The following is a 42,500-nucleotide window of genomic DNA, read 5'->3' as shown; positions in this document are numbered from 1 at the left end:
CATTATAGGGAGCTGAACTTTTTACGCAAGTGCTTTTTGAAAGAAAAGTGGTAATTTCTCGCTGTTTGGCTAGAAATCACCCTGACTTGCTATTTTTTAGGCTTTATAATGCAAAATATCGCCATTTATAGGACTTTTTCATGTCGCAATCATTAAGAACGTATAAAGGAATCAGCCCAACCTTACACAACAATGTCTATATAGACCCAGCTTGTGTACTTGTTGGCGACATCACTCTAGGTGATGATTCAAGTGTTTGGCCGTTAGTCGCGGCTCGCGGTGATGTTAATCATATTAGCATTGGCCAACGCACCAATATCCAAGATGGCACTGTGTTGCACGTTACGCGTACGTCAGCAAGTAACCCCAGTGGTCACCCTCTGATAATTGGTGACGATGTCACTATTGGCCACAAAGCCATGTTGCATGGCTGCCAAGTAGGTAATCGTATTCTTATCGGCATGGGCGCCATTATCTTAGATGGCGCCATTATTGAAGATGATGTGATTTTAGGTGCAGGCTCTTTAGTTCCACCAGGCAAAACCCTTGAGAAGGGTTTTCTTTATGTCGGTAGCCCGGCAAAAAAGGCGCGCCCTTTAACGGCGGCAGAGCTGGCCTTTTTGCCCGCATCTGCTGATAACTATGTACGCCTGAAAAATGAGTATATAGAAGAAGAGCTCGCTGAGCTGCCAACCTAAGGCCCTTATAAGGCTTAGGTATGCTTTGCTTATCTAATGATGATCTGCCCCTGTGGGTTGAACGCCTCCTGAGTAATGAGGCGTTCAGCAATATCTTCAATATCAAATCGGCATTGTTCAAATGCAGCAAGTTTATCGCCGATATCTGTGATAGGTAAATTTAGCCAAGCGGCAATTTTATTCAGGCTAACTTGACACTCTATTGCCATTCCCATCTGCTGCGCCGTAAACATGATGGTTTGTTCTGCTTCAAGCCACTGGGCATCATCATTAAACAAGATACTCTGGTTCATTACAGCTCCTGTTCAACTTAACTGTTGGCGTAAGGATGCCAAAACAGGCTCGACTTGCGGCATAACTTTACGCCAATGTTGGAAACTTTTAGCAGCCTGCCCTACGAGCATACCCAGGCCATCGCTCGTCTGGGCGGCATTATGCTGCTGTGCCCACAAATTAAAGGCCGTGGTTTCTTTAGCATATGCCATGTCATAACAAACAGTATGCTGCGCAATAATCCATGGCGGTAATGTTAAGGACTGCCCATTCAAACTGGCAGAAGTTGAATTAATGATGATATCAAAAGCAGTTTGCGGCTCTATTAAGCTATTTGCTGATACCTCACCATAGCGCGTAAATATCTGTGCCAAATCTTCTGCTTTACTCATGGTACGGTTATGAATACACAGTGAAGCGATACCAGAGTTAAGTAACGCCAAAATAGATCCCCGTGCGGCACCACCAGCGCCGAGTAATAGCACCCGCTTACCTTTTAAGTGACCAAATTGACGTTGTAGGTCTGTCACTAAACCAAAACCATCTGTTGTGTCACCATGGATTTCGCCATTGGGTAGTTTAGTTAAGGTGTTAACGGCACCGGCTAATTGCGCCTCTTCGGTTAGCTGATCGCACAGCGCAAAGGCTTGCTCTTTAAATGGCATAGTGACATTGGCACCACACCCACCAGATTGCCAGAATTGCGATAATGAACCTGCAAAATCATCAGTCGGTGCCGCAATCATGGTATAACTAATCGCTTGCTGAGTTTGCTCGGCAAAGCTGTGATGGATATGCGGTGATTTACTATGGGAAATGGGATTGCCAAATACGGCATATTTATCAGTCATTATCGATACAAGATTCGCTTAGGTGTGACAGCGAGTCTACTGCGCTTTGTTGCAGAAACAAAGCCACTCAACCAAATAAAACACAGGAAAACTGCTCATCATGCTGTTTCTAGATTTGCCTAACTTTGGCAGTTCTTATAGTGTGCCGACTATCCAATACGTTTCTAACGCCAGTCACTACAAATGAACATGTTTACCAAACTTCTTAACGCCATGGGGTTAACCAAAGCCGTACCAACGGCCAATGCGACTCAGGCAACTCAAAGAGATCCGCAACAATCTAATGCCTATGATCGTATTGGCGGCGAGCAAGTCATCGCCGCACTTGCCAAGCAGTTTTACGTTCAAATGCAAACACGGCCAGATACACAAGAGTTACTGGCAATGCACCGTAGTCCCATAGCGCAATCAGAGCAAAAGCTATTTGAGTTTCTTAGCGGATGGCTTGGTGGGCCACCCTTATTTGAGCGTAAACATGGCCACCCAGCCCTTAAAGCTCGGCACATGCCTTTTGCCATTGATGAGCAAATGCGTGACCAATGGCTGCTTTGCATGAAAGCGGCAATCGAAATAGAGATTAGTGATGCCCAGCACCAGCAAGCTATATATCAAGCCATCGCCCAACTAGCCGACCATATGCGTAACCAATAAGCCAATATCTAAGCTTATTGGTTAGCATTTACAAACAACTATGGGTTGGCCAACCAATCTTGAGGCTTAAGGTAGTCTCGATATAGTAGCGCTTCTGGGCTATCAGGCTCCGGCGTATAGGCATATTGCCAGCGTACTAATGGTGGCATAGACATCAAAATTGATTCTGTGCGCCCACCCGTTTGTAAGCCAAATAGCGTGCCGCGGTCATAAACCAAGTTAAATTCAACGTAGCGACCACGACGATAAAGCTGAAAATCCCGTTCTCTGTCACCAAAAGGCGTATCTTTACGACGTTCGACAATGCCACGATAACTAGGCAGAAAACCGCGCCCTACGGCCTGCATGAAAGCAAAGCTGTCATCGAAACCTTTTTCATTTAAATCATCAAAGAACAGGCCACCGACACCACGAGTTTCTTTACGGTGAGGCAAATAAAAATAGTCGTCACACCACTTTTTGTATTTAGGATAAACCTCTGCACCAAATGGCTCACAGATAGCCCGCGCTTGCTGATGCCATTCAACAACATCTTCTTTGAAAGGGTAATAAGGGGTTAAGTCAAAACCGCCACCAAACCACCATACCGGGTCGGCCCCCTCTTTTTGGGCGATAAAGAATCGCACATTCGCATGAGTTGTCGGGATATATGGGTTGTTAGGATGAATGACAAGTGACACCCCCATTGCTTCAAAGCTGCGTCCAGCAAGTTCTGGCCGATGCGCCGTAGCTGAGGCCGGCATCGCCGCACCTTGAACATGGGAAAAATTGACCCCTGCTTGTTCAAACACTTTACCTTGAGTCAGTACACGACTGGTGCCACCGCCGCCCTCTTCTCGCTGCCACGAGTCAGCAATGAACGTTGCTTCACCATCAAGCTGCTCGAGACCTGCACAAATATCTTGCTGCAGTTGCAATAAAAAAGCCTTTACCTGTTGAATATCCGGCACGCTCATAGTTTTTCCTTGTGACTAGTTTACTTAACGTAATACCTTACCTGTTAACACATCAATTATGGTTGATGGCTTGGTTTCTTGACCCAGCTCGCCTACCACAACGGCATCAATGTGCTCGCCTAATTGTTCGATCACTTGCTGCTGTGACATTGCCGGTGGCTGGCCTGTTAAATTGGCACTAGTAGAAACCAGCGGCTTACCAAAAGCACGACACAGCTGAGCAACACCATCATGGGCAGAGACTCTCACGGCAATCGAATTAAACTCTCCGCATAACAGCGAAGGCACTTGTTGCGTCACTGGCATAATAAAAGTGAATGGTCCCGGCCAACGTTGTTGAGCCATAGCTAAGCCAGCCGCAGGCACCTTGTCTAAATCGATATAGGGGTGTAACTGCTCAAACTCACTGGCAACGAGTATTAAACCTTTTTGCCAGGGTCGCTGCTTGATCTCGAGTAACTTTTGTAGCGCAGCTTGGTTATCAGGATCACACCCTAATCCGTATACCGCTTCTGTGGGATAAGCAATGACGCCGCCACGATTGAGTGTGTCGACGACTTCACTAGGTTGTTGCAATAGCATTGATAGGAACCCTTAAATTACCAATAACGCGGTAACCGCGTAGTCTCGCTTTTGGGGGAAATTATACAGACATAGCTAATACTCACAACGCTAACAGTCGATATCGTCAATAACCTTCTGATATTGGCTATGCTATAGAGCGCGCTTATATTTGCACTGTTTCTTAGGGCATTCAACACGGCTGCCGGCTGCGCCTTTACGCTCCACGAGCAAGCCAAAACCACATTCTGGGCAAGTTTCTGCAACAGGCGGATAATTAATTAAAAACTTACATTTAGGGTAGCCGCTGCACGCGTAAAAGCCTTTACCATATCGATTGGTTCTATGCTCAATATGACCTTTTTGACATACCGGACAGCTGATTTCATCAGCATCATTATTGTCATGTTTCTCGATATGCTTACATTGAGGATAATTGGTGCAACCAATAAAGATGCCAAATCGCCCCGACTTAACTGCGAGTTCGTTACCACAATCAGGACATTGTGAACCTTCAATCACTTGAGTTTCAATCGACTCATGTTGCACTAAGGGGCGAGTGTAATCACAGGTAGGGTAATTGTTGCAGCCAATAAACCCCCCATGCTTGCTGTTTTTTACCGACAGTTCGCAACCGCACTTAGGACACAGCTCGTACTCTTTTTCGAGCGCATGTTCATGTGAGCTAAACAATTCATGATCAATTTTAGACATGGAGTATCCTGACGGCTAAGCCACTAGTATAGCGACATTGGTGGATATTTTATCAAGCAAAGCCCAGTGTGGGAATTAAATAGCACTAGGTTTCTCCTTTAGATGAAGATATATTGTATGCAAAAATAAAAAGGAGTCCCTATGTTTCGTCGCTCACTCATTGCATTAGCTATCTGTAGCCCATTGATTATGTCTACATCTGGGTGCAGTTCAACCACACCAGTTACTCACCCCGCAGTAAAAGCAGATAACAGCACGATAAGCGCTGTTGCTCAGCTGACACCACAGGCGCTGTTTAGCAGCGAACAGGCACTGATTAACCGCGCTACTTTCGACCAAATGCTATTAGCTATAGCCGATCCAGACAGCAGCAACGAAACCTTAGATACCGCGCTATATTATCTGCGTGCTTATAGCTACTTTGGCGACACCAAAGCATTGACGACCAAAGAGGCGCAACAACTCACTGCCGCACTTCTTGCATTAAGTGAAAACAAAACCCTAAACGCACGATTACAGGAACACTTTGCGGTTACAATTTATCGTTATTACGACAATAATGATTGGAGTGAGCAATTAGCGCCATTATTGCCTCAACTAGGACAACAGCTACAAACACTGGGTAACAGTAGCAGCACAACAGCCAACGATTACGCCTTGTGGGAAACAATTCGTGCCTATGGTTTGCTATTCAATAAGGCCCGCAAAGATACCGACGGTAGTTTAAATGCCTTAGTCACCCAAGATGAAGTGATACAACCGCTTCTGAGTTATACACGTAACGATTCCAGTATTAGACAGCAAGATGACTGGGCTAAGGCCAACAGTTATTGGGCACTCGGTTTATACCGCTTGGCCCTGCCCGCTAGCGACACCGACCAACCAACAGCAGCCGAACAAGCAATTGACGATGCAACCAAAGAGATAGCCTTGGCCGACATAGCTATTCGCGGAGAGCAGGCCAAAACTACCTACACCTTGGGTTATCATGTTAACGCTTTTGCAGGTCAAGAAGCGTGCGAGCAACAAACTGATGTCTGTGCCATACCTGAGCTAGAAACCGTTCTTCCCATTGAGCATCATTGCTCAGACAGCTTGTTCATCTTAGCTCAAGATCTTAATGAGCAAGAACTGGCCATTAGCTGCGAAAAACTCACGTCACAAGAATCAGACTTCCACGAACTACTAGAAACCAATATGCAGCCCACAGCGAATGATTACAACGAAGCGTTGCGCGTGGTGGCTTTTAAAAATTGGAGTCAGTACAACGCCTACGGTCAGCTATTGTTTGATATCCGCACCGATAATGGCGGCATGTACATTGAAGGCACCCCATCTAAGCCAGGCAATCAAGCCACCTTCTTTGCTTTCCGTCAATTTTGGATTGAGCCGGAGTTTGCTATCTGGAACTTAAACCATGAGTACGTGCACTATCTTGATGGCCACTTTGTTAAATATGGTGGTTTTGGCCACTTCCCATCTAAATTAGTCTGGTGGGCAGAAGGTCTAGCAGAGTACATAGCTAACGGCAATGACAACCCATCAGCTTTAAGGGTGATAAAAAAGAAACTTGCTGAGGCGCCTGATCTTGCCACTATTTTTGCAACCGAATATAAAGATGGAGTCGATCGCACTTATAGGTGGAGCTACATGGCGATTCGCTTTTTAGCAGAACACCATAGAAACGATCTAGTCCAGCTAAGCAAATATTTAAAAACGGACTATTTTGAGGGCTATGAATTGTTACTTGAAGACTTATCTGCTCATCAAGCACAATTTGCCGCCTGGTTACAGGTACAGGTGGATAATTTCGAAGACGCTGAACAAGATAAACCCAAGATCAATAAGATTAATCGCTACGCTTATCGGGATTACTTGATGCCTGCTCACCTAAGCATCAACTCGCAACATCAGCACTATTAAGCAGCCACTTAAGATCTAAAAAGGAGGCTTAGCCTCCTTTTTTTAGCATTGCTTATGAATGTAATCGACCGTCTGGTTGCTCAAAAATAAGGTCTTCCATTTGCTCGTAGGCAGACTCGTTGCCCGGTGCATTAAACAGCACCATAAGTATCACCCACTTTAGATCTTCTAACACTAAAGCCGGCTCATCGAGCTCCATCACTCTATCAATCACCATTTCACGGGTTTCGACACTCAGCACTTTGATTTGCTCTAAAAACAGCAAAAAACCGCGTGACTCGACATCGAGTTTATCCATTTCCGCTTGAGTGTAGATACGAAATGAATGTTGATCATGATTGCATAGATAAGGTTGATCGCCCTCTTGCAGCGAAGCTAGATGCTCCAACCACGCTAAAGCTTTAATTATTTCAGATTGATGGAACCCCGCCCGCGTTAACTCTTGGGTTAGCTCATCTTCATCAACCAGAAGTTCAACCTCACTATGAACATAGTTTTCAAATAGATACATGAGGATATCAAACATGGCTAGCTCCTCTTAAGTCTTATATAACCACCGGGTACCGCTGAAACCCAACCTTGTAGTTCAAGTTCAAGCATTTGCTCTAGTACTAGCTCTATCGTTTTTCCACTATGCTCAACTACAACATCTAATGGTGTAGTCTCATATCCTACACTAGCTAACAGCGGGGCAAATGGCAAATCACAAGCTATTTCCTCCCCTATATGGTGACGCCGATGCAACTCTTCAAGGTGAGATTGCGATAAAGTAGTGATCTCTTCAATTATATCGGCAACACCATCGACTAATTTAGCGCCCTGTTTGATTAAGTCGTGGCAACCTTGGTGATAACCATCAAGAATGTTGCCCGGAACAGCAAATACCTCTCGGCCTTGTTCCATCGCTAACCTCGCCGTGATCAGCGAACCGCTTTTACGATTAGCTTCAATAACAACTGTGCCTAAGCTCATGCCACTAATAATACGGTTTCGTTTAGGAAAGTTGCCCGCATAAGGCTTAGTACCGGGCCAAAACTCGCTCACCACACACCCATTCGCAAGTAAACTTTTATACAAACTGTTGTGACGTTTAGGGTAGACAATATCGACGCCAGTTCCCAATATTGCAGCTGTAGCGCCCTCAATATCCAATGCAGCCTGATGTGCAGCGCCATCAATCCCAGCCGCCATACCACTGGTGACCAGATACCCCTCAGTAGCCAAAGCCTTCGACAATTGGTAGCTCGTTTCACAGCCGCTACGACTCACAGCCCGACTGCCGACAATGGCGATTGAAGGCTGCAAAAGACGAGCGGGTTCGCCAATAACAAACAACACCGTTGGTGGGTCGCTAATTTGATTAAGTAGTGGAGGATAACAGGGGTGAGTTGGGTAGAGGATATGATGTTGCGGATGGCTTTCTTGCCAAGCTAATGCCAATTGCTGACGTTTTTCATCCAAGCGTAAGCCACGCTTTAACAGAGATTCTGGCACCGGTAAGGCATGGTGTTCATGCAGTAGTCGGTGCCTTAGCTCTTCAACGTCCATGTTATGTAACAGCTGTTTAATCCGAGCAGGTCCTAGCCCAGAAACTGATGAAACAACTAGCCAATCGACCAGTGGGTCTGTTATTTACTCTCCTTGTAAATGTGTTGGCTGAATTAGCTTATCTTGCACTCTCACAGGTTTTTCATTAACCACAATCAAGCCTAAACTGACATTATCGAATACCTTAAATACCATCAGCTCACCACGATAAATATCTGGCATTTTGATTGCGTTATCCGAAGAGACGTATGACAACATATCTTCGTAGGTGCTGCGATCGTGCGGTTGCACTGGCTCACCATCGCCATTAATTACAACACCAACACCGTCGCGGTAAATGGAAAACACGTGCCCAGGCTCGACGCCATCTTGGGTGCCACGATCTACATACACCACATCAAGCTTACCCATTTCACGAACATCTTTCTCAGATGCCAGTACGGTAGCGGGCTCGGCTAACTGCGCCGGTGTGGGCATAAAGTAAGCCGACATCAAGGCTTCATCCTCAATGGGCAATACCCGATAACCCGCCTTGGTTTCTCTGAGATTACTTAAAAGCTTCACTTTCGAAACTGGACCAGACTCAATCACGCGGCCACTGGCGGTTAAAATGGCCTCTTGCCCTAAAACTATGCCATCTGACTCACGGCTAAACTCACGGCCAGCATGATAAATACCTACCTTTTGTCCAAGTAACATTTCACTTTGAACATAAACGATATCACCCACTACATGATGTTTAGATGGACTCTCACCACCCAGCACCATAGGTTGCTCGGCTAACCATTGGCCATCTACAACACGGTTTTGTACTAAGTAAGGACTAATGAGTGATAAATCGACCGCAGGAATGGCGCCATCTTTTGGCATCACTCGGCCTTGCGGGCTTTTGCGAATATGCGGTTTCACCACCAGCCGAGGTTCACCATCAATAAATACTAAGGTGAGAACATCACCTGGGTAAATGAGATGAGGGTTAGCGATTTGAGGGTTTACGCCCCACAAACTTGGCCAACGCCATGGGTCATTAAGAAAATGCCCGGAAATATCCCACAATGTATCCCCTTTTTTCACTACGTAGTGATCGGGGTGGCCAGATTTGAGTGTAAGAGTGTCAGCGAACAATAAAGTACTATTAAGTATCAGTAAACCGAGTAAAAGTAGTCGTTTCATCGGGGTATCCATGCTGTTTTTTGCTTCTTCCTAAACCACTTTCCTAACAGAAAGCACATTGTTGATATAACTAGTTTAGGCTTATATGGAGCTTTTGCTGTTATTGATAGCCATGAAGGATTAAAATTAACCTTATAGCTTAAGTCAGTATAACCAACTGGCACAGATTTGACAGACTTGTTAAGAGTTTATATATGAGTTTACTAAAAGTACTAAGATTTCCAGATGAGCGATTACGAACAGTCGCTGAGCCGATCACCGAGTTTAACGCTGCATTACAGACTCAAATCGACAATATGTTCGAAACTATGTATGAAGAAAAGGGTATTGGGCTAGCAGCTTCGCAAGTCGATTACCACCATCAGCTGATTGTTATGGATCTGCAAGATGAGATTGAACGTCCTAAAGTATTCATCAATTTAGAGATCACCGAAAAAAGTGGTGAGTTTACTAATGAAGAAGGCTGCTTATCGGTACCTGGCATCTATGCTAAGGTCGATCGCGCCGAGTTCGTTACCATTAAAGCACTTGATCGTGACGGTAATGAATTTACGTTAGAAGCCGATGGCCTATTTGCAATTTGCCTACAACACGAGCTCGACCACCTTAATGGTAAGTTATTTGTCGATTACTTATCGCCACTTAAGCGCCAACGCATTAAGCAAAAGCTAGAAAAAGCCGCACGATTGGAAGCTAAACAAGGGTAATCGATTTGAAACCACTAAATATCATTTTTGCTGGCACACCGGATTTTGCTGCGCGTCATTTACAGGCACTGATCAATTCCGAACACAATGTCATTGGCGTCTACTCTCAACCGGACCGCCCTGCTGGGCGCGGTAAGAAGCTGCAAGCAAGTCCGGTAAAACAGTTAGCACTACAACACGACATTGCAGTGTATCAACCTAAAAGCCTGCGTGATGCTGATGCGCAGGCCGAGCTTGCTGGGTTAAATGCCGACATTATGGTGGTGGTTGCTTATGGTTTAATATTGCCACAAGTGGTGTTAGACACGCCGAAACTTGGGTGCATCAATGTCCATGGCTCAATACTGCCTCGTTGGCGCGGTGCAGCACCGATTCAAAGAGCGTTATGGGCAGGCGATACACATACTGGCGTAACCATTATGCAAATGGATATTGGACTCGATACCGGCGCCATGCTGCTGAAAACTTCACTCCCTATAGAAGATACAGATACCTCAGCATCCTTATATGAAAAACTGGCAGCGCAAGGCCCTGACGCACTCATTGAAGCCCTAACTTGTTTAGCCGCAGGAACCTTAACCGCTGAAGCTCAAGATGAAGCGCAAGCTAACTATGCAGAGAAACTCAGCAAAGAAGAAGCCTTGATTGATTGGCACAAACCCGCGGTTAACTTGTGGAGAGAAATCCGCGCATTTAACCCTTGGCCGGCGAGCCACTTCAGTCATCAAGGTGCCACTATAAAAGTGTGGCAAGCAAGCGTGAGCAATACCGTTAGCGACGCGAGCCCAGGCACCATTGTTAGCGCAGATAAGCACGGTCTTTGCGTGGCAACCACAGAAGGTACCTTGTGTATTGAGATCATGCAGCTTCCAGGCAAAAAGGCCATGCCGGTGGCGGATATCCTCAACTCACGTGCCGATTGGTTTATCCCCGGCACTCGTTTTGATGTTGAGGAAAATGCATGATGAACATTCGCGCACTGGCGGCCCTAGTCGTTTTTCAAGTATTAGAAAAAGGCAGTTCACTTTCAGTTGCCCTGCCTGAGCAGCAACAAAAACTCGATAGTGGCAAAGATAAGGCCCTATTAGCTGAGCTTTGTTACGGCGTGATGCGTCAATTACCGCAGCTGGACAAACTTGTTAGTGACTGCATGAGCAAACCACTAAAAGGCAAGCAGCGTATTATTCATCAGCTATTACTTGTGGGTTGTTATCAGCTTTACTTCACTCGTATTCCTAGCCACGCGGCTATTTCAGAAACTGCGGAAGCCTGCCGCAAGCTTAAGTTTGAAGGGCTAGTTAAAGTCGTTAATGGCGTCTTGCGTAACATTCAACGCCAAGAGAAACCACTGCCAACAGATAACGACACACTAGCCTACAACACACCAGCCTGGATTATTAAGAAGCTTAAAGCCGCTTATCCAGATAACTGGCAACAAGTGATAGAACAAAGCCATCAGCGTCCACCAATGTGGTTACGTAATAATGCGCGCTCGCAAAGTCGTGAAAACTATTTAGCCCGTTTAACTGATGCTGACATTGCAGCAACAGCTGGCGCAAGTCACAATGCGATTTTACTTGAACAAGCTAAAGATGTGGCCTTGTTACCCGATTTTGAACAAGGCGCTGTATCTGTACAAGATGGCGCTGCCCAATGGGCTGCTGAATTACTTGCACCGCAAGATAATGAACTAATTTTAGATGCTTGTGCGGCTCCCGGCGGCAAGAGTTGTCATATTCTAGAGTCTGCCAATGACGTTAATTTAGTTGCGGTTGATTTTGATGCCAAACGTTTACAACGGGTCGAACAGAACCTGCAGCGCTTATCTTTACAAGCTCAGGTTATCCATGGCGATGCCGCAGCGATTGACACTTGGTGGCAAGGTGAAAAATTTGACCGCATTTTGCTCGATGCTCCCTGCTCTGCTACGGGCGTGATCAGACGCCACCCAGATATCAAATGGTTAAGAAAACAAAATGACATTGATGCGTTGGCACAATTGCAATCACAAATTCTTGATCATTGCTGGCAGTGGCTTAAGCCAGGTGGCACACTGCTTTATGCAACTTGCTCTATTTTACCGCAAGAGAATGCCGAGCAAGTGAGCGCCTTTTTAGCTAGAACCGCCGACGCAGAGCTTATCGCGATTGAACAACAATCCGATAGCGACGCCATTGGCTGGCAAATTGTCCCTGGGCAGGACAATATGGATGGATTCTATTACGCACGCCTAAAAAAAGGATAACGCGCAAGCATGAAAATTATCATTTTGGGGGCAGGCCAAGTTGGCGGCACATTAGCTGAAAACTTGGTCGGTGAAAACAACGACATCACCATTGTCGATAATGATCGCGACCGCCTGCGGTCACTGCAAGATAAGTATGACTTGCGAGTTATTTGTGGCCATGGTGCCCACCCTAGCGTACTAAAAGATGCTGGGGCCGAAGATGCCGACATGTTAATTGCGGTCACCAATAGCGATGAATGTAATATGGCCTCATGCCAAATTGCCTATTCGTTATTTGGTACTCCCACCAAAATTGCCCGAATTCGTTCAGAGCAATACCTTGCCCTTAAAGATAAGCTTTTCATCAACAGTGAAATTAAACACAGTGAAAGTCGCCCCCGCGGCGGCTTTATCATTGATGAACTGATCGCCCCAGAGCAACTTGTCACCTCTTATATTCGCCGCTTAGTTGAGTATCCCGGTGCACTACAAGTACTTGAGTTTGCCGAGGGTCGCCTCAGTTTAGTGGCTGTACGCGCTTATTATGGTGGACCACTAGTCGGCAATGCTTTGGCAGCACTGCGTGAACATATGCCCAATATTGATACCCGGGTAGCCGCAATTTTCCGCCAAGGTCGTCCGATCATGCCGCGTGGCACCACGATCATTGAAGCCGACGATGAAGTGTTCTTCGTCGCCGACAGTCGCCACGTCCGGGCTGTCATGAGTGAGATGCAAAAGCTTGATAACTCCTACCGCAATATTATGATTGCCGGCGGTGGTAATATCGGTTTAGGCCTAGCCAAACAGTTACAGCGTAATCACTCTGTAAAACTGATTGAACATAGACAAGAACGCGCCGAAGCGCTGAGTGAAAAGCTGGAAAATACCACAGTGTTTTGTGGCGATGCCTCAGACCAAGAATTATTACTCGAAGAACACATAGATCAAACCGATGTGTTTATCGCGGTCACCAATGACGACGAAGCCAACATTATGGCGGCGCTGCTGGCTAAACGTATGGGCGCAAAAAAAGTGATGGTGCTTATTCAGCGTGAAGCCTATGTTGATATTGTCCAAGAGGCCAATATTGATATTGCTATCTCTCCGCAACAAGCCACCATTTCAGCGTTATTGACCCATATTCGCCAAGGCGATATTTGTAACGTATATTCATTAAGACGTGGCGCTGCAGAAGCCATTGAGGCAATTGCACACGGCGATGCTGGCACATCAAAAGTGGTTGGCAAACAAATTAGCGAAATCAAGTTACCACCGGGTACGACCATTGGTGCAATTGTACGTGATGAAGAAGTGCTGATGGCCCACGATAAAACGGTCATCGAACAAGGTGACCACGTGGTGCTATTTTTGGTGAACAAGAAGTTTGTTGGCGAAGTAGAGAAACTGTTCCAACCCAGCGCCTTCTTCTTTTAGTAGCGATGCGGTCAGTGACCGCAACAAGGGATTGAGAGTTGATGCTAAATATACGGCCACTGCTGTTTATCTTAGGGGTGTTCCTCTCAACCCTGACCATATTTATGTTTGTGCCACTGGCATTCGCGTTGTTTTACAACGAAGAAACCGCTGGCGCATTCATGATTTCATCACTGGTCTGCGGCACCTGTGCCAGTGCCTGTATGCATCAGGGCCACAACCGAAACCTCAAACTCAATATTCGTGACATGTTTCTGCTGACCAGCCTCACCTGGTTTATTGTCAGTTTATTTGCCGCCATGCCGTTTACCCTCTATCACGGCATTAACTACACCGATGCGTTTTTTGAAACCATGTCCGGTATCACTACGACAGGGTCTACTGTGCTGTCAGGGCTAGATACCATGGATCACAGCATTTTGGTCTGGCGCTCACTATTACAGTGGATGGGCGGCATTGGCTTTATTGTGATGGCGGTTGCGGTGCTACCATTTTTAAATGTGGGTGGCATGCGCCTATTTAGAACCGAATCGTCAGAATGGGGTGACAAGGCCATTCCTCGCACCCAAAATTTAGCTAAACAGTTATTCTATATTTACATTTTGCTGACCGTTTTATGCGGTGTCGCTTACCATTTAGCCGGCATGAACTGGTTTCAAGCCATTAACCATGCCATGACAACCTTATCGACCGGCGGCTATTCAACCTCAGATAGCTCCATGGCGGCTTTTACTCCACAAGCCCATTGGGTAGGCGTGTTGTTTATGGCGGCTGGCGGCCTACCTTTATTGCTCTTTGTACAGAGCATAAGCCAACGTTCAATGCGAGTGTGGCAAGACCAACAAGTGAAAGGTTTTGTGCTGTTTATTAGCTTAGTTTCATGCGGCTTAGCCCTATGGCTATGGCAAGGTCATCAAATGACGCTACTCGACGCCTTACGTCTAGCCAGCTTTAATGTGGTTTCAGTGGTCACCACCACGGGCTATGGCTTGACTGATTACACAGCCTGGGGAGCACTCGCTAATGTCGCGTTTTTATTTCTTATGTTTGTCGGCAGTTGTTCAGGCTCAACCTCTGGCGGCATCAAGATATTCCGTTTCCAAATCGCCTTGTCGATAATGAAAGAGCAACTTAAACAACAGTTTCATCCCAATGGCGTTTTTCGCGAACGCTACAACGGTAGAGTGATCAATGAAGATATCGTGCGCTCATTGGTCACTTTTATTCTGTTATTTTTACTGGTGATTGTGCTGCTATCCATCATTTTAGTGCTCACCGGCCTCGACCCAACTACCAGTTTTTCAGGTGCTATTACCGCTGTGACCAATGTTGGGCCAGGTTTAGGGCATATCATTGGCCCTGCCGGTAACTTCTCTTCGCTGCCCGATATAGCAAAATGGGCACTGGCCATAGGAATGTTATTAGGCCGGTTAGAAATCCTCACCGTTGCAGTGTTATTTCATCCCGGGTTTTGGAAGTATTAGCTCACGACTCGTTCATAAGTGCTGAAATGAAATCTAATCAAGATAAATAGAAACTAGTTAACACCATACCCCATACACTGGATAATCAGACAAGGTTTTACTATCCTCGCAAGCAAGCGCAATGGGTTCAATCACAATGGAGGCGTAGTTGAAGAGTAAAGGATTATTTCTTGGGTACGCATCAAGTGCGCTATTGGGTGTATGGTTAGCAGGCTTGAAAGGCATTGCAGGTTTGCACTTGCTGCAGTCAGCGGTGCTCGCTATTGCCATCATTGCGCTGTTGTTTTTACGTTATGATAAGTAAGCATTTAGGCGCTCTAATTTACCGACTTTGATTGCGAATATAAGTAGGCACCGCCAGCTTCTCATCCAAGCTTTCAAACTTAGGTTGCGTCATCGTACTGATGATATTATTCAGTTCATCATAGCTAACATTAAAAATGCGTGACGCCGTCATTAATCCATTGATGAAACTCTTTTGCTCTCGTCGCTGCTGCAAGTCGCTTGTTGGTATTAAGCTGTACCGTTCACACTCTTTAGAAAGCAACGCCAAAAGCTCAAACTTTTGAGAATCAAATTGATCGCTCATACCGCACTCCCATCAGCCATAGAACCAACATCGATTAATATAACAAATAAAACAATAACCTGCCTATCTCTATGAATAGCCAGTCAGGAAAATTACCTATTATCGTGACAAAGTATATTTATCTATTGATTGAGAGAGCTGCAATCGCAAAAGCGCTAGTCAGCTAAGCTCACCAAGTGGTCGGCATACACGTTGACATCATCCCAGTCGGTGTAGTCAATAATTGCTTTAGGATCGGTTGGGCCATCTGTGATTTTCATGATTAGCTGAATCATCATGCGGTCATACCAACGCCACGAGGGGTAGTCGACTTTACCAGCTATCACTTTGACATCTTGTGGTGTCCAAGCTGACAACTCGATAAATTTCTGCAGGTATTTATTGTTTTCAGGTACGCGCTTTTCAGGATTACGCGCCACCACGTTAACGCTGAAAAAGCTGTTCGGCTTAGCCTTGATTTGCTGCTGATATTGCTTAACAAACTCAAATACTGACTTGTGGTAACTGCCATAGAGCACACAAGCCCCCAAGGCAATAACATCATATTTTTGCCAATCAATATCGGCCGCTTGCTCTATATGAATAATGTCACAGGCTATACTTTGTGATTGCAGATGCTCTGCCATAGCGCGTGCAATTTTAGCGGTATGCCCACCACGCGAATAATAAAGTACTAGCACTGATTTCATTGAAAGCCCATTTGAATAGAGTTGACCAATCACCATTGTTGCAGTTGCGACGAAAATAAAACGCTGAATGGATCACAAATTGCTGATCCGCTCGTGGGATATAAAAGCAAATGCTAAATAAAAGCGGACTCGATCATACTATTGGTAACTGAAATTGAGTTCAGTTTGCACCAGCAGTATGATTGATTAAACCACACCACTCAATTAGAATTATCTAATCAAATATACAAGTGAGTCTGTCCGATGCAAAAAGAGATCGATGTCAACGAAATGGTGACCAATGCCCAAAGCGCGGCGAAATGGCTTAAAGCTATTGCGAACCCGTATCGGTTAATGATCTTGTGCCAGTTGCTGGATAATGAATTGAGCGTGACAGAGTTGAATGCATCAATCCCGCTTAGTCAATCTGCTTTATCGCAGCATTTGGCGGTATTGCGTGCCGAAGATTTGGTGTCGACCCGTAAAAGCTCACAAGTGGTGTTTTATACGCTGAAAAATGAGCAAGTCACTGAGGTGATTTCTATTTTGTACGAGAAATATTGCGCCAAGTAGCGGCAATACTCACCAAGCTCGCGCTTGGTGAGCCAGATTTACCTAGCGTTCGCTAAACGCGTTTCCAAAATGCTCAACTCCTTCCCAATCAGTAAACTCATAGGTCCCGCTGGTGTCTGTAGGCCCTTTAGTGATCCACATAATTAATCGAATCATACTGCGATCAAATAAGCGATATTTAGGGTAATCAATCTTGCCAGCGAACACGGCTAACTGCTGCGGTTCCCACAGAGACAACTGCAGGAACTTTTTCATATAAGGATTGGTTTCAGGCGTATTTTTTTCTGGTTTTCGCGCCACGACGTTAACAGTGAAAAAACCATTTTTCTTGCTGTTTAATACCGCACGATGACGATTAACATACTGATATAACGCAGGGCGATGCTTACCGTAACGAATACTCGCCCCAATCAATACTTTGTCATAATAAGATAAGTTGATGCTATGGGCATCGTCTAGGGCGACGACAGTAACTTTGTCACCCTTAGCCGTACAAATGGCTTGAAGACGGTCACAAATCACCTTAGTTTGCCCATCAACACTAGAGTATATAATTAACGTATTGCTCATCAATTCTTCCAAAAAGTTGGCGTAAATAGCACCAGAAGCGTAAAGACTTCAAGGCGGCCAAAAATCATCGCGACAACTAACACCCACTTGGCGCCATCGCCAATACTCGCGTAGTTACTCGCCACTTCTCCCAATCCGGGACCCAAGTTATTCAAGCAAGCCGCAGTCGCACTAAAAGCGGTAATATTGTCTAATCCCATCGCCATTAAAATCAGCATGCAAATCACAAACACTAACGCGTAAGCAGAAAAGAAGCCCCAAACCGCATCAATCACACGATCAGGCAAAGCCTTACCACCAATACGGATGGAGAACATGCCCCGCGGATGCACTAAGCGTTTTAACTCACGAGAGCCCTGCAACAGCAGCAAGATCATTCGCATCACTTTAATACCGCCAGCCGTTGAACCACCGCAACCACCAATAAAGCTAGAAAAGATCAATAGCATAGGTAAAAACAGAGGCCACATATGGAAGCTTTCGGTACCAAAGCCTGCGGTTGTTGAAATAGAAACTGCTTGAAACAGGGCAAAATCTAGGGTTTCTTCAGGGCTGTCGTATATCCCAGAGTGGTACAGCGTAATAAAACAGATTGCGGTTAAAATTAACTGAATTGCGATTAACACTTTAAACTCAGCATCCCTAAAATAGACTTTTAGGTTAAGTCCACGTCGTGTAAATGCCGCGAAGTGTAGGCTAAAGTTAAGCGCCGCAATCAACAAAAATACCACACACACCATGTTGATAGCCGTGCTATCAAAGTAGCCCATACTGGCATCATGGGTTGAAAAACCGCCAATAGCGATAGTAGAAAAAGAGTGACAAATGGCGTCAAACACATCCATACCCGCCACCCAATAAGCAAACGCGCAAGCGACAGTTAACGCAAAATAGATATACCACAGCGCTTTGGCTGTTTCCGCTATTCGGGGGGTCATCTTACTGTCTTTTACCGGCCCAGGCATTTCTGCTCGATATAACTGCATCCCCCCAATACCTAAAACAGGCAAAATCGCCACGGCTAATACAATGATCCCCATACCACCAAGCCACTGCAATAGATGACGATAGAATAAAATGGCTTTCGGCAGCGTATCGAGACCAACCAATACGGTAGCCCCTGTGGTTGTTAGCGCAGAAAAAGACTCAAAAAAGCTGTCGGTGAGACTAAGATTTGGCTGACTGGAGAAAATAAACGGCACCGCACCAATAGAGCCCAGTACGCACCAAAACAACACCACTAACAAGAAGCCTTCTCGGGTACGTAAGTCTTCTTTAGAGTGACGATTGGGGTACCACAGCATGAAGCCAAGTAGCAGGCTCAAGAAAAAGGCTTGGATAAATGCCGTGCCACCGCCATCTTTATAGATCACCGCCACTAACGCAGAGGGAAGCAGCGAGATAGAAAACAAGCCCATCAGTAGACCGGTTATTCTTATTATCGTTCTATATTGCATTAGGGCTTATTCTACTCATCCATTTAAGCAAAGGTGTGCAGGCCAGCATCTACTGGCGGCATTTGCGGCTATTTTCGCACAAATCATTGGGTCAGCACAGCGATTAGTCATGCCGAGCCAACCCGATAACAGGAGCACAGCTTAATTCGTTGTAGCAATTAAGTATATTAGCGGCTGCGGCACATAAATCATTAGTCCAAACGTAGCTGTAACTGCCCCTGACTAATCGTGGCCAAATCCGCATTGAGTTCAGTTAAACTTGCTTTAGGTATGGCAATGATCAAGGTGACTTGATCGGCAAAGACTCTGTCTTCGATTAACGCATTAGCCTTACTAACAAAATGCTCTATATCTTTAAGCTGTGCATAATCACACGCTAAGCTAACACGATAACGTATCTGCTTTAAGCTAGTCGGTAACAGCTTAACTGCTTGCTTGATACCAGAGCTATACGCCCGAACCAAGCCACCCACGCCTAACTTAGTGCCGCCAAAATAACGGATAACAACCGCCCCAATCTCACCGATATTAGCTCCCTGTAGTGATGCCAACATTGGCCGGCCGGCACTGCCCGCAGGTTCACCATCATCACTGGAGCCAATCTCGACCTGATTGTCGGGGGCAGCACTGACAAACGCATAACAATAGTGACTAGCCCCAGGATACTCAGCCTTGAGGTTAGTAAGCACACACTTAAACACCTCTTCACTATCACAATGAAACAGTACCGTGATAAACCTGCTATGTTTAATCTCCTCTTCAAACGTATAGGTTTGTGCCGGGATTAAATAACTTTCGCTCAATTGACGACCCTTTTATAGTGAGTGAACAACGATGCCCAGCCAGCTAATCATTCAAGCCTAAGTCTCGGGTCATGTTTTCTACGCGATCATTATGAACGATAACGTTATCTTCAATACGAATGCCGCCGAATGGGCGTAATTGCTCAACCGTATTCCACTGTACCATTTGGCTTCGTTTGTCAGCTTTAAGCGACGCCAGCAATGAATCAATAATGTATAAGCCTGGCTCAATGGTGAGCACTTGGTTTACATCTAACGTGCGAGTACAACGTAAAAATGGGTGCGCTTGTGGCGGAGCGATATGGGTACCGCGCTCATCATGTAAAAATCCACCCATATCATGCACCTGCAGACCCAACATATGCCCTAAACCATGGGGGAAAAATGCCGCCGTTACGCCAGATTCAATTAAATCCGCAACCCCTCCATTAGCCAAGTTAAAATCAATCAGGATTTGCGCTAGCTTTTGATGGGTAGCGACATGCAGATCAACATATTTGACCCCAGGGCGCATCATATCGATGATTTGACGCTGCAGCACATCAACGGCTGTAATTAACTCGCCAAATAGATTCTTTTCAAACGCGTAAGTACGGGTAATGTCAGCCGCATAACCAGAGAAGCTTGCACCGGCATCAATTAAGAAAGAGTGACGCTCTGCCGGCGCTTGATGCTCAAGTGCTGTGTAGTGCAATATCGCCGCGTTTTCATTTAATGCCACAATATTGCCATAGGGCATCTGGTTTTCACCTTGATCGGTTGCCGCTAAATAGCTTTGCTGAATTTCAAACTCACTTGCTCCGCCATAAAACGCACTTTTTGCGGCTAAGTGCCCTTTTACCGCGATGTGGTTGGCCTGACGCAGACACACAAGTTCATAGTCGGTTTTTGTGGCACGGTGATAGTGCAAGTAGCTAATCACAGCTTCAGGGTTGCGAGCCGTAAACCCTAGCACTTCGGCCACATCAATATGTTCACCAATATAGGCCCATTGGCCAACTTGGTCGGGTAATAGCTCAGCCACTTTGTCGGCTTTAGTGAGTAACTTGATATCTAATTCTTGAGTCCAAAACGCAGTAGGTACATCGGCAACTTTGTGCCAAAAATCTTCAGGGCGATAAAAAATTAACTGTGGTTTGTCTTTACCGTTAACTAACAACCAGCAATGGGGGTTATCAACCACTGGCAGCCAAGCTTTAAAATGCGGGTTAACCTTAAAGGGATAGTCCATGTCATCGAGAAATTGGCGGTGTGGCTGCCCTGAGTGAATAACCAGTCCAGCAAGATTCTCTCGAGCACAAATTTCAGCAACACGACGATTAAGCTCGGTGATATGCGCCGGATACAGTGCGGCTAATTTTTCCATGGCTAGTTCCCTTTTGTATTTTTAGGACATTTGCACCAATTGTTTGCTGTCATATCGGTGCATGACTCTGTTTGCTAAAGTCTATCATAAAGGCGAATTTATCGGCTAACTGAAGAAAATTAAACAACCGTTTAAATTGGGTGTTGAAATTTTTTCAAATACAACGCACACTGTCTGGCAACTGGTCAAATGATGGCCTGCTGTGAGAAAGCCTTACCCGAGAATAATGATAAGTTGACTGGGTATCACGCAAAAAGGAAGCAAGCAATGATCTACCAAAGCCCTACGATTCAAGTTGAGATGCTTGAAAATAATATAGCCAAATTATGTTTTAATTCGCCAGGCTCGGTGAACAAGTTTGATAAAGAGACACTGGATTCGCTCAACGCTGCACTCGATAGCATTATGCAGCAACAAGCAGATATCAATGCTGTCTTGGTCACTTCTGCAAAAGACACCTTTATTGTAGGCGCTGACATTACCGAATTCTTAGGTCTATTTGCTCAACCAGAATCTGTGTTACATGAGTGGATTGTGCAAGCCAACGACGTATTCAATAAGCTTGAAGATCTACCCTTCCCAACTATCTCAGCGGTGAAAGGTTTTGCACTCGGTGGCGGCTGTGAAGCAATTTTAGCAACCGACTTCCGTATCGCTGACAGCAGTGCCCGTATTGGTCTCCCTGAAACTAAATTAGGCCTTATTCCAGGCTTTGGTGGCACAGTAAGATTACCTCGGGTAATTGGCGCTGATAATGCACTAGAGTGGATTACATCAGGTAAAGAGCAACGTCCAGACAAAGCCCTACAAGTCGGCGCCATTGACGCAGTTGTTGAAGCTGACGTGCTTGAACAAGCTGCGATTCAAATGCTCAAAGATGCCCTATCTGGTGACTTAGATTGGCAAGCTCGCCGCGCGCAAAAGCAAGCGCCGCTAACACTGCCGAAGTTGGAAGCCATGATGTCATTTGCCACCGCCAAAGGCATGGTATTCAAAGTGGCTGGTAAACATTACCCCGCGCCTATGGCTGCGGTTGACGTGATTGAAAAAGCATCACAAGGTGACCGCAGTGCAGCACTAGCTGTTGAACATCAAGCCTTTATTAAACTAGCTAAAACCGAGGTCGCACAAGCATTAATTGGTATTTTCCTTAATGACCAATTGGTTAAAGGCAAAGCTAAGAAAGCAAGTAAACAAGCGCAAGCAGTTAACAGTGCAGCGGTGCTTGGTGCAGGTATTATGGGTGGTGGCATTGCATATCAAAGTGCCAGTAAAGGCACACCGATTGTCATGAAAGACATTGCTCAGCCTGCATTGGATCTTGGTTTAGGTGAAGCATCGAAGCTACTTGCGGCGCAGATTAAACGCGGCCGCTCTACCCCAGCCAAAATGGCGAAGGTGCTAAATAACATCACCGCGACTCTGGATTACAGCGCAGTTAAGCAAGCCGATGTGGTGGTTGAAGCGGTTGTTGAACATCCAAAAGTTAAAGCAACGGTATTGGCAGAGGTTGAGCAGCATGTGAGTGACGATGCCATTATTACCTCTAACACTTCTACCATCTCAATCAACTTGCTAGCTAAAAGCCTGAAAAAGCCTGAACGTTTCTGTGGTATGCACTTCTTTAACCCTGTGCACAAAATGCCACTAGTTGAAGTTATTCGTGGTGAAAACAGCAGTGAAGAAACCATCGCTTCAGTCGTCGCTTATGCAAGTAAAATGGGCAAAACCCCTATCGTAGTGAATGATTGCCCAGGCTTCTTCGTCAACCGTGTTTTGTTCCCTTACTTTGCGGGCTTCAGCGGCCTACTTGCCGATGGTGCTGATTTCAAAGCCATTGATAAAGTGATGGAAAAGCAGTTTGGCTGGCCAATGGGCCCCGCTTATCTGTTAGATGTTGTAGGCCTAGATACAGGTCATCATGCGCAAGCGGTAATGGCTGAAGGCTTCCCAGACCGTATGGGTAAAACTGGTAAAGACGCTATTGATGTGATGTTTGAAGCTGAACGCTTTGGCCAGAAAAATGACAAAGGCTTTTACCAATACTCAATCGACCGTCGCGGCAAGCCAAAGAAAGACCTTGACCCAGTCGCATACGAGTTATTAGGTAATGCCTTTGGTGAATTAAAAGAGTTTAGTAGCGACGAGATTATTGCCCGCACTATGATACCTATGGTTATTGAAACCGTACGTTGTCTAGAAGAAGGTATTATCGCTTCGCCGGCTGAGGCTGACATGGGGCTGGTTTACGGCTTAGGTTTCCCACCATTTAGAGGCGGCGTATTCCGCTATATTGACACCATGGGCGTGGCCAACTTTGTTGCTCTAGCTGACCAATACGCACACTTAGGTGGCTTATATCAAGTTACTGATAATATGCGTGAACTTGCTAAAAACAACGGTAGCTACTACCCAGCCTAACAGCCCAGAAGGATCAAGAAAATGAAACAAGCAGTAATTGTAGATTGCATCCGTACTCCAATGGGCCGCTCTAAGGCCGGAGTATTTAGAAATGTACGTGCCGAAACACTATCAGCTGAGCTAATGAAAGCCTTGTTGGTTAGAAACCCTCAACTGGATCCAAACACGATTGAAGATGTGATTTGGGGCTGTGTTCAACAAACACTTGAGCAAGGTTTTAACATTGCTCGAAACGCAGCACTATTAGCTGGGCTACCTAAACAAGCTGGCGCGGTGACGGTGAACCGTTTATGTGGTTCCTCAATGGAAGCCATTCACCAAGCTGCTCGCGCAATCATGACCGGCATGGGTGATACCTTTATTGTTGGTGGTGTTGAACATATGGGTCACGTGCCGATGAACCACGGTGTCGACTTTCACCCAGGGCTTGCCAACAATGTTGCAAAAGCTTCCGGTATGATGGGCTTAACCGCGGAAATGCTGGGCAAAATGCACGGTATTACCCGCCAGCAACAAGATGAGTTTGCAGTTCGTTCACATCAACGCGCCCACGCAGCCACCATTGAAGGCCGTTTTGCCAATGAGATTCATGCCATTGAAGGCCATGATGCCAGCGGTGCACTGATTAAAGTGGCACATGATGAAGTCATTCGCCCAGAAACAACCATGGAATCACTTGCAGGCTTACGTCCGGTGTTTGACCCCGCCAATGGTACAGTTACCGCAGGCACCTCATCGGCACTGTCTGATGGTGCATCTGCCATGTTAGTCATGGAAGAAGAGAAGGCCAAAGCTTTAGGTTTACCTATTCGTGCACGTATCCGCTCAATGGCCGTTGCCGGTTGTGATGCCGCTATTATGGGTTACGGCCCAGTACCAGCTACGCAAAAGGCCTTGCAACGTGCTGGCTTAACTGTTGCAGATCTTGATGTTATTGAGCTTAACGAAGCTTTTGCAGCACAATCACTCCCTTGTGTGAAAGACCTTGGGTTAATGGATGTTGTCGACGAAAAGATTAACCTAAACGGTGGCGCTATCGCCCTTGGCCATCCACTTGGTTGTTCAGGTTCACGCATCTCTACCACGCTGATTAATCTTATGGAAAGTAAAGATGCGACCTTAGGTCTTGCCACAATGTGTATCGGTCTAGGTCAAGGTATCGCAACGGTATTTGAAAGAACTTAGAGACTCATAAATTTTGCAAAAGGGTGCTTAGCGGCACCCTTTTTTAATGCCTTAAGTTAATGTTTCACGTGAAACATCGGCAGTGATATGATCAACCTACACCTGCTTTCACTAAGGGTTCAACCAATGACACCAGCGATAAACTGCCTAACACGAGCCAAAATAAAGTTCGACATTCATACTTATCAGCATGATGAAGCGGTTAAATCCTACGGACTGGAAGCCGCGGAGAAGCTTAATCTTGATGTAAACAGTGTTTTTAAAACCTTAGTTGTGCAAGTAGATAACCAAGGTTTGGCGGTAGCAATTATTCCTGTTCACCTTAAGCTACACCTAAAAGCGTTAGCAAAAATTTTTGCAGCCAAAAAAGTTGCTATGGCACAGGCGCAGGATGTATTACGTTCTACAGGTTATGTGCTTGGTGGGGTTAGTCCGTTAGGACAGAAAAAGAAACTCCCTACTGTGTTAGATACCCGTGCAGTTAATCAACCTGAGATTTATGTTAGTGGCGGCAAGCGTGGCTTAGACATTAGCTTGTCTGTAAAGGACTTGATCGAGTTAACTAAGGCAAAAACGGCTGATATAGCGAACTAGACACCCTAATGTTTCACGTGAAACATGTTTATCGACTCATCTCACAAAAGTGATCGATAGGCTTGGATTAGCCCCTGCTCTCGCGTAATATTAGCCTCTTCTGTTACACCCATAAGGTTTGTAAGTATGACCGATCAATTCTCTCAAGCTCAGCATCAACTTAACGCATTAGGACTTCGATGCCCTGAGCCCGTTATGATGGTACGTAAATCTGTGAGAAAAATGGCCGATGGCGAAACTTTACTTATTGTTGCCGATGACCCAGCGACAACTCGCGATATTCCAAGCTTTTGTGAGTTTATGGATCACACCCTTATCGCAAGCCAAACAGAATCAACACCCTACCAATACCTGATAAAGAAAGGTTTATAACCCAAGCGGTCCCCATCCTCGACCCAATTTTCCCTACCTAGGCCCGCCGTATACAGCAGCTCCACTTCCTGACTTGTTATAGTCATGAAGACTATTGCCACCGTCAGTAGTGATGTCTACACTGATTGCATTCGGCAAAAGGGAGAATCACCATGGCAAGTCTGCTTGGCATTAGCTATAAGACCGTAAAAAAAGGCCCAATGATAGAAACTGGGAGTGCACTGGTCACCACAACATCTGGCGTAGCACAGGATGTGTTTGGTCGCCCAGGTAAGAGACAGGTTACCGTCATGTCAGCAGAACAGTGGCGAGTCGCCTGCGACAGCATTAATGTTGACCTGCCGTGGACGACTCGCCGAGCTAATTTGCTTGTAGAAGGGCTTAGCTTTAGTCAGCAAGACTTAGGCAAGACGCTGGAAATTGGAACACTCAAGCTGCTGATCACTGGCGAAACGGATCCCTGTAAGAAAATGGAAATAGCGCAACCTGGCCTTGAAAATGCCCTACTTCCAGACTGGCGAGGCGGCGTGACTTGTCGGGTAGTTAATGATGCGACCATCGCCATTGGTGATATAGTTATCCTAAGTTAATCCAGAGAACATTCGCTCGAATATCCCACACACCAGCAGCCGTTAGGCTGCTTTTTTTTGCCATTAAAATTATGTCACAGAAAAGTTGTTTTACTGCTGCTAAATATGTGCGATAAATACCAGTCAGCCTCATCCCTAGATTGATGCTAACTGCAACAAAGCCATACTAGGGAGCCTGCGTACCCGCTACTGGTACCTACACAACTATAAAAACAACTAGCAGGGAATAACATGCTAAAACTAAAACTTACACCGCTATGCACTGCTATCGCATTAAGCTTAAGCAGCGCGGCATTTGCAGAAACCAACACCGAAGAAGCCAAAAAGTGGCAAGTCAACGCACCACAAGATGCCCCTTTGCAACAAGTTGCTGTTGATGTCACCGAAGGCACATGGATGAACGTGAGTGTCAGCCCTGATAGTAAGCACATCGTGTTCGATTTACTTGGTGATATTTATCAAATGCCGATTTCTGGCGGCGAAGCTAAACCCCTAGCTTCAGGCATTGCTTGGCAAATGCAGCCTGTTTATAGCCCCGATGGCAAATATATCGCGTTTACGTCTGATGAAGATGGCGGCGATAACATCTGGATTATGGACGCTGATGGCAGCAACCCACGCCCTGTGACCAAAGAGACATTTCGTTTATTGAACAGCCCTGCATGGAGCCCAGACTCGCAATACTTGGTGGCCCGTAAACACTTTACTGGTAGTCGTAGTCTAGGAGCCGGTGAAGTATGGCTGTACCATGTCGCTGGTGGTGATGGTGTTAAACTCACTGAACGTCCCAATGAGCAAAAAGATCTTGGCGAACCCGCCTATTCACCTGATGGACGTTATATCTATTTTAGCCAGGACGCCACCCCCGGCAAGACCTTCCACTACTCAAAAGATTCTGTAAAAGGCATCTACAAGATCAAGCGCTACGATACTCAGACAGGCGACATTGAGGTGCTAATTGAAGGCACGGGTGGTGCGATACGTCCAACCCCGAGTCCTGATGGTAAAAAACTCGCATATATTAAGCGTGATGGTTTTCAGTCTACCCTGTATTTACTCGATCTAAAATCAGGTGCAACCGAAAAGCTATACGATAAGCTTGATCGTGATATGCAAGAAACATGGGCTATCCATGGTGTTTACCCCACCATGAGCTGGACTGCAGATAACGAGCAGATCGTATTCTGGGCAGGCGGCAAGATCAACAAACTTGATATTGCATCTAAGCAAGTAGACAACATTCCATTTGCCGTTAAAACTGAGCGTGCAGTTCAGCCGTCAGTGCGTTTTACCCAAAATCTAGACCAAGACCAGTTTGATGTAAAAATGCTGCGCATGGCGCAAGTATCACCAGATGGTAAGAAAGTGGTTTACGAGGCCCTAGGTAAGCTATGGATAAAAAGCCTACCCGATGGTTCAGTTAAACGTTTAACCCGCTTAGATAGCGATCTACGAGAGCTATACCCACAATGGTCTAGAGATGGTAAGCAATTAGTTTTCACTACTTGGGATGATGACGACCAAGGCAGCGTCCGCGTAATGACCTTACGCAACAAACGCGTAAAAACACTCACCCAAGAACCAGGCAAATATGTAGAACCTACCTTCTCTCCCGACGGTGATATGGTGGTTTACCGTAAAGCGAAAGGCGGTAATGTGACGCCAACAACGTGGTCACAAGAGCCGGGCTTATATCGAGTCACAACAAAAGGAACCGACACATTCAAATTGTCAGCCAAAGGGTATCAACCACAATTTGGCGCTGACAACGAACGTGTTTACTTCATGGACTATGGTGACACTCCACAACTGTCATCCATCAACATGCACGGCTTCCAACCTCAAGTGCACTATACCAGTAAGCATGCTACAGAATTTAGAGTGTCGCCTGATGGTAAACAGTTAGCATTTGCAGAGCGCTTTAGAGTTTATGTTACCCCGTTTGCTAAACATGGTGAAACTATCCAAATTGGCCCTAAAGCCAGTAATTTACCGGTTAGCCAGCTTAGTGTAAGAGCGGGTGAAAGTATCAGTTGGAACAACCGTAGCAACCAGCTGTACTGGACCTTAGGTCCTGAGTTATATCAGGTAGGTGTCGACACTAATTATCAAGCCGATGCAGACAAAGCTGAGCCAACAATTACAGAGATCGGCTTTAGCCAAGAAGCTGATGTTCCACGTGGAACAGTAGCATTTGTTGGCGGACAAATTATCACTATGGAGCAAGACCAAGTCATTGAAAATGGCGTAGTGATAGTCAAAGACAATAAGATCATTACAGTTGGTGATGCCAATACTGACATTCCAAGTGGCGCTAAAGTCATTGATATTAAGGGCAAGACTTTAATGCCCGGTTTGTTCGATGCTCACGCCCATGGTGCTCAAGCAGACAATGAGATTATTCCTCAGCAAAACTGGGAGTTATACTCCAACCTTTCACTAGGTGTAACGGCTATCCACGACCCTTCTAATGACACCACCGAAATTTTTGCCGCAGCAGAACAGCAAAAAGCCGGTAACATTGTCGGCCCGAGAATCTTCTCAACCGGTACCATTTTGTATGGCGCAAATGCGCCAGGATATACTTCCCACATCGATTCACTGGATGATGCCAAGTTCCATTTAGAACGACTGAAGAAAGTGGGTGCATTCAGCGTCAAGAGTTATAACCAACCGCGCCGGAACCAGCGTCAACAAGTGATCACCGCAGCACGTGAACTTGAAATGATGGTAGTACCGGAAGGCGGAAGTTTGCTGCAACACAACCTCACTATGATTGCTGATGGTCATACAACCATCGAGCACTCTCTACCTGCTGGTGCAATCTATGATGATGTCAAGCAGTTCTGGAGCCAGACAGAAGTTGCCTATACACCAACATTAGTCGTGGCATACGGTGGTATTTCAGGAGAAAACTATTGGTATGATAAGACCGATGTTTGGGCTCACCCGCGTCTATCTATGTATGTACCAAGTGATAGATTAGAAGCCCGCTCGATGCGTAGACCCAAAGCACCCGATGCCCACTACAATCACTTCAACGTGGCAAGAGTCGCAAACGAAATGAATGAGCTGGGAATTAAGCCTAACATTGGTGCCCATGGTCAGCGTGAAGGTTTAGCAGCTCATTGGGAAATGTGGATGTTTGCTCAAGGTGGTATGAGTAACCTTGAAGTACTAAAAACGGCCACCATCAACCCAGCAAAAACATTTGGAATGGATCATCAGATTGGTTCAATTAAAGCGGGTAAGTTAGCTGACCTGATTGTTATTGATGGTGACCCACTAACGGACATCCGCCAAACTGATCGAGTGAGCTATACCATGGTTAACGGTAAACTGTTTGACGCCGAAACCATGAATGAGCTAAATGGTGACAAAAAACAACGTAAAAAGTTTTTCTTTGAAACCGATAAGTAGTCGTCAAACTTAGGTTTCAGGAAAATTAATTTTTTTGTCAAAATTGATTAGCAAAAAAGGCATGTTCCACGTGGAACATGCCTTTTTTAAAATCTACTCTTTTGTACTATTGTTCCCAGCCGGCTAATCATTTAGCTTGAGGCTTGTTGAAGTAAGGATGTTTTCAACACAACAACTATAAATAGCAAAAAGGAATTAAAATGAAAATTCTAAAAAGTAAGAAATCTTTGGGTGCATTAGCTGTAATTTTATCTTTATCTTCTTCAATGACATACGCTGGAAATTGGTGTGATAAAATTGAAGAGCGCTGTGGTAATAGTAGTCTTTGCTTCTGCAAGTTATTCTAGAACTTAAATTTATAGAGGTGAGGCCTCACCTCTATATCAATTAAATACTATAACAAAAACAATCTGTTGTATGATCGTTAACCATGCCTACCGCTTGCATAAACGCATAACAAATAGTCGGTCCGACAAAGTTAAATCCGGCTTTTTTAAGCGCTTTAGACATTGCTTCTGACTCCGTCGTTTGCGCTGGCACCTCAGCCATAGACTTAAACTGATTATTAATCGGTTTACCACCAACAAAATCCCACAAAAATTGGCTAAAATCGATTCCCTGCTGTTCCATAGCGACAAAAGCGCGCGCATTGCGAATAATGGAATTAATCTTCAATCGGTTCCGGACAATGCCAGAATCCTGCATTAAGGTCTCGACATTTTGCTCATCATATTTCGAGACTATATAAGGATCAAAATTAGCAAAAGCCGCTTCGTAATTTTGTTGTTTCTTAAGAATGGTTATCCAAGACAAACCTGCTTGTTGACCATCTAAACATAACTTGGCAAACAACTCCTGCTTATCATAAACCGGCCTTCCCCAAACATTATCATGATATGCCTGATATATCGGGTCATTACCAACCCAACTACAGCGTGTCGTATCCATCAGAAAATCCCATTTTTTCGCTATTGAGTTAGAAAATAACCTACATAAGCGTAATTCTACAAGGTATAATCGAAACCATTTTCTATCACCAGCCGACAGTAGTAGACATGACGACGAAACACGACATCAAAACATTCCAGGGATTTATCTTAACCCTGCAGGAATATTGGGCGCAGCAAGGTTGCGCAATTGTTCAACCATTGGATATGGAAGTCGGCGCGGGTACATTCCACCCGATGACTTTTTTACGCTCTCTAGGCCCTGAGCCAATGAGCAGTGCTTACGTCCAGCCATGTCGCCGCCCGACCGATGGTCGTTATGGCGACAACCCAAACCGTCTACAACACTACTATCAATTTCAGGTGATCTTGAAACCTTCTCCATCAAACATCCAAGAGTTGTACCTTGGCTCGCTTGAAGCATTGGGTGTCGATATGGGCGTACATGATGTTCGCTTTGTTGAAGACAACTGGGAATCGCCAACACTCGGCGCTTGGGGACTTGGCTGGGAAGTGTGGCTCAATGGTATGGAAGTTTCACAGTTTACCTACTTCCAGCAAGTGGGCGGTCTAGAATGTAGCCCTGTGACAGGTGAGATCACCTATGGCCTAGAACGCTTGGCGATGTATATTCAAGAAGTTGATAGTGTTTACGACCTTGTCTGGACAGATGGTCCTATGGGCAAGATCATGTATGGCGATATCTTCCATCAAAACGAAGTTGAACAGTCTACTTACAACTTTGAACACGCTAATGTCGATGTCCTATTTAAGCAGTTTGAAGATTGCGAACAAGCCTGCAATGAACTGTTAGCGCTGGAAACACCCTTGCCATTACCTGCCTACGAGCAAGTAATGAAGGCCTCACATGCCTTTAACCTGCTTGATGCACGCCATGCTATCTCGGTGACAGAACGCCAACGTTACATTCTCCGCGTTAGAACTATGGCTAAAGCCGTTGCAGAATCTTATTATCAAGCGCGTGAAGCTCTTGGCTTCCCAATGTGTAAGTAGAGGTACCTTATAATGAAATTTGAAAACTTACTCATTGAAGTAGGCACAGAAGAACTGCCACCAAAGGCATTAAGAACACTTGCTGAGTCATTTGTTAGTAACTTCACTGACGAACTAAACAAAGCTGAATTGAGCTTTGAATCAGCAACTTGGTATGCGGCGCCACGCCGTTTAGCAATAGCAGTAAACCAACTAGTGGTTGCCCAAGCGGACAAAGTCATAGAAAAGCGTGGCCCTGCTATCGCTCAAGCGTTCGATGCTGACGGAAACCCAACCAAAGCAGCCATGGGTTGGGCACGCGGTAATGGCATCTCAGTTGATCAAGCCGAACGCCTAGTCACCGACAAAGGTGAATGGCTACTGCACAAAGCAAAAGTGGTCGGCGTTGAAACCCAAAGCCTCGTTGCTGACATGGCCCAGCGCGCCTTAGATAAACTACCTATCCCTAAGCCTATGCGTTGGGGTAGCAGTAAAACTCAATTTATTCGTCCTGTGCACACGGTCACCATGTTATTTGGCAGCGAACTTATCGCCGGCGAGTTACTAGGCATTAAGTCAGCAAGAACCATTCGCGGCCACCGGTTCATGGGTGTTGATACATTTGAATTAGACCATGCTGATAACTATCTCAGCAGCTTGAAAGAACAAGGTAAAGTGGTCGCCGATTACGAAGCACGTAAGAGCCTGATTAAAGCAGATGCTCAAGCGGCAGCCGACAAAATTGGTGGCGTTGCTGAACTAGAAGATGACCTGCTAGAAGAAGTTGCATCATTGGTTGAATGGCCTGTTGTGCTATCAGCCAGCTTTGAAGAAAAGTTCCTCGATGTGCCAGCTGAAGCTTTGGTTTATACCATGAAGGGCGATCAAAAGTACTTCCCGGTATTTGATAAAAATGGCGCGCTACTGCCGCACTTTATCTTCGTGACCAACATCGAATCTAAAGATCCACAGCAAATCATTTCTGGTAATGAGAAAGTCGTTCGCCCTCGCCTTGCCGATGCTGAATTCTTCTTCGAAACTGATAAAAAACAAAGCCTAGAGTCACGTCTATCTAGCTTAGAAACCGTGGTATTCCAAAAACAACTGGGTACCATCAAACAACGCGTCGAACGTATCTCTGCGCTGGCAAGCTTTATCGCAAATAGCATAGGGGCCAATCAAGAAGAAGCGGCTCGTGCAGGCTTGCTGTCTAAGTCAGATTTGATGACCAATATGGTGATGGAGTTTACCGATCTGCAAGGTACCATGGGTATGCACTATGCGCGCCTAAATGGTGAAGCAGAGTCTGTAGCGGTTGCACTTGCACAGCAATACAAGCCAAAATTCTCTGGCGACACTGTACCAACAGCACCTATTTCTGTGTGTGTTGCTTTAGCGGAAAAACTCGATACGTTAGTGGGTATTTTTGGTATTGGCCAAGCCCCCAAAGGCGCTGCGGATCCATTTGCACTGCGTCGTGCCGCCATTGGTGTTTTACGCATCTGTTTAGAGAACAACTTGCCGCTCGATCTCGTCGACCTTATCGCCGAAGCACAAGCACTGCACGGTGACAACCTCACTAATGAGAATGTTGCAGAGCAAGTACTTGAGTTTTTCATGGGCCGCTTCAGAGCTTGGTATCAAGACCAAGGCGTCAGTGTTGATGTGATTCTGGCTGTACTTGCTCGTCGCCCTACGGCACCCGCTGACTTTGAAAGTCGCATCAAAGCCGTTGCACATTTTAGAACACTGGAGCAAGCCACGGCACTAGCAGCAGCGAATAAGCGTGTATCAAATATCTTAGCGAAAGTAGAAGGTGAATTACCTTCAACCATTAAACCTGAGCTATTGCAGGAAACTGCAGAGCAAGCGCTTGCAGCACAACTTGATAAGTTAGCCCCGCAACTGGCACCGCTTTTTGCTGCGGCGAACTACCAACAAGCGCTGCAATTACTTGCTGAACTGCGCGACACTGTAGATACCTTCTTCGAAGATGTGATGGTAATGGCAGACGATGAAGCCCTTAAGCAAAACCGCCTAGCTTTGCTTGCAAGTCTACGAGCGCAATTTTTGCATGCCGCGGATATCTCTTTGCTGCAATAGCAAAGACTAGCAAAATACAAAATGCACCCTCGGGTGCATTTTTTGTATCTGGCTTAGGTTGTTTTTCCACAATAATCACTCCACACTAATCACCACAACGCACAATAAGAGAACGACTTTTGGGCAACCCGATAATCTACCGACTGGGCGAAAGAGCATTGGTACTCGATCCCTCACCTTCGGCACCTATCAGTATGGCACTGCAACGCAAACTATGTTGGATAGCTGACTTATGCCGCGACAGACAAGAGATCATCAGTGCTGTACCGGGAATGAATAATCTCACCCTCACCCTTAGCGCTATGAGTCATATTCCGTCATGGCAACAGCAACTTCAACAGCTATGGGATGAAGCCGAAAGTGCACAATTATCAAGCCAGCACCATGTTATCGAAGTCAAATATGGTGGCCGTTATGGTGCAGACCTTGATGCGATCGCACGTCATCATCAAATAACCACCGGTGAAGTCATCGCGTACCACACCGCCCCCAGCTATCAAGTATGTTTTATCGGCTTTATGCCTGGCTTTGCCTATCTAACTGGCCTAGATAGCCGTATCGCAACACCAAGATTAGCAAGCCCACGTCAAAACGTGCCCGCTGGTAGTGTCGGTATTGGCGGTGAACAAACCGGGATTTATCCGGCAATGAGTCCTGGAGGTTGGCAGCTAATCGGTCATTGCGATATTGAATTATTTAGCCCAAATCACAACCCGCCTAGCTTACTTCAGCCCGGTGACAGCCTAAGCTTTACTGCGTTAAAGCCCGTTTCGCGAGGAACAGATGCTGCTAATTAATCAACTTGTCGGCATGGCAACCATTCAAGATTTAGGTCGGTACGGCTATGGCCATTTGGGCGTAGCCCAGTGTGGTGCTATAGACCGCCAAGCACTGCTACTGGCAAATAAGCTACTTAACAACTTAGATGATTGTGCCGCCATCGAGTTTACCGCTAGTCTCACTGTTACTTTTAGTCAAGATTGTTGGTTCACCATCACCGGCGCCCCGTTTATCGCCAATATTGCTCAGCGCAATATATGGCACGGGTGGCGCAATCGTGCCCGTAAAGGTGAGACGCTGACCATCATGGGACCGAAACAAGGCCGCTTTGGCTACCTTGCAGTAGAAGCTGGGTTTAGGGTCGACTCTGTTATGGCTAGCGCCAGTACGGATATAAACAGCGGTTTTGGTGGCTTAAATGGACGACTATTACAAGCAGGAGACCAAATCGGTATCAATCCCAGCAACACCAATATAAGTAAGCCTGTTGGCGCGGTGATTAGAGAAAACAATCGTAAATTACGGGCGCTGCCCGGCCCAGAGTTACAGCATTTTACTCCCCAAAGTCGCCAAGCATTTTGGCAGCAACACTGGCAAGTCAGTGACCAAAGTAACCGCATGGGTTATCGATTAAGCGGCGAGACACTAAAGACCCACAACTTAATTGAAATGCGCTCACACGGTGTCATATCTGGCGTAGTACAAATACCGCCAACCGGTGAGCCTATTGTATTGATGGCAGATGCTCAGGCCACTGGCGGTTACCCCCGCATAGCGACGGTAATAGAAGCTGATCTATGGAAACTGGCCCAATGCCAACCGGGTGACCACGTTCAGTTTGAGCATGTCAGCCCAGCACAAGCCGATGAAGCTAACCAAGAGTGGCAACGCTACTTCTACCGACTGCAGCGAGCGATGAATCACCATGGCTAAGTCAAAATATATTATCGATATCAATGCCGATCTGGGCGAAGGCTATCAATTTGACAGCCCTTTAATGGCGTTGGTGACTTCAGCGAGTATTGCCTGCGGTGGCCATGCCGGCGATACCAAGTCAATGCAGCAAAGTGTGTTGCTGGCAAAACACCACGGTGTGCGCATTGGTGCTCACCCCAGCTACCCTGATCCTGGTAATTTTGGTCGCCAGCCAATGCACTTGGCAGCCAATGAGCTCACCGCTAGCCTAATAAAGCAAATAAGCGCCCTAGATGCCATATGTGACGCTTTTGAGTGCAAAATGCACTATGTGAAGCCCCACGGTGCTTTATATAACCAGGTGGCCCACAGCAGCCGAGAAGCACATATTTTGTTTGATGCCATGCAGGCTGTTAACCCTAATTTGGCATTGATGACACTTGCCAATAGTCCGATAGTCGCGCTGGCACAACAGCAGGGTATAACGGTGATTGCAGAAGCTTTTGCTGACAGACGATACCTTAGCGATGGTCAGCTAAGCCCACGTAGCCAAGCTGGATCGACAATCGACAAAGTCAGCGAAGTAGTACAGCAAGCCAAAGCGATAGCCAGTGGCCAGCCTATTCCTACTATCGACAACCAACCCCTGACAATTACCGCGCAGTCATTATGTCTACATGGTGATAATGCCCATGCGCTGCAATCTGCTGAGCGGATTTGTCAGGCATTAGTATCGCGATAATCTATTTAGCTTAAGCACAAGTGGCTCGATACTGATGTCGCAAAGCGCTATTAACTTGGCAATAGATACAAAAAAGCCCCAGACAATGCTGAGGCTTTTTAAACGGCTATCGAACGAGACTACACGTCTAAGTTCGCCACATTGAGTGCATTTGACTCAATAAAGTCACGACGAGGTTCAACTTGATCACCCATTAGGCAGGTAAACAGTTGATCAGCGGCAATGGCATCTTCAATGGTTACTTTCAACATACGGCGCGACTCAGGATCCATGGTTGTTTCCCATAGTTGCTCTGGGTTCATCTCACCCAATCCTTTATAGCGTTGAATATACAAACCACGCTTAGAATCGTTCATTAACCAGTTTAAGGCTTCAACAAACGATGTCACTTCTTTAACGCGCTCACCACGTTTAACATAACCGCCCTCTTCAATCAGGCCGTCTAGTGCCTCAGCAAGCTTAGTCATGCGCTCGTAATCGCTAGAGTTTAAGAAGTCATAAGAGAACAAGTAGTGCGTGTCGATACCGTGTTTACGAATGGTAATTTTAGGTACATAGACTTGACGCTCAGCATCTAAGAAAGCTTCTGAACTAAAGATAAACCCACCAGACTCAGCTTCTGTTAATGCCGCAACGTAATTATCACACCACTGCTTAACCTTAGCTTCGTCAGTCATCAGCTCGTTGGTCAATGCGGGTTGATAAAGCATACGCTCAGTTAGCATCAGCGGGAAACGCTGCTCTAAACGGTCAAAAATAGCTTCCACTTCACGGTACTGGTAAACCAACTTCTCTAGTGGTGCACCTGACATTGCCGGTGCATCTTGAGATGCATGGATTTCACCACCGTCTAACGCAAGGTTGGTCAGGTATTCGGTTAACGCAGGATCATCTTTCAAGTACTGCTCTTGCTTACCTTTCTTCACTTTATAAAGTGGTGGCTGAGCAATGTAGACAAAACCACGCTCAATCAACTCAGGCATTTGACGGAAGAAGAAGGTCAATAGCAAGGTACGAATGTGCGAGCCATCGACGTCAGCATCGGTCATGATGACGATGTTATGGTAACGTGTTTTATCTGGATCGTATTCGTCACGACCAATACCACAGCCCAGTGCAGTAATCAGCGTTGCCACTTCTTGTGACGACAGCATCTTGTCGAAACGCGCTTTTTCTACGTTAAGAATTTTACCTTTCAATGGCAAAATAGCTTGGTTCTTACGATTACGACCCTGCTTAGCACTACCGCCCGCAGAGTCACCCTCCACTATGTAAATTTCAGATAGCGCGGGGTCTTTTTCTTGGCAATCAGCCAGTTTACCTGGCAGGCCACCTAAATCTAACGCACCTTTACGGCGTGTCATTTCACGAGCTTTACGCGCCGCTTCACGGGCACGAGCGGCATCGATAATCTTACCGACAATCAACTTCGCTTCCACTGGGTTTTCCAGTAGGTAATCACCAAGTTTTTCACCCATGGTCTGTTCGACCGCAGATTTTACCTCACTAGATACCAGCTTATCTTTGGTTTGCGAGCTGAACTTAGGATCCGGTACTTTAACTGAAATAACGGCAGTTAGGCCTTCACGAGCATCATCACCAGTGGCACTAGTCTTACCTTTCTTATTGAAGCCTTCACGCTCCATATAAGCATTAAGGTTACGGGTAAGTGCACTACGGAAACCCGCTAAGTGAGTACCGCCATCACGCTGAGGAATGTTGTTGGTAAAACAGAAAATGTTTTCCTGGAAGCCATCATTCCACTGCATTGCCACTTCAACGGTAATGCCATCTTCACGTTCTTGATTAAAGTGGAAGATCTCTTTGTTTACCGAAGTTTTGTTCACATTCAGATAGTCAACGAACGCGCTGATACCACCTTCATATTTGAAGAACTCATCTTTGTTATCTCGCTCATCAACCAAGCGAATACCAACACCTGAGTTAAGGAACGATAATTCACGAACACGCTTAGCAAGAATATCAAAATGAAATAGCGTGTCTGAGAACGTCTCATGGCTTGGCCAAAAACGAATAACCGTACCCGTTGTGGTTGAGTCACCCACAGGCTTAATTGGCTCGTTTGGCTCACCCATAGTGTAGAACTGCTCATAAACCTTGCCGTCACGACGAATAGTTAATTGCAGCTTTTCTGATAATGCGTTTACAACCGACACACCCACACCGTGCAAGCCGCCTGATACTTTATAAGAGTTATCATCAAACTTACCACCGGCGTGCAGTACGGTCATAATGACTTCTGCCGCTGATACCCCTTCTTCGGGGTGAATAGCAACCGGAATACCACGACCATCATCTGAAACTGATACCGAATTATCGGCATGAATGGTAATGGTGATATCACTACAATGACCAGCTAATGCTTCATCGATAGAGTTATCGACCACTTCGAATACCATGTGATGCAGACCCGTACCATCGTCGGTGTCACCAATATACATCCCCGGTCTCTTTCTTACAGCATCAAGGCCTTTTAGTACCTTAATGCTCGAAGAATCGTAACTATTCTCTGACATATTATTCTCTCGTCGGTTATTCAATTACCGTGACACGCCCGTGTTCCACATGAAACACTTTTGTTGGCGGCGTATTCAACGAATCTACTATTGCTGCTGGCTCAATGGCCGTTACCAAGATCTGTGCGCCAGTATCTGTTAACTGTTGTAGCAACAACTGCCTGTGCTTTGCATCCAATTCCGATGGCAAATCATCCACCAGATAAATACTATTTTTATCTATTTGTTGTTTTAGCAACTTTCCCTGTGCGATGCGCAGTGCACACACTAATAGTTTTAACTGCCCTCGGGACAAGGCATCCTGCACGGGTAGTGTGCCAACTCGTAACCGTAAATCGGCTTTGTGCGGCCCACTACTGGTATGTCCCGCTGCTAAATCTCGGGAATATTGTGTCTGCAATAACTGCTGATAATCAGTTTTGCTATCCCATCCTCGCGTAAAGGAAACTTTAACATTTATTTGAGGTAAAAACTCTTCGATTATACCCTTAAGTCGTTCATTTAACGAGTCTACATATTGCTTACGAATATCGGTGACCGTTTGCGCATATCGTACTAACTCTTTATCCCAAAATTGAATTTGCTCATAGCTAGCTTGATTCTTAAGCAACTGATTTCTTTGCTTTAAAATCCTCTTGGCATTGGCCCAAGCGTGATGAAAGCTAGGGTCTGAATGAAATGCACCCCAGTCGATAAACTGTCGCCTAGATTTAGGCCCTTCAAAAAGTAGCGAAAAACTCTCGGGCGTGATGACTTGAATAGGTAAAGTTTCCGCCAAAGTGGCCAATCTTTTTACCCGGTCACCATTAATTTTCACTTCTGACTCACCTGAGCGCAATCGTCTAAAACCTATTTTGTAATCACGACTGTCACTGGTGAGATTGGCGAATAATGTCAGCTTTTGCTGATTGTTCTGTATCACTCGTTGAGAAAGGTGACTACGAAAAGAACGCCCCATTCCCAAGAAATAGACCGCTTCTAAGATACTGGTCTTGCCGCTACCGTTGTGGCCATATATCAAATTGATACCACTGCCCAACTGTAAGCTGGCAGTGTCGATATTGCGAAAGGTTTCTATATGAAGACGAGTTAGACTCATTACTGCTCGATATTGTTCACTAAACTAACAGGGTAGATACGGTAAGCAGCTACCGTATCTACTCTTCAATTTAGAGACGCATAGGCATTACCACGTACATCGAATCTTCTTCGACGTGGTTTTCAATTAATGCACTGGAATTACCGTCAATCAAGGTAATACGCACATCATCTGATGGTAAGTTATTTAGCACATCAAGAAGGTAGCTCACATTGAAGCCAATCTCTAACGGTGTGTTTTCATACTCAACATCTAAAATTTCTTCCGCTTCTTCCTGTTCAGGGTTATTAGCGGTAATTTTAATTAAGTTGTTTTCCAACTGTACCCGCACACCGCGAAACTTCTCGTTAGACAGGATGGATGCTCTGAGTAACGCCTGCTTTAGATGATTACGACTGGCAATAACTATCTTATCGCCACCTTTGGGCAGTACCCGGCGATAATCAGGGAAACGACCATCGACCAACTTACTGGTAAATACCGCATTTTGTGTCGTCGCACGAATAGCACTGTCACCAATGGCAATCGTGACATCAAAGTCTTCACCTTCGAATAAACGTTGCAGTTCAATCACACCTTTACGCGGCACAATAACCTGCTTTTCAGGCAGTGCTTCTTCAATGGTGCGATGACTAAGAGCCAATCGATGTCCGTCAGTGGCAATCGCACGCAAAATATTATTCTCTGTTTCGAATAATAAGCCATTGAGGTAATAGCGCACATCTTGGTTAGCCATCGAAAACTGGGTCGCGTCGATGAGTGATTTTAGCGTGCCTTGCTTTATCGTAAATTCAATTTCAGCCTGAAACGCTTCAACATTGGGATACTCTTCCGCTGGCAATGTCGCTAACGTAAAACGACTCCGACCAGAGCGCAGCAACAAGCGATTTTCTTGCTGCTCAATTTTTAATTCAACTTGATCGGGCAACGACTTAACAATATCGAGGAATTTTTTGGCCGGCACCGTGGTCTTGCCTTCTACGACTTCACCTTCTAGGGGGGCTTGCCCTACAAGTTCGACTTCTAAATCGGTGCCAGTTAACTTTAGTGAGTGACCACTTACTTCAACTAAAAGGTTTGCCAGAATAGGCAAGTTATGTCTTCTCTCCACCGCTCCACTAACAAGTTGAAGCGGCTTTAATAGGGCATCCCTATCAATTGAAAATTTCATGAGTTTCAATTTCCCAGATTTATGAAGATAACGTTCGTATCAAGTTAGCATAATCTTCTTTAATGTCATGACTTTCTTCACGCAACTGGGCAATTTTACGACAAGCGTGCAATACCGTTGTGTGGTCACGACCCCCAAATGCATCGCCAATTTCAGGCAAGCTTTGGTTTGTGAGTTCTTTTGATAATGCCATGGCCATCTGTCTTGGTCTCGCAACACTACGAGAACGACGCTTAGACAACATATCTGCCATTTTGATTTTATAGTATTCAGCCACCGTTTTTTGAATATTATCTATGGTGACTAACTTTTCTTGTAATGCCAGCAAATCACGCAATGCTTCTCGTACAAAATCAATGGTAATGGGTCTACCTGTGAAGTTAGCATTAGCAATCACACGGTTCAATGCCCCTTCAAGCTCACGGACGTTAGAACGCAAACGTTTAGCAATGAAGAATGCCACTTCATCGGGTAAGTTGATGCCACTCTCTTGCGCCTTACGCATCAAAATCGCCACTCGGGTTTCTAGCTCCGGTGGTTCAATTGCCACTGTAAGTCCCCAACCAAAACGAGATTTTAGACGATCTTCAACACCATCAATCTCTTTCGGGTACCGATCAGAGGTCAAAATGATCTGATGGTTACCTTCGAGCAATGCATTAAACGTATGGAAAAATTCTTCTTGAGATCGGTCTTTGTTAGCGAAAAATTGAATATCATCAATAAATAAGGCATCAACACTACGGTAATAGCGCTTAAACTCTTCGATAGCGTTGTTTTGCAGTGCCTTAACCATATCTTGCACAAAACGCTCCGAGTGCATGTACACAACTTTGGCATTGGGATTGTTCTTAATAATGCCATTACCGACCGCATGCAATAAGTGAGTCTTACCTAAACCGGTACCACCATAAAGAAATAACGGATTATATGCGCCACCAGGATTCTCCGACACTTGCAAAGCCGCCGCTTTACCCAGTTGGTTCGATTTACCCTCAACGAAGTTATCAAACTGATAGGTCGGGTTGATATTGCTTCGATGGTTGGCGCTGGCAGGGGCTTCACTGCCACTATTAAAGCTAGGCTTATTGGTCGACTTAGCGGAGGCTGGCGCAGCAGGTTTGCTCGCAGCTGCTGGTGCAACTGTACTTGCCGTGGGGCGGCTACCTATATCAAAACGCAGTTTTGGTGCATCACTGCCCATCTGCTCAGTAAAGAACTGGTTGATAATGTTGATGTATTTATCTCTAACCCAATCTAGTACAAACCGATTAGGTGCATAAAGGACAAGAGTATCTCCATCCATTTCGGCTTGTAATGGTCTGATCCACATACTGAATTGTTGAGCAGAAAGCTCATCTTGTAGTCGCCCAATACATTGCTGCCAAAGTGAAACCGCCAC

40 protein-coding genes are annotated in these 42,500 nt (G+C 45.7%); 21 read left to right on the top strand and 19 right to left on the bottom strand.

The features are described 5' to 3' along the window. Nucleotides 1-140: 140 nt before the first annotated feature. Nucleotides 141-698, top strand: a complete 558-nt coding sequence (locus FLM48_RS00200) for a gamma carbonic anhydrase family protein (protein WP_179022728.1) — start codon at nucleotides 141-143, stop codon at nucleotides 696-698. Nucleotides 699-727: 29 nt separating this feature from the next. On the opposite strand, the gene FLM48_RS00195 is transcribed toward FLM48_RS00200, so the two are convergent. Together FLM48_RS00195 and aroE are read right to left on the bottom strand one after the other, a co-directional pair. Next, complete coding sequence (locus FLM48_RS00195; RefSeq protein ID WP_028773370.1) at nucleotides 728-991, bottom strand: DUF1488 domain-containing protein; 264 nt, start codon at nucleotides 989-991, stop codon at nucleotides 728-730. Nucleotides 992-1,003: 12 nt separating this feature from the next. Then, a complete protein-coding gene (aroE, locus tag FLM48_RS00190) occupies nucleotides 1,004-1,822 on the bottom strand; it encodes a shikimate dehydrogenase (RefSeq protein WP_179022727.1) in 819 nt (272 codons plus the stop codon). 213 nt (nucleotides 1,823-2,035) lie between these two features. Between aroE and FLM48_RS00185 the strand changes: the two genes are divergently transcribed. Further along, nucleotides 2,036-2,473 carry a group II truncated hemoglobin gene (locus FLM48_RS00185; RefSeq protein WP_179026229.1) on the top strand — a complete coding sequence of 146 codons (438 nt, stop codon included), beginning with the start codon at nucleotides 2,036-2,038 and terminating at the stop codon, nucleotides 2,471-2,473. A gap of 38 nt (nucleotides 2,474-2,511) precedes the next feature. Here FLM48_RS00185 and hemF read toward each other — a convergent pair whose 3' ends face one another. The 3 genes from hemF to FLM48_RS00170 form a co-directional block, all read right to left on the bottom strand. After that, on the bottom strand, nucleotides 2,512-3,429 hold the full coding sequence (hemF, locus tag FLM48_RS00180; protein WP_028773373.1) for an oxygen-dependent coproporphyrinogen oxidase: 918 nt from the start codon (nucleotides 3,427-3,429) through the stop codon (nucleotides 2,512-2,514). Nucleotides 3,430-3,453: 24 nt separating this feature from the next. Next, nucleotides 3,454-4,011 carry an L-threonylcarbamoyladenylate synthase gene (locus FLM48_RS00175; protein ID WP_179022726.1) on the bottom strand — a complete coding sequence of 186 codons (558 nt, stop codon included), beginning with the start codon at nucleotides 4,009-4,011 and terminating at the stop codon, nucleotides 3,454-3,456. A gap of 132 nt (nucleotides 4,012-4,143) precedes the next feature. Then, nucleotides 4,144-4,704 carry a type I DNA topoisomerase gene (locus tag FLM48_RS00170; RefSeq protein ID WP_028773375.1) on the bottom strand — a complete coding sequence of 187 codons (561 nt, stop codon included), beginning with the start codon at nucleotides 4,702-4,704 and terminating at the stop codon, nucleotides 4,144-4,146. Nucleotides 4,705-4,845: 141 nt separating this feature from the next. On the opposite strand from FLM48_RS00170, the gene FLM48_RS00165 reads away from it, so the two are divergent. Beyond that, the gene (locus FLM48_RS00165) at nucleotides 4,846-6,627 is read left to right on the top strand and encodes a collagenase (protein WP_179022725.1); all 1,782 of its coding nucleotides are present in this window, start codon (nucleotides 4,846-4,848) and stop codon (nucleotides 6,625-6,627) included. 52 nt (nucleotides 6,628-6,679) lie between these two features. On the opposite strand, the gene FLM48_RS00160 is transcribed toward FLM48_RS00165, so the two are convergent. The 3 genes from FLM48_RS00160 to FLM48_RS00150 all read right to left on the bottom strand — a co-directional run bounded on the left by FLM48_RS00160 (nucleotide 6,680) and on the right by FLM48_RS00150 (nucleotide 9,360). After that, nucleotides 6,680-7,153 carry a DUF494 family protein gene (locus FLM48_RS00160; protein ID WP_179022724.1) on the bottom strand — a complete coding sequence of 158 codons (474 nt, stop codon included), beginning with the start codon at nucleotides 7,151-7,153 and terminating at the stop codon, nucleotides 6,680-6,682. A gap of 2 nt (nucleotides 7,154-7,155) precedes the next feature. Then, nucleotides 7,156-8,175, bottom strand: a complete 1,020-nt coding sequence (dprA, locus tag FLM48_RS00155; RefSeq protein WP_179022723.1) for a DNA-processing protein DprA — start codon at nucleotides 8,173-8,175, stop codon at nucleotides 7,156-7,158. 84 nt (nucleotides 8,176-8,259) lie between these two features. Next, on the bottom strand, nucleotides 8,260-9,360 hold the full coding sequence (locus FLM48_RS00150) for a LysM peptidoglycan-binding domain-containing protein (protein WP_179022722.1): 1,101 nt from the start codon (nucleotides 9,358-9,360) through the stop codon (nucleotides 8,260-8,262). A gap of 182 nt (nucleotides 9,361-9,542) precedes the next feature. On the opposite strand from FLM48_RS00150, the gene def reads away from it, so the two are divergent. The 6 genes from def (at nucleotide 9,543) to FLM48_RS00120 (ending at nucleotide 15,507) form a co-directional block, all read left to right on the top strand. After that, nucleotides 9,543-10,055: a peptide deformylase gene (gene def, locus FLM48_RS00145; protein WP_179022721.1), complete on the top strand. Its 513-nt coding sequence runs from the start codon at nucleotides 9,543-9,545 to the stop codon at nucleotides 10,053-10,055. Between the two features lie 5 nt (nucleotides 10,056-10,060). Continuing rightward, the gene (gene fmt / locus FLM48_RS00140; RefSeq protein ID WP_179022720.1) at nucleotides 10,061-11,020 is read left to right on the top strand and encodes a methionyl-tRNA formyltransferase; all 960 of its coding nucleotides are present in this window, start codon (nucleotides 10,061-10,063) and stop codon (nucleotides 11,018-11,020) included. Continuing rightward, nucleotides 11,020-12,300 carry a 16S rRNA (cytosine(967)-C(5))-methyltransferase RsmB gene (gene rsmB / locus FLM48_RS00135; protein ID WP_179026228.1) on the top strand — a complete coding sequence of 427 codons (1,281 nt, stop codon included), beginning with the start codon at nucleotides 11,020-11,022 and terminating at the stop codon, nucleotides 12,298-12,300. Before fmt ends, rsmB begins: the two co-directional genes overlap by 1 nt. A 9-nt stretch (nucleotides 12,301-12,309) precedes the next feature. Beyond that, nucleotides 12,310-13,719 carry a Trk system potassium transporter TrkA gene (gene trkA, locus FLM48_RS00130; RefSeq protein WP_028773383.1) on the top strand — a complete coding sequence of 470 codons (1,410 nt, stop codon included), beginning with the start codon at nucleotides 12,310-12,312 and terminating at the stop codon, nucleotides 13,717-13,719. Between the two features lie 41 nt (nucleotides 13,720-13,760). Continuing rightward, nucleotides 13,761-15,203, top strand: a complete 1,443-nt coding sequence (locus FLM48_RS00125) for a TrkH family potassium uptake protein (protein WP_179022719.1) — start codon at nucleotides 13,761-13,763, stop codon at nucleotides 15,201-15,203. Nucleotides 15,204-15,351: 148 nt separating this feature from the next. Then, nucleotides 15,352-15,507 carry a hypothetical protein gene (locus FLM48_RS00120; RefSeq protein WP_179022718.1) on the top strand — a complete coding sequence of 52 codons (156 nt, stop codon included), beginning with the start codon at nucleotides 15,352-15,354 and terminating at the stop codon, nucleotides 15,505-15,507. 18 nt (nucleotides 15,508-15,525) lie between these two features. Here the strand turns inward: FLM48_RS00120 and FLM48_RS00115 are convergent, their stop codons facing one another. Next, on the bottom strand, nucleotides 15,526-15,792 hold the full coding sequence (locus tag FLM48_RS00115; protein ID WP_179022717.1) for a hypothetical protein: 267 nt from the start codon (nucleotides 15,790-15,792) through the stop codon (nucleotides 15,526-15,528). 155 nt (nucleotides 15,793-15,947) lie between these two features. Then, the gene (gene hemG / locus FLM48_RS00110) at nucleotides 15,948-16,481 is read right to left on the bottom strand and encodes a menaquinone-dependent protoporphyrinogen IX dehydrogenase (protein ID WP_179022716.1); all 534 of its coding nucleotides are present in this window, start codon (nucleotides 16,479-16,481) and stop codon (nucleotides 15,948-15,950) included. Nucleotides 16,482-16,724: 243 nt separating this feature from the next. On the opposite strand from hemG (FLM48_RS00110), the gene FLM48_RS00105 reads away from it, so the two are divergent. Continuing rightward, on the top strand, nucleotides 16,725-17,033 hold the full coding sequence (locus FLM48_RS00105) for a metalloregulator ArsR/SmtB family transcription factor (RefSeq protein WP_028773386.1): 309 nt from the start codon (nucleotides 16,725-16,727) through the stop codon (nucleotides 17,031-17,033). Between the two features lie 42 nt (nucleotides 17,034-17,075). On the opposite strand, the gene hemG (FLM48_RS00100) is transcribed toward FLM48_RS00105, so the two are convergent. The 4 genes from hemG (FLM48_RS00100) to pepQ form a co-directional block, all read right to left on the bottom strand. Next, a complete protein-coding gene (gene hemG, locus FLM48_RS00100) occupies nucleotides 17,076-17,603 on the bottom strand; it encodes a menaquinone-dependent protoporphyrinogen IX dehydrogenase (protein WP_028773387.1) in 528 nt (175 codons plus the stop codon). Beyond that, nucleotides 17,603-19,060, bottom strand: coding sequence for a TrkH family potassium uptake protein (locus FLM48_RS00095; RefSeq protein ID WP_179022715.1), 1,458 nt, complete (start codon nucleotides 19,058-19,060; stop codon nucleotides 17,603-17,605). The genes hemG (FLM48_RS00100) and FLM48_RS00095 overlap by 1 nt, the downstream gene beginning before the upstream one ends. A 191-nt stretch (nucleotides 19,061-19,251) precedes the next feature. Continuing rightward, entirely contained in the window at nucleotides 19,252-19,863 is a 612-nt protein-coding gene (locus FLM48_RS00090; protein ID WP_179022714.1) for a YigZ family protein, read from the bottom strand. A 43-nt stretch (nucleotides 19,864-19,906) separates the two neighbouring features. Continuing rightward, nucleotides 19,907-21,229: a Xaa-Pro dipeptidase gene (pepQ, locus tag FLM48_RS00085; protein ID WP_179022713.1), complete on the bottom strand. Its 1,323-nt coding sequence runs from the start codon at nucleotides 21,227-21,229 to the stop codon at nucleotides 19,907-19,909. A gap of 267 nt (nucleotides 21,230-21,496) precedes the next feature. Between pepQ and fadB the strand changes: the two genes are divergently transcribed. The 6 genes from fadB (at nucleotide 21,497) to FLM48_RS00055 (ending at nucleotide 29,811) form a co-directional block, all read left to right on the top strand. After that, complete coding sequence (fadB, locus tag FLM48_RS00080) at nucleotides 21,497-23,650, top strand: fatty acid oxidation complex subunit alpha FadB (protein WP_179022712.1); 2,154 nt, start codon at nucleotides 21,497-21,499, stop codon at nucleotides 23,648-23,650. A 21-nt stretch (nucleotides 23,651-23,671) separates the two neighbouring features. Continuing rightward, nucleotides 23,672-24,835, top strand: coding sequence for an acetyl-CoA C-acyltransferase FadA (gene fadA, locus FLM48_RS00075; RefSeq protein ID WP_179022711.1), 1,164 nt, complete (start codon nucleotides 23,672-23,674; stop codon nucleotides 24,833-24,835). A gap of 126 nt (nucleotides 24,836-24,961) precedes the next feature. Next, nucleotides 24,962-25,429 carry a Cys-tRNA(Pro) deacylase gene (gene ybaK, locus FLM48_RS00070; RefSeq protein ID WP_179022710.1) on the top strand — a complete coding sequence of 156 codons (468 nt, stop codon included), beginning with the start codon at nucleotides 24,962-24,964 and terminating at the stop codon, nucleotides 25,427-25,429. Between the two features lie 126 nt (nucleotides 25,430-25,555). Continuing rightward, nucleotides 25,556-25,801 carry a sulfurtransferase TusA gene (gene tusA, locus FLM48_RS00065; protein WP_028773394.1) on the top strand — a complete coding sequence of 82 codons (246 nt, stop codon included), beginning with the start codon at nucleotides 25,556-25,558 and terminating at the stop codon, nucleotides 25,799-25,801. A 152-nt stretch (nucleotides 25,802-25,953) separates the two neighbouring features. After that, nucleotides 25,954-26,391 (top strand): MOSC domain-containing protein, encoded by a 438-nt coding sequence (locus FLM48_RS00060; protein ID WP_179022709.1) that lies wholly within the window; start codon nucleotides 25,954-25,956, stop codon nucleotides 26,389-26,391. 231 nt (nucleotides 26,392-26,622) lie between these two features. After that, nucleotides 26,623-29,811: an amidohydrolase family protein gene (locus tag FLM48_RS00055; protein WP_179022708.1), complete on the top strand. Its 3,189-nt coding sequence runs from the start codon at nucleotides 26,623-26,625 to the stop codon at nucleotides 29,809-29,811. Between the two features lie 387 nt (nucleotides 29,812-30,198). Here FLM48_RS00055 and FLM48_RS00050 read toward each other — a convergent pair whose 3' ends face one another. Next, on the bottom strand, nucleotides 30,199-30,759 hold the full coding sequence (locus FLM48_RS00050; RefSeq protein ID WP_179022707.1) for a DNA-3-methyladenine glycosylase I: 561 nt from the start codon (nucleotides 30,757-30,759) through the stop codon (nucleotides 30,199-30,201). Between the two features lie 107 nt (nucleotides 30,760-30,866). On the opposite strand from FLM48_RS00050, the gene glyQ reads away from it, so the two are divergent. The 5 genes from glyQ (at nucleotide 30,867) to pxpA (ending at nucleotide 36,291) form a co-directional block, all read left to right on the top strand. Continuing rightward, nucleotides 30,867-31,772 (top strand): glycine--tRNA ligase subunit alpha, encoded by a 906-nt coding sequence (glyQ, locus tag FLM48_RS00045; RefSeq protein ID WP_028773398.1) that lies wholly within the window; start codon nucleotides 30,867-30,869, stop codon nucleotides 31,770-31,772. A 12-nt stretch (nucleotides 31,773-31,784) separates the two neighbouring features. Then, nucleotides 31,785-33,854, top strand: a complete 2,070-nt coding sequence (gene glyS / locus FLM48_RS00040) for a glycine--tRNA ligase subunit beta (protein WP_179022706.1) — start codon at nucleotides 31,785-31,787, stop codon at nucleotides 33,852-33,854. 119 nt (nucleotides 33,855-33,973) lie between these two features. Next, nucleotides 33,974-34,651 (top strand): 5-oxoprolinase subunit PxpB, encoded by a 678-nt coding sequence (gene pxpB / locus FLM48_RS00035; protein WP_179022705.1) that lies wholly within the window; start codon nucleotides 33,974-33,976, stop codon nucleotides 34,649-34,651. Then, nucleotides 34,638-35,567, top strand: coding sequence for a biotin-dependent carboxyltransferase family protein (locus FLM48_RS00030; protein ID WP_179022704.1), 930 nt, complete (start codon nucleotides 34,638-34,640; stop codon nucleotides 35,565-35,567). The genes pxpB and FLM48_RS00030 overlap by 14 nt, the downstream gene beginning before the upstream one ends. After that, nucleotides 35,560-36,291, top strand: a complete 732-nt coding sequence (gene pxpA / locus FLM48_RS00025; protein WP_179022703.1) for a 5-oxoprolinase subunit PxpA — start codon at nucleotides 35,560-35,562, stop codon at nucleotides 36,289-36,291. The genes FLM48_RS00030 and pxpA overlap by 8 nt, the downstream gene beginning before the upstream one ends. 119 nt (nucleotides 36,292-36,410) lie before the next feature. Here pxpA and gyrB read toward each other — a convergent pair whose 3' ends face one another. The 4 genes from gyrB to dnaA form a co-directional block, all read right to left on the bottom strand. Continuing rightward, a complete protein-coding gene (gyrB, locus tag FLM48_RS00020; protein WP_179022702.1) occupies nucleotides 36,411-38,828 on the bottom strand; it encodes a DNA topoisomerase (ATP-hydrolyzing) subunit B in 2,418 nt (805 codons plus the stop codon). A 16-nt stretch (nucleotides 38,829-38,844) separates the two neighbouring features. Further along, nucleotides 38,845-39,927, bottom strand: coding sequence for a DNA replication/repair protein RecF (gene recF, locus FLM48_RS00015; protein ID WP_179022701.1), 1,083 nt, complete (start codon nucleotides 39,925-39,927; stop codon nucleotides 38,845-38,847). Between the two features lie 70 nt (nucleotides 39,928-39,997). Beyond that, the gene (gene dnaN / locus FLM48_RS00010; RefSeq protein ID WP_179022700.1) at nucleotides 39,998-41,098 is read right to left on the bottom strand and encodes a DNA polymerase III subunit beta; all 1,101 of its coding nucleotides are present in this window, start codon (nucleotides 41,096-41,098) and stop codon (nucleotides 39,998-40,000) included. 19 nt (nucleotides 41,099-41,117) lie between these two features. After that, the gene (dnaA, locus tag FLM48_RS00005) at nucleotides 41,118-42,500 is read right to left on the bottom strand and encodes a chromosomal replication initiator protein DnaA (protein ID WP_179022699.1); all 1,383 of its coding nucleotides are present in this window, start codon (nucleotides 42,498-42,500) and stop codon (nucleotides 41,118-41,120) included.

The sequence above is a fragment of the Shewanella sp. Scap07 genome (assembly GCF_013394145.1).
Taxonomy (GTDB): domain Bacteria; phylum Pseudomonadota; class Gammaproteobacteria; order Enterobacterales; family Shewanellaceae; genus Shewanella; species Shewanella waksmanii.
The sequence above is the reverse complement of the archived record's forward strand: the minus strand, read 5'-3'. Positions and strand labels throughout refer to the sequence as shown.

Excerpts from the sequence above, each read along its gene's own strand:
- FLM48_RS00105 (WP_028773386.1), top strand. The coding sequence starts at position 16,725 with ATGCAAAAAGAGATCGATGTCAACGAAATGGTGACCAATGCCCAAAGC.
- trkA (WP_028773383.1), top strand. The coding sequence starts at position 12,310 with ATGAAAATTATCATTTTGGGGGCAGGCCAAGTTGGCGGCACATTAGCT.
- FLM48_RS00160 (WP_179022724.1), bottom strand. The coding sequence starts at position 7,153 with ATGTTTGATATCCTCATGTATCTATTTGAAAACTATGTTCATAGTGAG.
- hemG (WP_179022716.1), bottom strand. The coding sequence starts at position 16,481 with ATGAAATCAGTGCTAGTACTTTATTATTCGCGTGGTGGGCATACCGCT.
- FLM48_RS00095 (WP_179022715.1), bottom strand. The coding sequence starts at position 19,060 with ATGCAATATAGAACGATAATAAGAATAACCGGTCTACTGATGGGCTTG.
- FLM48_RS00125 (WP_179022719.1), top strand. The coding sequence starts at position 13,761 with ATGCTAAATATACGGCCACTGCTGTTTATCTTAGGGGTGTTCCTCTCA.
- pepQ (WP_179022713.1), bottom strand. The coding sequence starts at position 21,229 with ATGGAAAAATTAGCCGCACTGTATCCGGCGCATATCACCGAGCTTAAT.
- FLM48_RS00060 (WP_179022709.1), top strand. The coding sequence starts at position 25,954 with ATGGCAAGTCTGCTTGGCATTAGCTATAAGACCGTAAAAAAAGGCCCA.
- gyrB (WP_179022702.1), bottom strand. The coding sequence starts at position 38,828 with ATGTCAGAGAATAGTTACGATTCTTCGAGCATTAAGGTACTAAAAGGC.
- FLM48_RS00175 (WP_179022726.1), bottom strand. The coding sequence starts at position 4,011 with ATGCTATTGCAACAACCTAGTGAAGTCGTCGACACACTCAATCGTGGC.
- def (WP_179022721.1), top strand. The coding sequence starts at position 9,543 with ATGAGTTTACTAAAAGTACTAAGATTTCCAGATGAGCGATTACGAACA.
- hemG (WP_028773387.1), bottom strand. The coding sequence starts at position 17,603 with ATGAGCAATACGTTAATTATATACTCTAGTGTTGATGGGCAAACTAAG.
- glyS (WP_179022706.1), top strand. The coding sequence starts at position 31,785 with ATGAAATTTGAAAACTTACTCATTGAAGTAGGCACAGAAGAACTGCCA.
- FLM48_RS00055 (WP_179022708.1), top strand. The coding sequence starts at position 26,623 with ATGCTAAAACTAAAACTTACACCGCTATGCACTGCTATCGCATTAAGC.
- FLM48_RS00165 (WP_179022725.1), top strand. The coding sequence starts at position 4,846 with ATGTTTCGTCGCTCACTCATTGCATTAGCTATCTGTAGCCCATTGATT.
- dnaN (WP_179022700.1), bottom strand. The coding sequence starts at position 41,098 with ATGAAATTTTCAATTGATAGGGATGCCCTATTAAAGCCGCTTCAACTT.
- pxpA (WP_179022703.1), top strand. The coding sequence starts at position 35,560 with ATGGCTAAGTCAAAATATATTATCGATATCAATGCCGATCTGGGCGAA.
- FLM48_RS00185 (WP_179026229.1), top strand. The coding sequence starts at position 2,036 with ATGGGGTTAACCAAAGCCGTACCAACGGCCAATGCGACTCAGGCAACT.
- dprA (WP_179022723.1), bottom strand. The coding sequence starts at position 8,175 with ATGGACGTTGAAGAGCTAAGGCACCGACTACTGCATGAACACCATGCC.
- FLM48_RS00030 (WP_179022704.1), top strand. The coding sequence starts at position 34,638 with ATGCTGCTAATTAATCAACTTGTCGGCATGGCAACCATTCAAGATTTA.
- rsmB (WP_179026228.1), top strand. The coding sequence starts at position 11,020 with ATGAACATTCGCGCACTGGCGGCCCTAGTCGTTTTTCAAGTATTAGAA.
- FLM48_RS00115 (WP_179022717.1), bottom strand. The coding sequence starts at position 15,792 with ATGAGCGATCAATTTGATTCTCAAAAGTTTGAGCTTTTGGCGTTGCTT.
- FLM48_RS00170 (WP_028773375.1), bottom strand. The coding sequence starts at position 4,704 with ATGTCTAAAATTGATCATGAATTGTTTAGCTCACATGAACATGCGCTC.
- FLM48_RS00050 (WP_179022707.1), bottom strand. The coding sequence starts at position 30,759 with ATGGATACGACACGCTGTAGTTGGGTTGGTAATGACCCGATATATCAG.
- FLM48_RS00200 (WP_179022728.1), top strand. The coding sequence starts at position 141 with ATGTCGCAATCATTAAGAACGTATAAAGGAATCAGCCCAACCTTACAC.
- ybaK (WP_179022710.1), top strand. The coding sequence starts at position 24,962 with ATGACACCAGCGATAAACTGCCTAACACGAGCCAAAATAAAGTTCGAC.
- aroE (WP_179022727.1), bottom strand. The coding sequence starts at position 1,822 with ATGACTGATAAATATGCCGTATTTGGCAATCCCATTTCCCATAGTAAA.
- hemF (WP_028773373.1), bottom strand. The coding sequence starts at position 3,429 with ATGAGCGTGCCGGATATTCAACAGGTAAAGGCTTTTTTATTGCAACTG.
- FLM48_RS00150 (WP_179022722.1), bottom strand. The coding sequence starts at position 9,360 with ATGGATACCCCGATGAAACGACTACTTTTACTCGGTTTACTGATACTT.
- fadB (WP_179022712.1), top strand. The coding sequence starts at position 21,497 with ATGATCTACCAAAGCCCTACGATTCAAGTTGAGATGCTTGAAAATAAT.
- recF (WP_179022701.1), bottom strand. The coding sequence starts at position 39,927 with ATGAGTCTAACTCGTCTTCATATAGAAACCTTTCGCAATATCGACACT.
- fadA (WP_179022711.1), top strand. The coding sequence starts at position 23,672 with ATGAAACAAGCAGTAATTGTAGATTGCATCCGTACTCCAATGGGCCGC.
- tusA (WP_028773394.1), top strand. The coding sequence starts at position 25,556 with ATGACCGATCAATTCTCTCAAGCTCAGCATCAACTTAACGCATTAGGA.
- glyQ (WP_028773398.1), top strand. The coding sequence starts at position 30,867 with ATGACGACGAAACACGACATCAAAACATTCCAGGGATTTATCTTAACC.
- FLM48_RS00195 (WP_028773370.1), bottom strand. The coding sequence starts at position 991 with ATGAACCAGAGTATCTTGTTTAATGATGATGCCCAGTGGCTTGAAGCA.